This window comes from Rhodococcus sp. ZPP (assembly GCF_017656075.1).
Classification (GTDB): Bacteria; Actinomycetota; Actinomycetes; order Mycobacteriales; family Mycobacteriaceae; genus Rhodococcus_F; species Rhodococcus_F oxybenzonivorans.
This window is the reverse complement of record NZ_CP058638.1, coordinates 3550830-3607330: the sequence shown is the minus strand read 5'-3', so window position 1 is coordinate 3607330 and position 56501 is coordinate 3550830. Positions and strand designations below refer to the sequence as shown.

The 56501-nt window shown below is 65.5% G+C and carries 54 protein-coding genes and 2 pseudogenes (1 of these 56 only partly in view); 26 read left to right on the top strand and 30 right to left on the bottom strand.

Annotated elements, in window-relative coordinates; translation table 11 throughout:
• Positions 1–112 precede the first annotated feature (112 nt).
• Positions 113–352 carry a DUF6400 family protein gene (locus HYG77_RS17095; protein WP_109335466.1) on the top strand — a complete coding sequence of 80 codons (240 nt, stop codon included), beginning with the start codon at positions 113–115 and terminating at the stop codon, positions 350–352.
• A 36-nt stretch (positions 353–388) separates the two neighbouring features.
• Here the strand turns inward: HYG77_RS17095 and HYG77_RS17090 are convergent, their stop codons facing one another.
• Positions 389–790, bottom strand: coding sequence for a helix-turn-helix domain-containing protein (locus tag HYG77_RS17090; protein WP_109334572.1), 402 nt, complete (start codon positions 788–790; stop codon positions 389–391).
• Positions 791–895: 105 nt separating this feature from the next.
• Here HYG77_RS17090 and HYG77_RS17085 point away from each other — a divergent pair, with 105 nt between their 5' ends.
• Together HYG77_RS17085 and HYG77_RS17080 are read left to right on the top strand one after the other, a co-directional pair.
• Positions 896–1813: an NADP-dependent oxidoreductase gene (locus tag HYG77_RS17085; RefSeq protein WP_109334574.1), complete on the top strand. Its 918-nt coding sequence runs from the start codon at positions 896–898 to the stop codon at positions 1811–1813.
• Between the two features lie 74 nt (positions 1814–1887).
• Positions 1888–3258: an FAD-binding oxidoreductase gene (locus HYG77_RS17080; RefSeq protein ID WP_109335467.1), complete on the top strand. Its 1371-nt coding sequence runs from the start codon at positions 1888–1890 to the stop codon at positions 3256–3258.
• Between the two features lie 10 nt (positions 3259–3268).
• On the opposite strand, the gene HYG77_RS17075 is transcribed toward HYG77_RS17080, so the two are convergent.
• Both HYG77_RS17075 and HYG77_RS17070 read right to left on the bottom strand, forming a co-directional pair.
• Complete coding sequence (locus HYG77_RS17075; protein ID WP_109334576.1) at positions 3269–3730, bottom strand: helix-turn-helix domain-containing protein; 462 nt, start codon at positions 3728–3730, stop codon at positions 3269–3271.
• A complete protein-coding gene (locus HYG77_RS17070; protein ID WP_208959987.1) occupies positions 3727–4338 on the bottom strand; it encodes a type 1 glutamine amidotransferase family protein in 612 nt (203 codons plus the stop codon). The genes HYG77_RS17075 and HYG77_RS17070 overlap by 4 nt, the downstream gene beginning before the upstream one ends.
• 111 nt (positions 4339–4449) lie before the next feature.
• On the opposite strand from HYG77_RS17070, the gene HYG77_RS17065 reads away from it, so the two are divergent.
• Positions 4450–5028: a GNAT family N-acetyltransferase gene (locus HYG77_RS17065; protein WP_208959986.1), complete on the top strand. Its 579-nt coding sequence runs from the start codon at positions 4450–4452 to the stop codon at positions 5026–5028.
• Positions 5029–5034: 6 nt separating this feature from the next.
• Here the strand turns inward: HYG77_RS17065 and HYG77_RS17060 are convergent, their stop codons facing one another.
• A complete protein-coding gene (locus tag HYG77_RS17060; RefSeq protein ID WP_208959985.1) occupies positions 5035–5298 on the bottom strand; it encodes a hypothetical protein in 264 nt (87 codons plus the stop codon).
• Between the two features lie 65 nt (positions 5299–5363).
• On the opposite strand from HYG77_RS17060, the gene HYG77_RS17055 reads away from it, so the two are divergent.
• The 5 genes and pseudogenes from HYG77_RS17055 to HYG77_RS17040 all read left to right on the top strand — a co-directional run bounded on the left by HYG77_RS17055 (position 5364) and on the right by HYG77_RS17040 (position 10862).
• Complete coding sequence (locus tag HYG77_RS17055; RefSeq protein WP_208959984.1) at positions 5364–5525, top strand: hypothetical protein; 162 nt, start codon at positions 5364–5366, stop codon at positions 5523–5525.
• Positions 5526–6202: 677 nt separating this feature from the next.
• Positions 6203–6508 (top strand): annotated as a pseudogene (locus HYG77_RS39665) (amino acid transporter); the annotation flags it as partial.
• 646 nt (positions 6509–7154) lie between these two features.
• On the top strand, positions 7155–8960 hold the full coding sequence (locus HYG77_RS17050) for a zinc ribbon domain-containing protein (RefSeq protein ID WP_208959983.1): 1806 nt from the start codon (positions 7155–7157) through the stop codon (positions 8958–8960).
• Between the two features lie 4 nt (positions 8961–8964).
• Positions 8965–10110 (top strand): annotated as a pseudogene (locus HYG77_RS17045) (APC family permease); the annotation flags it as partial.
• On the top strand, positions 10107–10862 hold the full coding sequence (locus HYG77_RS17040; RefSeq protein ID WP_208959982.1) for an IclR family transcriptional regulator C-terminal domain-containing protein: 756 nt from the start codon (positions 10107–10109) through the stop codon (positions 10860–10862). The pseudogene HYG77_RS17045 and the gene HYG77_RS17040, both read left to right, overlap by 4 nt.
• Positions 10863–10879: 17 nt before the next feature.
• On the opposite strand, the gene HYG77_RS17035 is transcribed toward HYG77_RS17040, so the two are convergent.
• On the bottom strand, positions 10880–11653 hold the full coding sequence (locus HYG77_RS17035; RefSeq protein ID WP_109334588.1) for an MBL fold metallo-hydrolase: 774 nt from the start codon (positions 11651–11653) through the stop codon (positions 10880–10882).
• A gap of 172 nt (positions 11654–11825) precedes the next feature.
• On the opposite strand from HYG77_RS17035, the gene HYG77_RS17030 reads away from it, so the two are divergent.
• The gene (locus HYG77_RS17030; protein ID WP_244372910.1) at positions 11826–12650 is read left to right on the top strand and encodes a fumarylacetoacetate hydrolase family protein; all 825 of its coding nucleotides are present in this window, start codon (positions 11826–11828) and stop codon (positions 12648–12650) included.
• Here the strand turns inward: HYG77_RS17030 and HYG77_RS17025 are convergent.
• The 4 genes from HYG77_RS17025 to HYG77_RS17010 all read right to left on the bottom strand — a co-directional run bounded on the left by HYG77_RS17025 (position 12640) and on the right by HYG77_RS17010 (position 16436).
• On the bottom strand, positions 12640–13236 hold the full coding sequence (locus HYG77_RS17025) for a DinB family protein (protein WP_109334590.1): 597 nt from the start codon (positions 13234–13236) through the stop codon (positions 12640–12642). The genes HYG77_RS17030 and HYG77_RS17025 overlap by 11 nt on opposite strands.
• Before the next feature lie 9 nt (positions 13237–13245).
• The gene (locus HYG77_RS17020) at positions 13246–13857 is read right to left on the bottom strand and encodes a hypothetical protein (protein ID WP_109334592.1); all 612 of its coding nucleotides are present in this window, start codon (positions 13855–13857) and stop codon (positions 13246–13248) included.
• Positions 13858–13987: 130 nt separating this feature from the next.
• The gene (locus HYG77_RS17015) at positions 13988–14149 is read right to left on the bottom strand and encodes a hypothetical protein (protein ID WP_201453392.1); all 162 of its coding nucleotides are present in this window, start codon (positions 14147–14149) and stop codon (positions 13988–13990) included.
• 82 nt (positions 14150–14231) lie between these two features.
• Positions 14232–16436 carry a serine/threonine-protein kinase gene (locus HYG77_RS17010; RefSeq protein WP_208959981.1) on the bottom strand — a complete coding sequence of 735 codons (2205 nt, stop codon included), beginning with the start codon at positions 16434–16436 and terminating at the stop codon, positions 14232–14234.
• Between the two features lie 293 nt (positions 16437–16729).
• Between HYG77_RS17010 and HYG77_RS17005 the strand changes: the two genes are divergently transcribed.
• A complete protein-coding gene (locus HYG77_RS17005) occupies positions 16730–18085 on the top strand; it encodes an MCE family protein (protein ID WP_208959980.1) in 1356 nt (451 codons plus the stop codon).
• A 123-nt stretch (positions 18086–18208) separates the two neighbouring features.
• A complete protein-coding gene (locus tag HYG77_RS17000; protein WP_208959979.1) occupies positions 18209–19153 on the top strand; it encodes a dioxygenase in 945 nt (314 codons plus the stop codon).
• Positions 19154–19235: 82 nt separating this feature from the next.
• Here HYG77_RS17000 and HYG77_RS16995 read toward each other — a convergent pair whose 3' ends face one another.
• Positions 19236–19820: a TetR/AcrR family transcriptional regulator gene (locus tag HYG77_RS16995; RefSeq protein ID WP_109334599.1), complete on the bottom strand. Its 585-nt coding sequence runs from the start codon at positions 19818–19820 to the stop codon at positions 19236–19238.
• A 101-nt stretch (positions 19821–19921) separates the two neighbouring features.
• On the opposite strand from HYG77_RS16995, the gene HYG77_RS16990 reads away from it, so the two are divergent.
• Positions 19922–21064: an acyl-CoA dehydrogenase family protein gene (locus tag HYG77_RS16990; RefSeq protein WP_109334601.1), complete on the top strand. Its 1143-nt coding sequence runs from the start codon at positions 19922–19924 to the stop codon at positions 21062–21064.
• A 61-nt stretch (positions 21065–21125) separates the two neighbouring features.
• Here the strand turns inward: HYG77_RS16990 and HYG77_RS16985 are convergent, their stop codons facing one another.
• Positions 21126–22301, bottom strand: a complete 1176-nt coding sequence (locus HYG77_RS16985; protein WP_109335472.1) for an Nramp family divalent metal transporter — start codon at positions 22299–22301, stop codon at positions 21126–21128.
• A 341-nt stretch (positions 22302–22642) separates the two neighbouring features.
• Positions 22643–23581 carry a dihydrodipicolinate synthase family protein gene (locus tag HYG77_RS16980; protein ID WP_208959978.1) on the bottom strand — a complete coding sequence of 313 codons (939 nt, stop codon included), beginning with the start codon at positions 23579–23581 and terminating at the stop codon, positions 22643–22645.
• A gap of 165 nt (positions 23582–23746) precedes the next feature.
• On the opposite strand from HYG77_RS16980, the gene HYG77_RS16975 reads away from it, so the two are divergent.
• Positions 23747–24778, top strand: a complete 1032-nt coding sequence (locus tag HYG77_RS16975) for a LacI family DNA-binding transcriptional regulator (protein ID WP_208963417.1) — start codon at positions 23747–23749, stop codon at positions 24776–24778.
• Positions 24779–24880: 102 nt separating this feature from the next.
• Here HYG77_RS16975 and HYG77_RS16970 read toward each other — a convergent pair whose 3' ends face one another.
• From HYG77_RS16970 to rpsF, 7 genes are all read right to left on the bottom strand, one after another.
• Positions 24881–25849, bottom strand: a complete 969-nt coding sequence (locus tag HYG77_RS16970; RefSeq protein ID WP_208959977.1) for a histone-like nucleoid-structuring protein Lsr2 — start codon at positions 25847–25849, stop codon at positions 24881–24883.
• Between the two features lie 379 nt (positions 25850–26228).
• Positions 26229–27689 (bottom strand): glyceraldehyde-3-phosphate dehydrogenase, encoded by a 1461-nt coding sequence (locus HYG77_RS16965; RefSeq protein WP_109334604.1) that lies wholly within the window; start codon positions 27687–27689, stop codon positions 26229–26231.
• A gap of 276 nt (positions 27690–27965) precedes the next feature.
• Positions 27966–29357, bottom strand: a complete 1392-nt coding sequence (dnaB, locus tag HYG77_RS16960; protein ID WP_109335474.1) for a replicative DNA helicase — start codon at positions 29355–29357, stop codon at positions 27966–27968.
• Between the two features lie 554 nt (positions 29358–29911).
• A complete protein-coding gene (gene rplI / locus HYG77_RS16955; RefSeq protein ID WP_109334605.1) occupies positions 29912–30367 on the bottom strand; it encodes a 50S ribosomal protein L9 in 456 nt (151 codons plus the stop codon).
• Between the two features lie 17 nt (positions 30368–30384).
• Complete coding sequence (gene rpsR / locus HYG77_RS16950) at positions 30385–30627, bottom strand: 30S ribosomal protein S18 (RefSeq protein ID WP_109334606.1); 243 nt, start codon at positions 30625–30627, stop codon at positions 30385–30387.
• A 38-nt stretch (positions 30628–30665) separates the two neighbouring features.
• Positions 30666–31187, bottom strand: coding sequence for a single-stranded DNA-binding protein (locus HYG77_RS16945; protein WP_109334607.1), 522 nt, complete (start codon positions 31185–31187; stop codon positions 30666–30668).
• Positions 31188–31252: 65 nt separating this feature from the next.
• The gene (rpsF, locus tag HYG77_RS16940) at positions 31253–31540 is read right to left on the bottom strand and encodes a 30S ribosomal protein S6 (protein WP_005249677.1); all 288 of its coding nucleotides are present in this window, start codon (positions 31538–31540) and stop codon (positions 31253–31255) included.
• Between the two features lie 180 nt (positions 31541–31720).
• Between rpsF and HYG77_RS16935 the strand changes: the two genes are divergently transcribed.
• Genes HYG77_RS16935 through HYG77_RS16920 form a run of 4 tightly spaced genes read left to right on the top strand, consistent with a single transcriptional unit; the run spans position 31721 to position 34226 of the window.
• Entirely contained in the window at positions 31721–31909 is a 189-nt protein-coding gene (locus HYG77_RS16935) for a DUF2945 domain-containing protein (protein ID WP_208959976.1), read from the top strand.
• Positions 31910–31911: 2 nt separating this feature from the next.
• Positions 31912–32238: a DUF3140 domain-containing protein gene (locus HYG77_RS16930; protein ID WP_208959975.1), complete on the top strand. Its 327-nt coding sequence runs from the start codon at positions 31912–31914 to the stop codon at positions 32236–32238.
• Between the two features lie 48 nt (positions 32239–32286).
• Positions 32287–33645 carry a glycosyltransferase 87 family protein gene (locus HYG77_RS16925; RefSeq protein ID WP_208959974.1) on the top strand — a complete coding sequence of 453 codons (1359 nt, stop codon included), beginning with the start codon at positions 32287–32289 and terminating at the stop codon, positions 33643–33645.
• Positions 33642–34226 carry a GNAT family protein gene (locus HYG77_RS16920; protein WP_208959973.1) on the top strand — a complete coding sequence of 195 codons (585 nt, stop codon included), beginning with the start codon at positions 33642–33644 and terminating at the stop codon, positions 34224–34226. Before HYG77_RS16925 ends, HYG77_RS16920 begins: the two co-directional genes overlap by 4 nt.
• An 11-nt stretch (positions 34227–34237) precedes the next feature.
• Here HYG77_RS16920 and HYG77_RS16915 read toward each other — a convergent pair whose 3' ends face one another.
• Together HYG77_RS16915 and HYG77_RS16910 are read right to left on the bottom strand one after the other, a co-directional pair.
• A complete protein-coding gene (locus HYG77_RS16915) occupies positions 34238–35182 on the bottom strand; it encodes an alpha/beta hydrolase (RefSeq protein ID WP_109334612.1) in 945 nt (314 codons plus the stop codon).
• A 44-nt stretch (positions 35183–35226) separates the two neighbouring features.
• The gene (locus tag HYG77_RS16910) at positions 35227–36867 is read right to left on the bottom strand and encodes an NAD(P)/FAD-dependent oxidoreductase (protein WP_208959972.1); all 1641 of its coding nucleotides are present in this window, start codon (positions 36865–36867) and stop codon (positions 35227–35229) included.
• 224 nt (positions 36868–37091) lie between these two features.
• On the opposite strand from HYG77_RS16910, the gene HYG77_RS16905 reads away from it, so the two are divergent.
• Positions 37092–39386: a LuxR C-terminal-related transcriptional regulator gene (locus tag HYG77_RS16905; RefSeq protein ID WP_208959971.1), complete on the top strand. Its 2295-nt coding sequence runs from the start codon at positions 37092–37094 to the stop codon at positions 39384–39386.
• Between the two features lie 111 nt (positions 39387–39497).
• Positions 39498–39785 (top strand): CD225/dispanin family protein, encoded by a 288-nt coding sequence (locus HYG77_RS16900; protein ID WP_109334615.1) that lies wholly within the window; start codon positions 39498–39500, stop codon positions 39783–39785.
• On the opposite strand, the gene HYG77_RS16895 is transcribed toward HYG77_RS16900, so the two are convergent.
• From HYG77_RS16895 to HYG77_RS16885, 3 genes are all read right to left on the bottom strand, one after another.
• Positions 39782–41398 (bottom strand): glycosyltransferase 87 family protein, encoded by a 1617-nt coding sequence (locus HYG77_RS16895; protein WP_208959970.1) that lies wholly within the window; start codon positions 41396–41398, stop codon positions 39782–39784. The two genes, HYG77_RS16900 and HYG77_RS16895, sit on opposite strands and share 4 nt — an antisense overlap.
• Before the next feature lie 22 nt (positions 41399–41420).
• On the bottom strand, positions 41421–43787 hold the full coding sequence (locus HYG77_RS16890) for a transglycosylase domain-containing protein (RefSeq protein WP_230990014.1): 2367 nt from the start codon (positions 43785–43787) through the stop codon (positions 41421–41423).
• A 278-nt stretch (positions 43788–44065) separates the two neighbouring features.
• The gene (locus HYG77_RS16885) at positions 44066–44497 is read right to left on the bottom strand and encodes a DUF5318 domain-containing protein (protein WP_109334618.1); all 432 of its coding nucleotides are present in this window, start codon (positions 44495–44497) and stop codon (positions 44066–44068) included.
• 88 nt (positions 44498–44585) lie between these two features.
• On the opposite strand from HYG77_RS16885, the gene HYG77_RS16880 reads away from it, so the two are divergent.
• The 6 genes from HYG77_RS16880 (at position 44586) to HYG77_RS16855 (ending at position 50287) form a co-directional block, all read left to right on the top strand.
• Positions 44586–45446: a DUF1707 domain-containing protein gene (locus HYG77_RS16880; protein WP_208959969.1), complete on the top strand. Its 861-nt coding sequence runs from the start codon at positions 44586–44588 to the stop codon at positions 45444–45446.
• Positions 45447–45470: 24 nt separating this feature from the next.
• Complete coding sequence (locus HYG77_RS16875) at positions 45471–46295, top strand: DUF1707 domain-containing protein (RefSeq protein WP_109334620.1); 825 nt, start codon at positions 45471–45473, stop codon at positions 46293–46295.
• Between the two features lie 6 nt (positions 46296–46301).
• Positions 46302–47090: a DUF1707 domain-containing protein gene (locus tag HYG77_RS16870; protein WP_208959968.1), complete on the top strand. Its 789-nt coding sequence runs from the start codon at positions 46302–46304 to the stop codon at positions 47088–47090.
• A 184-nt stretch (positions 47091–47274) separates the two neighbouring features.
• On the top strand, positions 47275–47832 hold the full coding sequence (locus HYG77_RS16865) for a PadR family transcriptional regulator (RefSeq protein WP_109334622.1): 558 nt from the start codon (positions 47275–47277) through the stop codon (positions 47830–47832).
• Positions 47825–48907, top strand: coding sequence for an inositol-3-phosphate synthase (locus HYG77_RS16860; protein ID WP_005249652.1), 1083 nt, complete (start codon positions 47825–47827; stop codon positions 48905–48907). The genes HYG77_RS16865 and HYG77_RS16860 overlap by 8 nt, the downstream gene beginning before the upstream one ends.
• Positions 48908–49036: 129 nt before the next feature.
• Positions 49037–50287: a hypothetical protein gene (locus HYG77_RS16855; protein WP_109334623.1), complete on the top strand. Its 1251-nt coding sequence runs from the start codon at positions 49037–49039 to the stop codon at positions 50285–50287.
• A 14-nt stretch (positions 50288–50301) separates the two neighbouring features.
• Here HYG77_RS16855 and HYG77_RS16850 read toward each other — a convergent pair whose 3' ends face one another.
• The 6 genes from HYG77_RS16850 to ugpC form a co-directional block, all read right to left on the bottom strand.
• Complete coding sequence (locus HYG77_RS16850) at positions 50302–52521, bottom strand: transglycosylase domain-containing protein (RefSeq protein WP_208959967.1); 2220 nt, start codon at positions 52519–52521, stop codon at positions 50302–50304.
• A 132-nt stretch (positions 52522–52653) separates the two neighbouring features.
• Positions 52654–52845 carry a hypothetical protein gene (locus HYG77_RS16845; RefSeq protein WP_109334625.1) on the bottom strand — a complete coding sequence of 64 codons (192 nt, stop codon included), beginning with the start codon at positions 52843–52845 and terminating at the stop codon, positions 52654–52656.
• A 6-nt stretch (positions 52846–52851) separates the two neighbouring features.
• On the bottom strand, positions 52852–53745 hold the full coding sequence (locus tag HYG77_RS16840; protein WP_208959966.1) for a carbohydrate ABC transporter permease: 894 nt from the start codon (positions 53743–53745) through the stop codon (positions 52852–52854).
• Positions 53742–54791, bottom strand: coding sequence for a sugar ABC transporter permease (locus HYG77_RS16835; protein WP_109334627.1), 1050 nt, complete (start codon positions 54789–54791; stop codon positions 53742–53744). The genes HYG77_RS16840 and HYG77_RS16835 overlap by 4 nt, the downstream gene beginning before the upstream one ends.
• Positions 54792–54822: 31 nt before the next feature.
• Positions 54823–56097, bottom strand: coding sequence for an ABC transporter substrate-binding protein (locus HYG77_RS16830; RefSeq protein ID WP_109335475.1), 1275 nt, complete (start codon positions 56095–56097; stop codon positions 54823–54825).
• A gap of 180 nt (positions 56098–56277) precedes the next feature.
• Positions 56278–56501, bottom strand: the 3' end of a protein-coding gene (gene ugpC / locus HYG77_RS16825) for a sn-glycerol-3-phosphate ABC transporter ATP-binding protein UgpC (RefSeq protein WP_109334628.1). 850 nt of this gene lie beyond the right edge of the window; only the last 224 of its 1074 coding nucleotides appear in the window; the start codon falls outside the window, past its right edge; it ends in the stop codon at positions 56278–56280.

Here is a 56501-nt window from a genome sequence, read left to right as displayed (position 1 = left end):
GACGTCACCGAGTGGGCGATCTTCCCGATCGTGATCCAGGTCATTGTGATCTTGGACCTGCTCGAGTAACCCTGTGCCCTTCGATATCGACTGCGAAAACGAAGGTGATCCGATGAGCGGCCATTCCGAACTGTCATTCGCGCTCGATCTCACGCTCGACGAGGCACGACGGCGTACCGCGGTGCTCGAGGCCATCGGGGACGACTGGGACCCTGTCGCCGTCCTCGCGGAAGAAGAGCGCGCCTACGACCTGCTGTATTCGGGTCTCGACGCCGAGCAGCAGCGCATCTACGACGAACTCGTGGCGGCGGGTGTGCTCCCGGATCGGACGGTAGGCCGCGTCACCGATTGATCCGTTATATTCCTCCGCCGCAGCAGTAGGTCGCGACTACTGCGCGCGGCCGTCGTACCTCTCACGAGCCGTGGTCACGTCGTCCATGTTGTGTTCCGCCCACTGTTTGACCGCTCTGAGGATCGGCAGTAGCGACCTACCGAGTTCGGTGAGCTCGTAGTCGACGCGGACGGGCACCGCCGCAGTCACTTCGCGTGCGACGAGGCCGTCCCGTTCGAGCGCTCGAAGAGTCTGGGTCAGCATCTTCTGACTGACCCCGGCGAGTTCGCGCGCCAGTTCGGAGTACCTTCGCGAACCCTGACCCAGCGCGACGAGAATGAGCGACACCCACTTGTCGCTGATCCGGTCGAGGAGCTGACGACTCGGGCAGTTCGCCAGATACACGTCATACTCTCGCTTTGCCGCATGTCGCGCTTGTCCTGCGGTTGTCGTCGCCATCGGGCGCCCCTTTTGCTTCGTTACGCACTTTCAGGTGCCTACTTCCCAACGGAGAGTAGTCAGGCGATTCTGAACCGGCAACAGCGACTACCGAAGGGGTGCACCATGCGAGCAATAGTGACAACCGGGGCCGAGGACGTGAAGATCATCGAGGTGGCAGTGCCGGACGTAGGACCCGGGGAAGTCCGAATCGAACTCCGCGCGGCGGCAGTCAATCCAGTGGACTTCCAGACCAGGCAAGGCATCTATCACCGGCTCGGATGGATAGATCAGCCCGACGGCGCGGGCCTGGGCTGGGATGCGGCCGGGATCGTGGACGCGCTGGGTGATGGTGTGGTGGGACCCGCCGTCGGCACGAGGGTCGTCGCCCTGCACGACCGGCTGGATGCACCGCTCCGCGCCTTCGCGGACTATGTCGTCGTTCCGGCCACTGCGGTGGCCCGCATTCCGGACGGCCTGAATTTCGCCGGAGCGGCAACGCTGCCCCTCAACCTGTCGACCGCAGATCAGGCACTCGATCTCCTCGGTGATCCCGCGGGCAGAACGCTGCTGGTGACCGGCGCGGCCGGTGGAGTGGGCGGGTTCGCCGTCCCGCTCGCGGTCGAGAGGGGATGGACGGTCAGCGCACTCGGCCGCCCCACCGACACCGATTTTCTGCGGTCCGCGGGTGCGGTACAGGTTCTCGGCGAAATCCCGCCGACCCGGTTCGACGCCGTGTTCGATACCGCGGCACTCGGAGACGCGGCGGTTTCCGCGGTGGTCGACGGCGGAACCTATGTGGGCGTCGTGCCGCCGGCAAAGCCCGGGGCCGTGCGCGGCGTCGACGTTCAGGCCGTGATGGTCCACCACGACGGAGCCAGGCTCGAGAAATTGCTCAGCTCTGTCGCACGCACGGGAAGCGAGAACGCCCCGCTCGCGGTACGGATCGCCGGAACTTATCCGCTCGAGAAGGCGAATGAGGCGTTGGCCGCCCTCGATGCGGGCGGCTCGCGTGGACGCTGGGTGCTCACCTTCGAACGCTGATTCCCGAACACCCTCCACATCGCCGATGATGGACTGCGACATCTCGTCGAGAGGAGGCAATCATGACCGTTTCGATGCAGTCGTTCCTCGACGAGCTCGCCGACATCGTCGGTGCGTCCCACGTGCTCACCGATCCCGGCGTGGTTGCCGGCTATGTCACCGACTGGACCGGGCACTGGCAGGGGCACACCACCGCCGTGGTCCGGCCCGCCGACACCGGGCAGGTTTCGGCGGTTCTCGCCCTCTGCTCCCGCGCCGGCGTCGCCGTGGTTCCGCAGGGCGGCAACACCGGTCTGGTCGGTGGGTCGATCCCGATGGACGGGGAGGTGGTGCTCAGTACCACCCGGCTTTCCGTCATCGAACACGTCGACCCGATCGGCCGCACCATTGCCGCGGGAGCGGGTGTGACCATTGCCCGCGCCCGCGACGCGGCCCGCGAACACGGAGTGGAGTTCGGTGTGGACCTTGCCTCCCGCGAATCGGCAACCCTCGGCGGGATCGTCGCGACCAACGCCGGGGGCATCCGGGTAATCAAGAACGGCGACACCAGGTCTCAGTTGCTCGGCATCGAGGCGGTGCTGTCCGACGGGCGCGTTCTGACCCGATGGAAAGAGCTGACGAAAGACAACGTGGGATACGGCCTGCCCGGCCTTCTCGCGGGCTCCGAGGGCACACTCGCCGTGATCACTCGCGTCCTGATGCGACTCGTACTACCCCCGAGCGCAACTCGGGTCGCTTTCGTCGCAGTCGGTTCGGTGGGTGACGCACTGATGGTGGTGGATCGCCTCGAGCGCGCCGGGCTGACGCTCGACGCCGCGGAGCTGATGACGAGGTCGGGTATCGACCTGGTCTGCCAACATCAGCAACTCCGGCGGCCACTTTCGGCCGACGCACCGTTCTGTGTCCTGGTGGAGGTGTCCGGTCGCGAGGACGCCGAGACCACGCTCCTCGAGGTTCTGGACGACAGCCATGAATTCGTGCTCGACGCCGTCGTGGAGGAAGGACCGGCGCACAGGCTGTGGCAATACAGGGAGAGCCACACCGAGTCGGTGGGCGCCGCTTCGTCCACGCCACCCGTGAAGTTGGACATTTCGACGCCGCTGCGCGACATCGAGGCCTTCCTGAACGAGCTGACCACTGGCCTCGATCGACGCTTCCCCGGAGTGCGGGCGATCTGTTTCGGGCACGTGGCCGACGGCAACATTCACGTCAATCTTCTCGACGCCGCGCCGGATCAGCGGGACACTCTGTCCGACTTCGTTTTTCATCTCGTCACCGACCACAACGGGAGCATCAGCGCCGAACACGGTGTCGGGCGGGCCAAGGCCCCCTGGATGACACTCGGACGAAGTGCGGTCGACCTCGACGTCATGCGGTCGATACGAGCAGCGCTGGACCCCGCCGGGATCCTGAACCCCCACATCCTTCCCGCACGCAGGCCGTGAGATCGAACAACTACGGACCTTCCTGGCCGTCGGCGAGATCGTCGAGGACGGCCGAAAGCCGGCGCATCGCTGCGAGCGCGTCACGTAATTTGTCGGGTCCCATGGCCTCGGCCAGGCGAGCGGCGAAGGCAGCATGCGCGGGGTCGATGCCGGTCACCGCTGCGCGCCCCGCCGGCGTGGGGGTGATGAGCTTGGCTCGTCGATGAGCGGGATTCGGCTGATACTCGGCGAGTCCACGCTCGACGAGCAGGTCGGCGATCCTCTGCACGCTCTGGCGCGTGATGCCCATTTCCCGTGCGACGCCGGCAACCGTCAGCGGCTGATTCAGTACGGCGCCGAGAACCTGCCACCACGCGGCCGTGAGCCCCGCCGGACGTGCCAAGTCCTCGGCCACAGCGAGAAACTGACCGTTGAGTCGGAACGTTGTGAGGGCTGCCCCGCTGAGCAGTTCCTGTTCGGGCCGCTCACTCATACGGCCATGAGTTCATAGAATCCGGCCGGATCGCGGTGGCCGTAGAGCTTGAACCAGGAGGCGAGAACGCTGGGCTCGAATACATCCAGCCGAGCGAGGATTTCACGTGCAAACTCTACCGGCGCAGTGGCACTGGCGGTGATGAGATCGCGATCCGTGACGGCCGGCTCATCACGGTAGAGGCTTCCACCGGCGTATCCGACTCCCTCGAGGAATTCGGCAGCGTTGCTGGTGTGGTCGCGATCGTCGAGCAACCCGGTGAGTGCGAGGCCCCCTGTTGCTCCGCAGATCGCCGCCACCGGAACCCCGGCGGCGAGGAATTCGCGAGCTTTCTCGGCGAAGGGTGTGAACTGCTCGGTGGGCCAGATGTCGTTGCCCGCCAGAATCAGCATTGCACTGTCCTGCGGCCGAATCTTGTCCAACGTGGTGTCCGGGACCACGCGCATGCCGCCCATCGTGGTGATCGGATCCAGGGTGGATCCGACCGTACTGACGGCGTAGCGACCGGGCTGCTTGTGCCAGGTGGGCTTGTTGATGTGGGCGATCGCGTGACCTACCTCCCAGTCGGCGAAGGTGTCGTATACGGCGACGTGCACTGTTTCAGTCATGACAGAATGCTGTCATGATGACAGCATTCTGTCAATGGTGAGCGATCGACTACGGCTCCGCGGGCCGATAATCACTGGCTTCGGTTTCAGCGGACGTGATGTAGTGCGGTCATGCCAACCTCCATTCGCCGGATGACGACGACGGACCTCGACCGCGCCGCGACCGTCCTCGGTGACGCCTTCGCCGACTACCCATGGACCAACTGGTGCGTCGCCGCGGACTCACACCAGCAGCGTGTGACCGAACTTCAGCGCCTGTATCTCGGGCACATGGCGCTGCCACACGGTCTCGCGTACATCGACGAAGAACACAACGGTGTCGTAGCTTTCATCCCGCCGGACCTGCCCGAGCCGGAAGAATCGCTTGTAGCGAAGATCGTCGAACTCCATGGGGATCGTTTCGAGCACGCCGCCGAAGCGGAACAACGTTTGTCCGCGATGGACGTTCCGGACGACGCCTGGTGCTTGGCGACCGCCGGAGTATCCCGCGCAGCGCGAGGCCGAGGACTGGGCGGTGACCTTCTGAAAGTCGGACTGGCCGAACTCGACCGACGCAACGCGGCATGTTGGCTCGATACCTCGACACACCGGAACCTGCCACTGTACGAACGTCACAACTTCGCTGTCGCCAACCATGTCGTCCTCGACGACGCACTCGAGGTGTGGAGAATGCACCGGCCCGCGATCTGAGGAAGATCAGTCCCAGTTCGGTGCCAACGGGTCTGTGTTCCGCGTGCGATAGAAGACCATGGACAGAGCAATGACCGCTTCGAGGGCTGCGGTGAGAAGAGCTGCTGCCATGGGCAGGGACAGTGCATGCCCGACCGCCGTCGGGTTCGCGGCACGGGTCATGTGGCCGTGGTGGCCGCTCACGGACGGACCGAAGTCCACTGTATGCAGCGCGATCATGCCGACGCTCATGATCGCGACCCATCCCCAGTCGCGGGAGTTATCTCTCATCCACAAGTGTCGGGCGCAGTGGAGGCATCCGAGGAGCATGCCAACCGTAAGCACCACCATAAGTGGTGACGCCCGATGGTCGCGCCGAAACATCCGTCGAGACCCTCACCGAGAAATATCTCCCGCTCCTTCTCGACGCCGCCGCCGAAACCACCACCGACTGGGCGGCGTGGCAGCGTCGACCTATCGAAGGCGCGCCGCGCAACTCCGAACGAAGAATCGTCTGAACCGTCAGAGGTGCGCTACTGCCGTCACCAAGATCGTTTGTCGAGAACCATTGGTTTATTCGACACACGTCTACGAACTGCGGAAATTGCCTGAAAAGGCGTCGGCAACTCGTGTCAGAAAAACTATGTCACACAACCTCTGTGTGGGGTTTTAACACATGCTGATCGGCCACGTTGTGGAGGGACAGCAGGGCCGCGAACAGGCGCGTGATCAGGAAGATCTGGACGAGGTCGCCGGTGCACGACAGCGGTCATCAGGCCCTCTTCGATGGAGTGAATGAATCTGGGATGAATCCGGCCTCTGCAGAACGCTTTTGGCGGAAGTTTCTTACTTCGTCGCGCTGCGGCCTGAACCCACGATAACTTCGAAAGTATCGCCGGTCACTACTGAATCGGGATGGGAATCAGCGACTGCGGCATTCTCATTCGACTTTTCCGGCCACGACACCGCCGATTCTCATTCCGGCTTTTCGGGTCGGCGCAGCTGATCCGCGGTATGCGCCAACGTGGGCACGGGAGTCGGGAACGAATATCTCCGGCCATTCTCATTCGAGGTGATCGAAAATTAAGTCCGATCGGCGCATCGCGCTCGTCTCCTGCGCTAGCGTGCAACTCATGCAGCTCCGGGTTGAACGCTCGCGTGGGGCCGGCCGGAAAGTGTGGAGAGCAGGTGCGTGGTGTCCGGTACACCGAGAATTAGAAGTAGATCACCGGTCGCCGGTCTCGAGCGGGCGCGTCTGAGTTTCGTCCAGGTGCTCGGGCAGTCCGTTTCCGCGGTCGCACCGTCGGCCGTGATGGTCACGCTGCCTGCTCTCGTCATATCCGACGCGGTGGGCGACCATTGCGGAGTTCGTCGCGGCGGCGATTCTGATGACGGCGGTCGGCTACTGCATCGGACAGTTCGCCACCCGGATGGTGGCCGTCAGTGGTTTCTACAGCTACATCGTGAAGGACTCGGGGCGCTGCCCGGTTTCGGCGGAGGCTCTCATCTGTTGCCAATGTATCTAATACTCACTATCAGTTTCTGGCACTGTCTGTCATCTCTGATTGGCGTCTCCGGAACTCGTGGGCTGCCGGTCGTTGAGGTGAGCAAGGACGCCGACGGAGGGCCGGTTGCCTTCTCGGCGCGCGGGGTTCGGGTCCCCAACTCTGTAGCCGCGCGGACCGGGGTGCCGATCTATGCAGGACTGCATCATGTTGCGCGGGAGCGACTCCCGAGAGGACGAAGGTGCTATTGGGGTGCCGGGTTCGGCAGGGTGGGAGGCGTCGCCAGCCGATCAGCAAGATGTTGCGGAAGAGCAATATTGATGCGATGTATCGGATCTGCAAGAATCGCGGTTCGTGTCTCGAGGGAGCAGCGGGCCGGGCGCGGCCGGATGCTCGACGACGCGGCCCGGGGGCCGACACCTGGTGTGGGGTGTGCGGGATCGATTGGCTCGGTTCACAGGTGGCGCGGATCGAGCGGTTCTTGTCGGAGGTCGGCGTTACAGTCGAGGCCCTATGAGAGGTGGCGTGGCAGAGGGCGGGGAAAGGGGGGTGATCGATGAGCTTCTCGGGGATGGCAGCTCTTCTCGGAAGACCGATCGGCCCGGGTTTGTTCGGTTTGTGCCTGGCGCCGGGTCGGCCGGCATGACCGGGCCGGAATCGACTGCGCAGCGGCAGTTCGCGTTCACCACCCGCGCCCATGTGGCGGTCGACGACGCGACCGGCGAGCAGATTGGACTCGACGATGTCGATACCAGGGTGGGGTGGCTGCTCGACCTCATTGCGGCGGCCGGCACCGAGTTGACGGCACGGCTGTGGCAGCCGGTCACGTTCGACGTGCTCGCCGCCGGACTGGACGGTGCGGGTCGCAGGCTGCCCGCACAGGGTCACGTCGTCGCCGCCCGCCTCGGCTGGAACCCGCACTACCCGGACGGAATCTACGTGCCCTCACGGGTGAGCAGGGTGGTGACGGCGCAGGTGATGGCGTCTCTGCGGACCCTGGCCTTCCGGGATGCGGCGATCGCGGCGCTGTCTGAGCGGTTCGACCCGGCCACCGGCACTCTGGCGCCGCCGACCGAACCGGGCGACTATGTGCCATTGGGTTTCGCCCGGGGCGTGCGACGCCAGGTCATCGCACGCTCTCGCCGCACCGACGGGGCGCAGTCGGCGCGGTTGCGGATCACCGACGTCCAGGGACCACCACAGACGAGCGCGATGGCTCGACTCTCGGCCGCCGATCGGCAGCTCGCACAGATAGCCGCGACAGACCACGAGCTGGTGTTGACGGTGAAGCTGCCCACCAGCCCGGCCCCGGCGGGGCGGGCGCAGTGGCAGCGGGTCCGGTTGACCGCCGCCATCCCCGCGCACCTGCACGGTCGGGCGATCATCGACTGGCATCTGCCGACCCTCGTCCTCGACCACCGGGGTCTTCTCTGGCGGTGCGCCGCGACCGAACTCATCCCTGCCGCCGATCTGATGGCCAGCACGGTCGCGGTCGGGGTCGACTGGTCCCCGTCCACACTCGGCGCCGCCGCCATCACCGCTGACGGCCCGGCCGGGTTGTCGTCGGATTACCGGGGCTGGACGTACGACGACCGGGGTCTCGGAATCAAACTGGCCCGCCTGCAGGCCGAAGGCCAGATGCTGCACCGCAAGGCGGCCCGGTTGACGCGGCTGGCCGCCACCGCCCCACCCGAGGCCCGCGCCCAACTGGAGACGAAGATCGCCGTCCTCGACGCGCATCGCGCCGCGGTGGGTATCAAGCGGGGAAAGATCAACCGGGAACTCGCGTTCCACTTCGCCCGCCAGGTCACCGACTCCGCCGCCGCATCGGGCGCGGAGATGATCGCGGTGGAAGATCTCACGACCCTCGAGACCCGCGGGCACGGTCGGGTCAACAACAACCGGGCCGCGCAGTCCGCCCGCCGCCAAGCGGTCACCGCGCTCGCGCACACTGCCGCAGCCGTCGGTATCACCGTGGTCTCGGTGCCCGCCCGCGGATCGTCCGCACAATGTCCGGGCTGCGACGAACCGCTTGCGCGCCCCGGCGGCTATCACACGGCGTGGTGCTCGGGTTGCCGGGTCGGTGGCAACCGGGACAACGTTGCCGGGGTGAACCTGGCCAAACGGGCACTGCTGGGCAAAGGCAAGGCCACCCGTCGGCGAGGGCGCTTGCCCGCGATCCAGGTCGCCGAGCACGCACCGGTGCGCAAGTCCCGGGACAAGACCAGCCCGACCCCGAGCAGGCCGCGGCATCGCCGGGTCCGCCGCAGCCTGCCCACCGCAACGCCGCGGGTGGGGGTGACTCCGAAACAGCATGTTCCTGCACCACAAGCGTCGGTATGGGACACGGTCAAACCCGCACCGCCGCAAGGTGATGCGGGTAGCCGTGACACACGTACATCTCCGACACACGCCACACCAGTGGCAGATAGTATGAGATCTACGTAGACGCTGGTCGCTTCTCGTCGGTTACGCGGCCGCGGCCATGGCGAGCACGCTCGGTGCCGCGAGTTACCTCGCCGCGCTACTCGGCCGAGTCGGGCTTCCGGCGGGGTCGCCCCTCATCGCGGTCCTCGCGGCGATCGTCGGACTGCTCGCCCTTCTCCTCATGGTCCGGGGCGTGCAATTGTCGGCGCGGATCATGCTTGCCATCGAGGTCTTCGCGATCGTGGCCGCCTCCGCCGCGTTGGTGGTCGCGTTCGTGCAATCGGTCCGCGAGGGCGCGACCCCATCCGCGGGCGGCGCGAAATCAGGTTCCGCGGTCGGGTTCGCCTTACTGCTCGCGATCACGTCGTTCGTCGGGTTCGAAAGCGCGGGCACGGTGGCGCGGGAAGCCCGCAACCCGTTCGTCGCCGTTCCCCGCGCCATCCGGTGGACCCCGATCGCCCTGGGTGTTTTGTACGTGTTCGCGGCCGCCCTGCAGTTGCCGGAGCCGGTGCGGCAGGGAGTCGACTCGCTGCCGATCGTCCTCACGTTGCCCGACACCTCGGGCGCAGGTTCGTCGACGCTGTCGATCGTCATGGAACTCGGTATTAGCGCCTCGTGGTTCGCGTGCGTCCTCGGTTCGACGACGGCGCTGTCGCGCACCCTGTTCGCGATGGGCCGCGAAGGGGTGGTTCCGAACGTGTTCGGCCGGACGCACCACCGGTTCCATACTCCGCATGTGGCGTTGACGGCCGCGATGCCGGTCGTCGTCGCGGTGCCCGTCTTCTACCTGTTCGTCAGCGGTTCGAGCCGCGACGTCCTGATCGGACTGCTCGCCGTTTCCGCCCACGGCTACGTCCTCGCGTACGTCCTGCTGTGTGTCGCGACGCCGGCGTTCCTCCGGCGGATCGGCGAACTGACTCGACTTCCCGTGATCGTCGGCGTGCTGACGGCGACCGCGATGGTCGCACTGGTCGGGTGGGCGGCGTTCTCGCGGACATATGTCGCGGGCGCGGCGACCGCCGTCTACCTGTTTCTGATGCTTGTCGGCGCCGCGGTCTTCGCGATCCGCGCGCGTCGGTCCCCTGGAATCGAAGAACGGATGGGTGTGTACGACGAGGCCGTGGCCGAAGACCTGCTGGTGCGGTACCGACCGTGGGAGGTCCGCCGATGAGTGCCGACGACAGAGCCCTGTCGGGGCGTCAGCCGAAGGCCGTCACCAGCGCACTGCGGGTGCTCGAGGAGGTGGCCCGGGCCGGCTCGGGTGTCACAGCGAAAGGCATCGCGGCCCGCCTGTCGATGCCGTCGGCGACGACGTACCGACTGCTCAACATCCTCGTGGGCGAAGGTTATGTGGTGCGGCTCCCCGACCTGTCCGGGTTCGCGCTCGGACAGAAGATCGGAATCCTCGTCGACGCGGCCGTCGTGCCCACCGTATGCGCGGCGGCGCGTGAGGTTCTCGCCGAACTGCGACTGTCGGTGCGCTTCGGGGTCCACCTGTTCTTCTACACCAACGTCGCCGTCCGCACGGCCGACGCCGACCCCGAATACCCGCCGCCGGAGGACGAGTCGTTTCTCAACCAGCACCTTTACGCGTGCGCGGTCGGCAAGCTCCTCCTCGCGGAGAAATCGGAACTCGAATCCGTGTTTCCCCGTTGGGAGCCACGGGCGCTGACAGCCCGTACGATCGTCGCGAGGAGCGAGCTGCTCGCGAATCTGGACCTGGTCCGGAGCCAGGGCTTCGCCACCCAACTCGCCGAACTCCGGGACGCGTCGGCCTGCATCGCCGTCCCCATCCGATCCGATACGGGCGCGCTCATAGCGAGCATCGCGCTGTCCGAGCACGTCGATCACCACCACCTGATGCTGAGACACGTCCCGTCGCTGCAGGAACAGGCCGGCCGGCTCGGACGGTTCATCGCCTGACCCGGATGGAAGTTCGTTCAGGTGCGGGCGGAACCGTTCTTGCCGGCGGCTCGCTCGCGAACCGTAGCGACGGCGTCACGGATCGGGGTGCGCTGTGTTCGGCCGTGACCCGGAATGAGCAGATCGGCGTCGAGGGTGGCCAGGGCGTCGAGCGACGCAAGGGCCTCCTCTTGGGAGTGATGGAACATCGGGAGCAGCAGCTGCGGACCCACTGTGCGGGAAGTGGGGTGCCCCGTCACGAGGCTGTCTCCGGTCGCCACCGCGCCGACAGACGGTAGGTAGTACGACGTGTGCCCGGACGTGTGGCCGGTGGTCGCCACCGGGAGCGGGGTGCCGGGAAGGTCGAGAGGACCCGCGGCGGGGAACTCGGCGGCGTGGGGCACGGTGACGTGACGTGTCGCGCCCGCCCGGGCGATGCGCAGGGACCACCGCAACATTCCCGGCCGCCAGATGTTCTTGACGACGTCCATCTCACCGGCCTGTTCGAGGTACTCCCGCTTGGCGTGTGATGTCTCCACCGCGGACATGTACACCGGCGTTCCGTACTTGTCGCGGAAGTGGTTGATCGCTCCGATGTGATCGATGTGCGCGTGTGTCAGGAGAATTGCCCGAACATCCTCCGGCCGGCCACCGATGGAACGAATGGATTCTTCCACGGCAGGAACGTCGGCGGGGTAACCCGCGTCGATCAGCGTCAGGTCCGTGCCATCCCGCAACAGGACCCAATTGACATCGGTACCGGTCACACAGAACACATTCTGTTCGACCTCGACCACAGTAGGACTCGGCACAGCATCCCCCTCAGCACGTCGCGACCTTCCACGCTAGCAGCCGACACTGTATAACCGGAGGGTCACTACCGAGGGGGAGAGGGCAGACGCAGTGCGCATCCGGCGAGTACGGACGACGGCAGGAATCGAGCACGAACAATGGCACGCAGATGGGTGGACGAAGATTGAATCGGTGCCGGCATGGGCACGATCGCCCTTTACCACTGAGTGGGACATCGACACCGCGGACCGGCACCTACGCCACTCCGTCCAGTTGATGCCGTTCCAGCCGTTGTCATTTCGCGACTTCATGCTGTACGAGAAGCACAATATAGATGCGTCGCGTGGCTATGTCAGACGTTTCATGCCTGCCGCATACCGGGTGACACAGGCCTATGAAGCTCTCCGGCGAGCGCCCTTTCCCCGGTTCACCCCGCCGCGGTTGTTCTATCGGCAGCCCATGTACTACATGGGCAACCACCTGGCTTTCGTCCCGTCGGGCACCCCGATCGGTGCGCCGTCGTACTCCTCCGCTCTCGACTACGAGCTGGAACTCGGTTTCGTGTTGGCCGAACCATTACTCGACGCCACCCCAGCGGAAGCTCTCGCTGCAGTGGGCGCGTTTGTACTCGTCAACGACTTCTCCGCCCGGGACGTCCAGAAAGACGAGATGGACAGTGGCTTCGGACTGCAGAAGGCGAAGCACTTCGCGAGCTCCATGTCGCCGACCGCCGTGACAGCGGACGAAATACTGCCACACCTCGATCGGCTCACCGGCAGCGTGCGTCTCAACGGCAAGACGGTGGCCACCGTGTCGAGCGCGGGGATGCAGTGGGGAATCGGTGAGGTTCTCGCTCACGCCAGCCGGTCCGAACAACTCCTCCCCGGGGAACTGTTCGCGACGGGCACCCTCCCGGGCGGATGCGCCCTCGAGAATGAAGCTTGGCCGGAGCCGGGACAAACCCTCACCCTGACGCTCGACCGGGTAGGCGAAATCGAACACCCCATCACGGCCTGACTTCCGCCTCCGCGTCGAAATTGAGCGCCGCCTTACGCAGGTACAGATCGCGGAGCAAGGCGATCTCGGCGCCGTGATGGATGACTTCCCGGTTCACGTGCAACACGAGGGCCGCCATCGAGCGATCCGCGAACGGCCCCTCACTGGGACCGCAGGGACGGGCAAGGGCATCATCTGTCAGGCTCGCGACTCCTCGCACCCACAAGTCGTACATCTCGTCGAGTTGGTCGAGCGCCTCCGCAGCCGTACCGGCGTAGTCGAAGCTCTGGTAGTCGACCGGACGACCCCCGAAGTGACTGCTGATACGAGCCCCGAAGACGCCGACGATGATGTGGCCGAGACGCCACGCGATGGTGGTGACCGGTGGCGGATCCGGTGCAGGAAAGGCGAATTCGATCGTGAAGGCTCCGCTGCCGGCCTGCACGGGCGCGTTCGAAGTGCCGCGCGGGCGCACACTCCAGCAGTCGGGTACCGGCTCCCAGAAGTATTCGTCGTCACTCAGCCCCGCCAGCCTGCTTCGCAACTGCTGCTGCCAGTGCCAGCTCAGCTGATCACCCAGTTCGTACGACGAGTCGAGCGAGTGCATCGAAAGTACTCAGTTCTCCTGTGCCAGTTCTACATCGGGGAATTCTACGGTCACACCCTCCGCCATCGGTGGGGCCTCTCCGGCTTCGGCGTGCCGGAAGAACGTCGGCACACCGAGCGCTGCACGCAGGGTGTAGCGCCCCGGATCCGGCACCGAGAAGTTGTTCGCATAGTGGTAGAAGGTGCTGTAATAGAAATTCAGCGGCTTCGTCTCCACCACTCGACCGTCGGCGGCCACCACCTCGAGCGTGATCGGCACATTCGGCACGATCCGGCCGGTCGCTGCCTCGAACGGGATGATCTCGATGTGGTGCGTTTCTCCGGGCGCCGGCTCACGGAAGCGCTGACCGGGACCGTCCGCCTCGTACCACGGCTCGGCCGGCTCGACGATGTACGCCACCCGCCACGCCCCGGAATCCGTCTCACCACCCTCGGCGGCGATCTCTTCCTCGAGGGTCTCGTACTGCTCTGCCACGCCGGCCGGCACGGCCTCCGCTGCGGCCGAGGCGCTCGGACCAGCCGTCGCATCGGCCGAGTCGGTGCCGCTGTCACCGCAGGCAGAAGCGAGCGTCACTGCGCCGACGGCAGCAAGGGTCATGCACATGCGAGGCATCCGTTCCATAAGGTCCTCCTCAGGGCACCGTAGCGGAACAAGGCAAGGCTAAGTTAGCACCCGCGATGAATCGGATTGGGCGGAATGCACAATCCCCTCACGGGATCCGTTCGGTGTCGCCGAGAACGGTTACCTCGGGTTACGAAGTGTGTGTTCGCCTGTCGATGTCTTTGTCGACGGCGGTGGCGATGTCGTGGACGAGCCGGGAGTGCCAGTGTTTGTGTGCCTCGAGGTCGGCGGTGAGGGCGTGGCAGTCGGGGCACTCCGAGGAGGCGGGACCGGATTCGGCTGTATTTTCCATGGCGCTGCGCTTTCTGAGAGAAATCGTTGCTCTTCCACCGTGGCACGGGCGCGACCGATAGTCCACGGCCGCAGTTGATGCGCTAGACCACCCGCTCCAACGCGCGCACGTCAGCATCCAGCTTCCTGTACAACCAGTACACCGCGACGAATGCCAGCCCGGAGGCCGCGCACAAACCGAGGACCGAATCGCGCACGAGCGGAAGCTCCGCGGGTTCGAGAGTGCTGAATCCGGCCAACACCCCGACGAGGGGCACCGATGCTGTCACTGCCAGATAGACAGTGATTCTCCGACGCAGCCCGTGTAGCACGACGGCGTCGTGCGCGGTCGTGACGCCGTGGCGCAGATAGATGGGATAAACACAGCGGACGACGTAGAACGTCGACAGAAAGAAGGTGTACGCAACGGAGATGGTGCCCGACACCAGAACAGTCGTCGCCGCATGGACCATCAAGCGGGCCGGAAGGTCGGTGAACCAGCGAAGAATCATCACCCCCGCCACCGAGGCGCAGATGGCGAACACGAACGTGTTCAGCGCACACAAGTCACCCCAGACCAGTGTTCGCGACCGCACTCGCGCGAGGACGGCCTCGTCGTAGCGTCTGCCCTTACGCAAGCCGCGAGGAACCGCGAGCAAATCGCGTGACATGTACGCGTAGATGAGTACGGCAAGCGGCCAGGCACAGAGGTTGAAAACCACAGTGCTCGTGTAGAGCTTCGAATAGGTGGCATCGGACAGGCGATCGTCGAGCAGTTCCTGGAGGTGCACAGCCAGATAGATCGTCGCCAGGCCGATTCCGACCAGCGAAGACGACCACAGGACGGGAGTGGGCCATCGCGAAAGGCGTGCCCGCCAACTGTTCGGAGGCGGATAGACCAGGTCGCGGGACCTCTTCTCCAGGCACAGGTCGAGTTGCTGTGCCAATTCCGAACCGCACGGGTAGCGGTCCTCACGATCGGGCGACAGACACTTCAAAAGCACTCTGCGCAGCGCCATGGGGCAGTCCGGCGGAAGCTCCGACAGGAACCTCGACTCGACGGGCCTGCGCCGCAGTTCGAGCATGCGGGCGAGCGACGTCTCCGACTCGCCGGCGGACGTCGCGTCCGCGAATGGGCGGCGTCCCGTCAGCAGCTCCCACAACATCACGGCGAGCGCGAAGATGTCGCTTCGTGTGTCGAGGTCGGCGGCGGTCGCCGGCGAGCCCGGATGGCATGCTTCGAGCTGTTCGGGCGACATGTACGCCAATGACCCGCCGAAGTACGCCAGCGGACTTGTGCCCTTGATGCGCTTGCTGGAACTGACGTTGAAGTCGGCCAACTTCGGAATTCCCTCGGCGCTCAACAGCACGTTCGCGGGTTTGATGTCTCGGTGCAATACCCCTCGTTCCGATGCATGCTGAAGCGCGTCCGCGAGTCGACGGCCCAACCAGGCGACTGTTTCCGGCCACGTCAGTGAGGCAGCCCGACCGCGAACGGCAGATTCGCTGGGTCGAACCTCGCCCTTGGCGGCAAGGACCCCGTCGACGGCATCGAGCAGCAATTGACCACTGCGGCGCTCCGGAGGAGTCGCGCGTAGTAGATGCACGACGTCGAGCAGCGTCCCCCCCGGGAGATACTGCATGTAGAGGAGCTTCAATTCGCCGTCCGCAATGAGTCGCTGGTCGAAGATCCGCACGATGTATTCGTGATCGAGCTGGGCGAGAGTCTGCGGCTCGATGCCATGGTTGTGGGAAATCTTGACCGCAACCAGTCGCTGCATCGATTGCTGCCGAGCGAGATACACCTGCGCGAAGGCGCCTGCCCCGATCCTCATCAGGAGGTCGAAGTCGTCGACGCGGTCGCCGACGTCGATGTTGCCGAGAACAACTTGCGCCCGTGGACGAGCGATCATCGTGCTGCGGTAGTCACTCGTGTACTCGTCGAGCTCAGGGTTTCCCGCCATGGTGGCGGCCATGGTGGCCGCGTCGACTCCGCGCGAACTTCGGCGGAGGGCGTGGAATTCTTCGTAGACCAGCTCGGCAGGAAGCGGACCATCTTGCAGCTCCGCAAACTCTTCGCGGTAGTCGGTCAGTCGTTTGGGGAAGTCGTGCCGAACCCAGCGGTATTCGAGGTCGATCTTGATCAATTCGATCAGTATCGATCGCCGCTCGGCCGGTTCACGGGGTAAGTAGGCGGACAGGTCAGGTGGGGACCCGGACCCCCAAGCCTCCGAAAATTGTGCCACCACGGTGGCAAGCGCTGTGCGGGTTCGTTCAGCTGATTCGACCAGATCGGTCGGCTCGTACATCGGTAGCTCGGAGTGCCGCCCGAGGCCATCACACAGCGGCTACGCGCGCTGTGGCCTTGTTTCGTTGTCGCCCCACATTGTGTCCTTCCGCCGAGTCTCCCCGCTCAAGGGTATCGCTCCGATACGAGCGTATGGGCGCAAAAAGGGGGATCGCCCGCGTTCGAGTATTTGTCGGCACCTGCTCCGATGCGGCACCAGAGCCGCCCGCTACGAGGCACGATAGATCAAGGCGTGGGCACTGCTGACACAGTCTCCGCCGTCGACCACCGACGGCGATCGTGAGGGTTGACGAAATGATAAGCACGACATCGATCGTGGGCCGCCGCGTACTGGGGCTGGTGTTCTTCCTTGTCCTGGCTCTGTTCCTGGCCGTCACGATCGGCATGTTCAACAAGACATTCACGAAGGTGGTCAAGATCGGACTGGTCACCGACACCGTCGGAAATGCGCTCCCGCCCAACGCGGACGTCAAGGTGCGTGGCCTGATCGTCGGAGAGGTGCGGTCGGCCTCCACCAAGGAGGGTGAGGTCACCTTGGATCTGGCCATTCAGCCGGACAAGGCCGAGCTCATTCCGTCCAACGCGACGGCGCGATTGCTGCCCAAAACCCTGTTCGGCGAACGGTACGTGTCGCTGATCGTGCCGGAGGGGGACACGGCTCCGCCGATCCAGGCCGGCGACGTTCTCGAGCAGGACAAGAGCGGGAACGCCGTCGAGATCGGCGAGGTCCTCGACGGTTTGCTGCCGCTGCTGCAGGCGATTCCGCCGCAGGATCTGGCGAACACGCTCGGCGCCCTGTCGCAGGGACTCAGTGGGCGCGGCGCCGAACTCGGTCTGACGCTCGATCGGCTCGAAGAGATCTTCGCCGGACTCGACACGGAACTTCCCGCGATTCAGGAAGACCTGCGGGGTATCGCGGACTTCTCGCAGACGTATTCGGAGGCGGCACCGGACCTGGTCAACGCGCTCGACAACCTGCGCACGACGGGGAACACGGTCGTCGAGAAGCAAGGTGAGATCTCGCGGCTACTCTCGGGGCTCACCGGAACGAGTTCGTCCACCGCGGACCTTCTGCACACCAACGCCCGGAACATCGTCATGATCGCCGCCGATTCGCGTGAAGCACTGCAACTCCTCGGCCGTTACTCTCCGAGCTTCGGTTGCACCTTGGCGGACTTCGTGAAGGCCGCACCGATCGCCCGTGAGCTACTCGCGCTGGACGATCCCAATCCAGGCGGTCGAGGGACTGTTCAGTTCATCAACCCGAAGGGTCGCTACCTGCCCAACCAGGACGAGCCGCGCCTGCTCGACGATCGCGGACCCGCCTGCTACGACAACGTGACGGCGCCCGGCGGCAAGTTCCCGCAGTACCCGGGTGGATCGTTCAACGACGGCTCCTACCAGGTGCCTACGCGGAATCCCGGCCCCTCGGGCATCGAATACTTACCCGCGCCGGCCGGCGTCCCGGATCAGGTTCCGGGATGGGGCGCCGAGGTCGCGCCCGCCAGTTATGCGAGTTCGAAGATGGAGCAGGACACGTTGGACGTCGTCTACGGCGAGGCCGGGGGAATTGCGCCGGAAGACGTGCCGAGCTGGACAACACTCGTCGGCGCGCCGACCATCAGGGGAACCGAGGTGACCTTCGAATGACGACGGTCAGGGCCGCTGCGCGGGCCGAGAACAGACATACAGCGATCTCACAGCTCACCTCGAGGTTGTCTGCACGTGCCGCTGCTTACATGAACCTCACACGGAAGCAGGTATGGAGGGTTCATGACCGACAACGCACGCCATCACTCCGCGGACGCGCACGAACACGACCGCGGCCTCACCCACGACCTGAGGACGATGCTGTCGCGACGCCGCGCCTTGTTCATGCTCGGAGCGGCGGGCGCGTCTGCACTCGCCGCGTGTTCGTCCGCCGGATCGACCACCACTGCGATGTCGGCGTCGAGCGAAGAGGCAGCCTCGTCGGCGGTCGCCACCGACGGCAACTGTGTGGCAGCGGCGCCGCAGGAAACAGCCGGGCCTTACCCGGGTGACGGTTCCAACGGGCCTAACGTTCTGATCGAGTCGGGCGTGGTGCGGCAGGACATCCGCAGCAGCTTCGGGTCGTACTCGGGCACCGCGGAGGGCGTCCCGACGACCATCGAATTATCACTGCGGGATTTGTCGAACGACTGCGCGGCCGGGATGGGCATGGCCGTGTATCTATGGCATTGCGACCGGGACGGTGAGTACTCCCTCTATAGCCAGGACATCACCGAGCAGAACTATCTGCGCGGCGTCCAGGTGGCCGACTCTGCCGGAGCCGTCTCGTTCACGTCCATCTTCCCGGCCTGCTACTCGGGGCGCTGGCCACATATCCATTTCGAAGTGTTCGACTCCCTGGAAGCCGCGGTGGCGGGAGAGGATCCGCGGTTGACCTCGCAGATCGCGATACCGCAGGACGCGTGCGAGAAAATCTTCGCCTACGACACCGGGTACGCGAAGAGCGTGAGCAACCTGTCGGACGTGTCTCTGCAATCGGACAACGTCTTCGGTGACGGTTGGGACGCCGAGTTGGCGACCGTGACGGGTGAACCCGCCAGCGGAGTGACGATTTCCATCACGATCGGTGTCGCGGAGAAGTCCGCGAACGGCGCGTCCGCTCCCGCGGCCCCGCCGGCCGGTGGTCCGGGTGGCGGGCAGCCCCCTATGGGTCCTCGCGACCGGTAGGTCCGGGGTCCGAACGAATGGCAGTGGGGTGCAGGTAGTTCGACCCTGTGCGCCGTTCCCGATCCAGGGTGCGACGAACTGTTCAGGCACTGATTCCTGCGGTGAGGATGGCGGCGAGTTCGCGGTAGGCGTGGGCGTCGTCGAGGCCGGTGCTGTCGCGGACCCCGCGTTGCTGAATGCGCACCATCATGGTGGTCACGAGATCGGCGGCGAACGCGGCATGGACGTCACGGAAGTCTCCGCCCGCCACACCGTCGTCGATCAAAGCCTTGACGCGCCCGGCCGCGATCTGTGTGTTCTGCTCGTAGACCTCGCGGGCCGGCGGGAAGGCGTCGAGGTCGGCCATAAACTGGTCGGACGCGGCCGTAAGTGCGGTACCGACTGCGGACAGGTAGGCGCTGATCCGCTCTCGGGCCCCGTTAATTTCTGCGATGTGCGACTCGACGTCCTCGGTGGCGCGGCGGAAGAAATGCACCGTGGCCTCCCGGACGAGCTGCTCCTTGCTGTCGGCGAGGGTGTAGAGGGTGGATTTGGAGCACCGCAGCCGCGCGGCGATCTCGTCGAGAGTCAGATGGGCGAACCCTTCGGCCAGGAAGAGGTCGACCAGCGCGTCGAAGAGCTGGGTGCGCCGTCGCGTCGCGAATCCCGGTCGGGTGATCTGCTCCATGCACCGGATAGTACTGGCGCATTCCTTGCAGTACTACTTTCGCATCAGTACTGTGGGCCGTAGCTCAGTACTGTTCTGTCGTCTTCTCGAGGAGAAATTTCGTGGCCGTCGATCGTTTGCTGCCCACCGACGAAGCTCGTGACCTGATTCAGCTCACGCGCGATGTCGCCGACAAGGTCCTGGCGCCGATCGTCGACGAGCACGAAAAGTCCGAAACGTATCCCGAGGGGGTCTTCGCCACCCTCGGTGAGGCCGGACTGCTGAGCCTGCCGTATCCGGAGGAGTGGGGCGGCGGCGGACAGCCCTACGAGGTGTACCTGCAGGTTCTCGAGGAAATCGCCGCCCGGTGGGCGGCGGTCGCGGTGGCGGTCAGCGTCCACAGCCTCGCCTGCCATCCCCTGATGGCCTTCGGCACGGACGAGCAGAAGCAGCAGTGGCTTCCGGACATGCTGGGCGGCAACACCATCGGCGCGTACAGCCTGTCGGAGCCGCAAGCCGGATCGGATGCCGCCGCGCTGGCATGCAAGGCTGCCGCGACTGATGGCGGATATGTGGTGAACGGTGCGAAGGCGTGGATCACCCACGGCGGAATTGCCGATTTCTACAACCTCTTCGCCCGTACCGGCGAGGGGTCGAAGGGCATTTCCTGCTTCCTGGTGCCGAAGGGCACCGAGGGCCTCTCGTTCGGCAAGCCCGAGGAGAAGATGGGCCTGCACGCGGTACCCACGACGTCGGCGCACTACGACGACGCCTTCGTCCCGGTCGAACGGCGGATCGGCGCGGAGGGGCAGGGTCTGCAGATCGCCTTCAGTGCACTCGATTCCGGGCGCCTCGGTATCGCCGCCGTCGCCGTCGGTCTCGCCCAGGCCGCGCTCGACGAAGCCGTGAGCTATGCCAAGGAACGGTCGGCATTCGGCAAGAAGATCATCGACCACCAGGGGCTCGGATTCCTGCTCGCCGACATGGCCGCCGCAGTCGACTCGGCGCGCGCCACCTACATCGACGCAGCGCGCCGCCGTGATGCCGGACTGCCGTACTCCCGCAACGCTTCGGTGGCCAAACTCGTCGCCACCGACGCGGCCATGAAGGTCACCACCGACGCCGTCCAGGTGCTCGGCGGCTACGGCTACACCCGCGACTTCCGCGTCGAGCGGTACATGCGGGAAGCGAAGATCACCCAGATCTTCGAGGGCACCAACCAGATCCAACGATTGGTTATCAGCCGCACCCTCGCCGGCAACTGACTACTTCACCAGAGGCGGGTCGGCGCACCGTGTGGTGTGCCGACCCGTCGTCTTGCCTGTTTCAGCTGAGCAGTTCGTAGATCAGCAGGCCGGACAAAGACAGGATCGAGACGAAACCGAGCGCCCCGATGACGTTCTTCCACCAGGTGTTGCGGAGGTTGCCCATCAGCTGGGAGTTGTTGCTCATCACGAAGAGCAGGAACCCGAGGAACGGTGCGATCAGGACAGTCAGCGCCTGAGCGACGATGATGAGCTGGACCGGCGACTTCGTGAACAGGATCGTGATGACGAGACCGAAGGCGAGGATCACGGCGCTGGTGCGTTTGGCCGTCAGCGTGCTGGGCGAAGGTCCTTTGTCGAGCGCGTCCGAGAGCATGGTGCCGCCGGCGGTGGCGTTGGCAACCATCGCGGAGAACGCGGCCCCGGACAGGCCGAGGGCGAAGATCGTCGATCCGACGGGGCCGGCGAGTGGTTCGAAGATCTTTGCCAGGCCGGCGAGAGTGGTTGCTTCGGTGTCCGCCCGTCCGAGGACGGCGGCCGCGACGATGATGACGAGCGAAGTCATGATGCCCGGTGCCACGATGCCCGGAACGGTGTCGGCAATGGTGGTCTGCCGGTATTCGGCCGCGGTGCGCTTTCGTTCGTGGGTGCCGTACGAGGTGAAGAAGGCGGCGTTGAGCGAGAAGTTGGTGCCGACCAGGGCGACGACGAGGAGTTGTCCGCCGGGCGGGATGGAGGGGACGAGCCCGTTCACGGCCTGAAACCAGTCGGGCTGGGCGATGACGGCGCTGATGACGAAGGTGGCCGCCAGCAGCGCGACTATCACCAGCAGGACTCGTTCGACGGTGCGGTATACGTTGCGGAACAACAAGATCAGACCGACGAAGGTGGTACAGACCGCGGACCAGATGAGCGGGGACCCACCGAAGACCATGGACAGACCCAGACCGGAACCGACGGCGTTACCGACCGAGAAACAAAGGGTGATGATGAAGACGCCGACTCCGGCGGCGACGCCGACACGGCGACCCAGCACGTCTTTCACCGAGCTGATCATGGACACCGGCGTGCGGATACCGAGTCGGACGCTCATGTCCGCGTAGACGAGCATGAAAACGGTCGAGAGGGCGATGACCCAGATCAGGGAATAGCTGTATTCACTGCCGGCCTGGACGGCGCTGGCGAGGTTGCCGGGACCGAACTGCCACGCGCCGGCGATGAACGCGGGCCCCGCCATCGTCAGGGTGCGGACCCAGGTGCGTTGCGCCCGGCGCGAGCCGGCGGGTGGTCGAGGAGTGTCCGCGACCACAGCATCGCCTCCGGCCGATTCGACTGACGTACGAGATTGCTGACTCATTGTGAGCCTACTTTCTGGTGTTCGAACCGCCGATGCGGTGTGCGGCGCTGACGTGTGGTCGGCGCCGCCGGCTCGAAGGGAAGCTACGGCGACGTACGGCCGCGGTGGGCCGGGGCTACTGGGGGCGCTGCCCGGCCCGGAATATCCGGGCCGGGCCGGCGGGAACGCGCACGGCAGATTCCGGGAAATGCCCGGGAACTGGTCCGACGGGGTGTGCTGGGTCAGGCGGGAACGGTGACCGCGGACAAGCCGGCCGACTGCAGGGCCGCGGCGATCTCGGCACCGGCACCCTCGGCCAACGGAAGCAGCGGCGGGCGGACGGTGGCGTGCTCGAGGATGCCGCGGGCCACCAGACCTTCCTTGAGCGCGACGGTTCCCTCCATGTGCGAGCCGCGGTGATAGACATTGGCCGTCACCGGCAGCAGGCGGTCGTGGATGGCCCGGGCCGCGGGGTAGTCCTTGGCCTTCCCGGCTGCGATCAGGTCGACCAGCGGCTCGGGAGCGAGGCCGCCGTAGCCGACCAGCAGGCCGTCGACGTCGAACACCGTGTGCAGCAGGTACTCGTCGTGGCAGCTCAGAATCTGCAGGTCGGGGTTCTCGCGGCGCAGGACCGGGATCTCACGGTCCCACCGGCGCATGTTCCGCACCCCGTTCTTGGTGGCGAACACGCCCGGCTGAGCGGCGATCTCGAGCTGGGTGTCCAGGTTGTACGTGGCCTTGGTGACGTCCGGGTACTGGAACAGAATCAGCGGCAAGCCCGACCCTTCATAGATCGCCTTGTAGCGATCCTGCGGTGCACCCTCCTGGTAGCCGAACCGCAACCACCCATGGGATGGGTAGACCAGGCCGGCGGAGGCGCCGGCGTCGACCGCCCGGCGCGCTTCTTCCACGGAGACGGCGGTCCCTTCGCCGGTGATGCCGGCGATGATGGGCAGCCGGCCGTCCACGGAGTCCTTGAAAGCGGCGATGACGCGAACCTGCTCGTCCTGGGTGAGGAAGGTTCCCTCACCGGCGTGGCCGAGCACGACCAGGCCCTTGACGCCGTCGACACTGCCGAGCCACGAGCCGAGGCGCGCGATGGCGTCGTAGTCGACGTCGCCGTCACGGGTGAAGGGTGTTACCGGCGCCGGAGTGAGTCCGCGAAGGTCGAGTGTGCTCATGATTCTCTTTCCGATCGACGTTGTGCAAACGTTCCCGGGAACGTTCCCGTGAACGATTTCATCGTGCAGTAGAATCGGCGATTGTGTCAAGCGTCACGTGACCGTGGCGGTGTGAACGGGACGTCACCGTGGGTTCGCGGCGGCGCCGGGGAGGTAGACAGGAAGATCGTGGAAGCAAACGCACACGGCAAGAATCGGGTAGTGACTCTGCGTGAGGTCGCGGAGGCCGCGGGGGTAAGCACCTCGACGGTGAGCCGCGTTCTCGACGACCGGGTGCCGCCGTCGCGGTCGGCGACGGCCGAACGCGTCCGCGCGGTCGCCGATCAACTCGGCTACCGGCGCAACACCTTCGCCTCCAGCCTCCGGCGCGGCCACACCGCCACCATCGGGGTGCTGGTGCCGCGGCTCAGCGACACGGTCATGGCGCTGATGTTCGAGGCGATCGGGCGGGCTGCGCATCGGCTCGGTTACTTCACCGTCGTCGCGACCACCGGCGACGACCCCGCCGACGAGCAACAGGCGGCGCAGACTCTCCTCGGTCGCAATGTCGACGGCCTGATCATCGCCTCCAGCCGCCGCGAAGACCCCCTCCCGCGGCAACTGAGAGAACAAGGCGTGCCGCACGCGCTGGTGTTGCGCACCGACGGCGTCAGCCCGTCCTCGATCGGTGACGACGAGGCCGGTGGCTACCTCGCCACCCGGCACCTGATCGACCTCGGGCACACAGACATCGCGGTGCTGTCCGGCCCGCTGTTCACCTCGACCGCCACCGGGCGCCTCGCCGGCGCGATGAAAGCCGTTCGCGAAGCAGGGATCACCCTCGATCCGGACTGGATCATCGAGTCCGGATTCGGAATCGAGAGTGGCGAGGACGCCGGACGTCGGCTCTTCGCCTCCTCGACTCGTCCGACAGCCGTCTTCGCCGCGAACGACAACCTCGCGCTCGGAGTCATGGCCGCAGCGCACCAACGGTCGCTCTCTGTCGGTGAAGATCTGGCCCTGGTCGGTTACAACGACATCCCACTCGCGCAGCGACTGCCGGTTCCCCTGACCTCGGTGCGCACCCCATTCGACCAGATCGCCGCCACTGCCCTCGATCTGCTGTTCTCTTCCGCAGCGATCAGCGATCCGATCCGGCGTGCTCTGCCCACCCTGATCCCGAGACGCTCTTCGGGACCGCACAAATCGCCAAACTGAACGGCGCTGGAAAGGAAGTGCCCAAGGTATGCGAAGTCGACTGCACTTTCGAATCCGATCCGAACAGTGACCCGTTGCCGCATACCGCGCCGAGGATTCCTGTCAGAGTTCGGGATGGGCGGCGGTGTAGGCGTCCCAGACCTCGGGACGCAATCGGCCGCGGTCAGGCACGGGGAAGCCCTGGCCGCGGGCCCACGCGCGAACCTCGGAGGTGGACGGCGCGGGCGTCTCGGCGGGAGTGTCGTTATCCGCCGGTGCGCCCGAGGCGGGTGCTGCGGTGTCGACATCGGCCCAGATGTGGGCGGCCGCAAGGTACCGGTAGGTCCATTGTTCGGCGAGGGCGCGGGTTTCGCAGAAGACGAGCGGCACGTTCGGCCAGCGAATCTGGAGTTCGGCGAGCCCGTCCGCGACGACGGCGGGCGGGACCCGGTCGAGGGCGTATATCGCCGAGTAGCGGTCCTCCACCACGACGGCGGCGCGGGGTAGCGCAGCGAGTTCGGCGAGGGCATAGCGCAGCTTTCCGCTGGTAAGGCTCGATACCAGGTCGGGGAGTGATTTGCGTTCGACCGAAGCGATCAAGGTGTCCTCGCGCAGCAGTCCGTAATCTCCACACGGTAGGGCGCGTTTGACCGTGGTGACCTGCTGGTCGGTGAACCGGTACGGGTATCGCTCGTGCGAGTCGACGACGATGTGCAGGTCGGCGATCCCGGCGGCGCGTGCGGTGGGGGTGCTGACCTTTGGTCGGGCTTGTTTACGGGTGCGCGGGGACTGCCAGAACACCATGTCGCGGCCGCGGGCGGTGGTGAAGACGATCTGGGACCGGTTCTCCCTTCCGCGGTCGAGGATGAGGTCGATGGCGGCGCCGCGGCGGGCGCACGACCGCAGTCGTACGCGTTCGACAACCTCGGGGTGTTCGGGCCACTCGCTGACCGGAACGGGATGGCAGTACAGCGCTTTGGTGCGGGGCCAGGTTCCTGCGGTGCGCAGCACGAGGCCGCCGTCGATGGGCAGCCGGAGCAGATAGGGCAGCTTGGAATCCGGGTCCGGATTGGCCGCAATGAGCAACTCCACACCCGTAGGGTCTCACTGATCTCTGCTTTACACGGTGAAGACGGCGCCGGTTTCATGTCCGGGTGAGGCTCGTGCTCGGCTCGAGGACGGCCCCGCCGAGTGTGGTCGATGAATCGTCCGGAGACGACGCCGATTCGGATACGTCGACGCGGGACTGACACCGGTGCCCACAGGTGACCCGCTAGAAAGGCAGCATGCCGCGGTTGTCGCGGTCACAGCGGAGTTGACTGCGGCCGGCTTCGCGCACGGTCACGAGATCGGTCGCGGCGGAACCATACGAACGACAAGCTCTGATCGGCGAGGCCCACCGAATACGCGACGACGCCCGGGAGAGCAGCCACTGCTCAGCCCGGGCGCCGCGCACGTACGGTGCCGCCGGTCAGACCACGGACATCGCATCAGCGGCGTCGACCGCGGGGTAGATGGGGTACTCCACACCGGACAGGTACTGGACAGTGCGCACCACCTGGCACGAGTATCCGAACTCGTTGTCATACCAGACGTAGAGGATGGCGGTGTCGCCGTCGACGATCGTCGCGTTCGCGTCGACGATGCACGCGGCGCGCGAACCGATGAAGTCACTGGACACGGCGTCGGTTGCAGCGGTGTAGTCGAGGTTCCGGCTCAGCGCTCCGGTGAGCGACTCCTGGCTGAGATGCGCGAGCACCTCCTCCCGGGTGGTCTCGCGACCCAGCTGAAGGTGGAGGATCGCGACGGACACGTCCGGAGTGGGAACGCGGATCGAGTTGCCAGTGATCTTGGCCTTCAGCTCGGGGAGCGCCTTGGCGACCGCCGACGCGGCTCCGGTCTCCGTGAGCACGAGGTTGAACGGCGCCGAACGACCACGACGGTCGGCCTTGTGGTAGTTGTCCAGGAGGTTCTGGTCGTTGGTGAACGAGTGCACGGTCTCGACGTGCCCTCGGGACACACCGAATTCGTCATCCATGGTCTTCAGCGGCGGGACGATGGCATTGGTGGTGCAGGACGCGCAGGACACGATCTGCTCGTTCGGGTCGAGGTCGCGGTGATTGACGCCGTGCACGATGTTCGGGACGTCTCCCTTGCCGGGGGCGGTGAGCACCACCTTCGCGACGCCGGGGCGGAGGTGCTTCGACAGTCCGTCGCGGTCGCGCCAGATTCCGGTGTTGTCGATCAGGATGGCGTTGTCGATGCCATGCTCGGTGTAGTCGAGGCTCTCCGGGTCGTTGCTGTAAATGAACTTGATGACGTTGCCGTTGGCGATCAGCGTGTTGTTGTCTGTGTCGACCTTGATCGTGCCGTTGAACTGCCCGTGGACGGAGTCACGGCGCAGCAACGATGCGCGCTTGATCAGATCGTCGCTGCCACCCTTGCGGACCACCACGGCACGCAGGTTCAGCCCGTTGCCCGAACCGGCCTTCTCGATGAGCAGTCGAGCGACGAGGCGACCGATACGCCCGAATCCGTACAGGACCACGTCCTGGGGCTGCGCGGGACTCGTGTGGGCGCCGCCGACCAGGTCGGCGAGGCTCCGTGCAACGAACTCTGGGACCGATGCTCCGTCACCGTTGGCGCGATAGGCCATCACCAGCAGTCCGAGGTCGACCTTCGAGGGCCGAAGGTCGAGGTGAGTCAGCGCTTCGAGGAAGGGGAACGTCTCCTCGACGGACAGTTCGTCGCCGCTGATCTGCCGGGCGAAACGATGGGTCCGCAGGATACTGATGACCGACTTGTTCACCAGGGAGCGGCTGTGAAGCAGGATCGTCACCGAACGTCTGCGGTGCAGGCCGCCGATGATCGGGATCATCGCCTCCGCGAGAGCTTCCTCGGAGTTCCACTGGGCCAGTTCCACTGTGCTCACTGCGCTTGTCTGCCTTCCCGGCTCATGTGTCCTTGGATCGGATGCCGGCGAGCGCACACCCTTCCACCAGCAGTGACCTGGATCACCGGAGCCGGTTTCGTGACTCGCGGACACCGGCGCGCCCGACGCCTCATCATAAGGAAGCGTTTCTTCGGACCGACAAGGCGGTCGCCGAAGCGTCCGGTGGGACGAGCATCCGGACAGGCAACAGGCCGAGCACAGGAGGAGAGAGGGGCGGCGGCAGCAAGCAGGCAAGCTGCTGGAACTGTCGCGAAACTACCCCCGCGCCATGTCCACGAACTTGGACAGGTGGAGCTGGTGCGCCACGGTGATGGTGGCGGTGGGGCCGTTACGGTGTTTGCCGAGGATCAGGTCGGCTTCTCCGCCGCGTGGGTCGTCGCGTTCGGTGGCGTCGGGGCGGTAGAGCAGGATCACCATGTCGGCGTCCTGCTCGAGGGAGCCGGATTCACGAAGGTCGGCCACCTGAGGACGCTTGTCCTGGCGCTGTTCGGGGCCACGGTTGAGCTGGCAGATCGCGACCACCGGGACCTCGAGTTCCTTCGCCAGAAGCTTCAGGCTACGGGAGAATTCGGAGACTTCCTGCTGACGGGATTCGACCTTCTTGCCGGAGCTCATCAGCTGCAGGTAGTCGATGACGATGAGCTTGATGTCGTGTTTCTGCTTGAGCCGCCGGGCTTTTGCGCGGATCTCCATCATGGTGAGGTTGGGCGAGTCGTCGATGAAAAGCGGCGCCTCACTGATCTCGCTCATGCGCCGGGCGAGCTTCGTCCAGTCGTCGTCCGTCATCTTGCCGGAACGCATGTCACCGAGCTTGATCTTCGCCTCCGCCGACAGCAGACGCATGACGATCTCGGTCTTGCTCATCTCGAGCGAGAACATGACGCTGGCCATGCCGTGCTTCACGGAGCACGAGCGCAAAAAATCCATTCCCAGGGTCGACTTACCCACACCGGGCCGCGCTGCGACGATGATCATCTGCCCGGGGTGGAGGCCGTTGGTGATTTCGTCGAGTTCGACGAAGCCGGTGGGCACGCCCAGGGAGATGCCGCCGCGACTGGCGATGGAGTCGATCTCGTCCATCGTGGGCTGCAGGAGTTCCTCGAGGGGGACGAAGTCCTCGGTGGTGCGGCGTTCGGTGACCTCGAAGATCTCTGCCTGTGCGCGGTCGACGACCTCGGCGACGTCCTGCCCGTCGGCGCCGGTGTAGCCGTACTGGACGATGCGGGTGCCGGCGTCGACGAGGCGACGCAGGATGGCTTTCTCGGCGACGATCTCGGCGTAGTAACCGGCGTTAGCGGCCGTGGGCACGGTCTGGGTCAATGTCACCAGGTAGGAAGCACCACCCACCCGGCGGAGCTCACCACGACGGTCCAGTTCCGCCGACACCGTCACGGGGTCGGCGGGCTCACCGCGGCTGTAGAGGTCGAGGATCGCGTCGTACACCGATTGATGCGCGGGACGGTAGAAGTCGCCCGGACGAAGCACCTCGAGCACGTCGGCGATGGCGTCCTTGCTGAGTAGCATGCCGCCGAGGACCGACTGCTCCGCCGCCATGTCCTGAGGTGGCTGGCGACCGAACTCTTCACCGGGTTCCGCGTCGGGCGGCCCCGGGTATTCGGAACGGCCCCGATCGTCTACTACAGCCACTCGACCGACCTTCCCCATCACTGTTGCGCCGCTCGGAAACTGCAGTCCCCGTGGTGCACGAACCTTTTGTACTCGGCCCTACCGACAACCTTCGCAGGCTCTCCGCGAGAGCCGGCTCCGGAATCGTGAGACACGCCGGGACGACGTTAGGGATTAGCCAAGCCGTGTACAAACCAGCCTGTGTACACAGCTGGGGACAAAATGTGGAAACCGCTGGGTACGTTTGTTAACCCCATGGGGATAACCTGAGGATAAGTACACATCACATTCCCATACCCACAGGTCAGCGCCGTTTTTCACGCTTTCCCCACTGTGGATGAAAACCCGTTCGGCGTGTCTCTCGCGTCGACCAGTCGGGCGTGTTGAGTTGGTCTCCACCGCGCACGCGTATGATCCAGGTCACTCGACGCAGAATGCGCGGCTAACTTCCAGACACACCGTGGAATGCATGGTCCCGGCCAGTTCACGACCCGAAATGTCCGAGAAATCCGCATGGACAGACGCGGGCCCCCACACGCCGAAGCGCGTGGGGGCCCGTGCAGCGAACGAGTCGACTAGGCGGCGACGACGTTCAGGTGGAACTTGGCAACCACGTCGGGGTGCAGGTTCACGACGATGGCATGCTTGCCGGTCGCCTTGATGTGAGCCTTCGGCAGCTCGAGGCTGCGCTTGTCGACGACGGGTCCGCCTGCGGCCTTGATGGCACCGGCGACATCAGCCGCGGTGACCGAGCCGAACAGCTTGCCCGAGTCACCGGCGGTTTTGACCGTCAGCGACACGTTCTCGAGACCTTCGATGGCAGCCTTGAGCTCCTTGGCGTGGTCGAGGCCACGCACAGCGCGAGCTTCCTGAGCACGACGGATGCCCTCGACCTGCTTCTCGGCGCCACGGCTGGCAACAATGGCCAGGCCGCGGGGCAGCAGGTAGTTACGGCCGTAGCCGTCCTTGACCTCGACGGTGTCGCCAGGCGCACCGAGGTTGTCCACGTCAGCGGTGAGGATGAGCTTCATGTCTTCCCTCCCTTTCCTTAGCGAGCCACGGTGGCGTAAGGCAGCAACGCCACCTCACGTGAGTTCTTGACGGCAATGGCAACGTCGCGCTGGTGCTGGACGCAGTTGCCGGTGACACGGCGCGCGCGGATCTTGCCGCGGTCGCTGACGTACTTACGCAGAAGCGTCGTGTCCTTGTAGTTGATCTGCGTGTTTTTTTCTTTGCAGAAAGCGCAGACCTTCTTCTTCATTACCTTGTCGCGCAAGGGCGGCTTCGGCATTTGTTCGCTCTTTTCTGGATGTTCCGATCAGGTACGGATCAGAACGGGGGCTCGTCGCTCCCACCACCAGAGCCTCCGAAGGAGCCGGACGCCTGCGGCGCACTACCCCACGGATCGTCTCCGCCAGTGTTGGATTGCGGACGTCCGCCGCCTGAACCGCCGGAGGAACCGAAGCCACCACCGCCGCCGCCACCACGGTTGGCCTTGTTGACCTTGGCCGTGGCGTACTTCAGCGAGGGGCCGATCTCGTCGACCTCGAGCTCGACGACAGTGCGCTTTTCACCTTCACGAGTTTCGTAGGAGCGCTGCTTGAGCCGGCCACTCACGATTACTCGCGAGCCGCGGGTCAAGCTCTCCGCCACGTTCTCGGCTGCTTCGCGCCAGATGTTGCAACGCAGAAACAGCGCTTCGCCGTCTTTCCATTCATTGGTCTGACGGTCGAAGGTGCGGGGCGTGGACGCAACGGTGAAGTTCGCGACCGCGGCACCCGCGGGGGTGAATCGAAGCTCCGGATCAGCCGTCAAGTTTCCGATGACGGTGATGACGGTGTCGCCTGCCATATGGTTCCTCCTGCAGAATGTGGAGTTCGGTTGGTCACGAGCCTAGGGCTGGTGGCCGACAGAAATCACTTGTTGTGGCGCAGAACCTTCGTACGCAGCACCGACTCGTTCAGACCCAGCTGACGGTCGAGCTCCGCAACGGTGGCGGGAGTAGCGCTGATATCGATCACCGCGTAGATGCCTTCGCTGTGCTTCAGGATCTCGTAGGCGAGACGACGCTTACCCCAGACATCGACCTTGTCGATTTTGCCGCCGTCCTGGCGAACAACATTGAGGAACGTATCCAGCGAAGGAGCGACAGTGCGCTCGTCCAGGCTGGGGTCAAGGATGACCATCAATTCGTAATGACGCATAAGACCTCATCACCTCCTATGGACTAGTGAAACGGCCACGGGCTGTCCGTGGCAGGAGGGTCGTTGCGTCAGCAACCTTTGCAGGCTACATGACGAGCCCCTGACCAGCGAAATCAGAGCGCAGGTGTGGCAGCGATCGCGACGGGGTATCAGGCGGGAACGTCGACACGGGAGGCACTCATGACATCGGACAAGAAGTTCGACAAGGGCGACGAGGTCGAGTGGAAAACTCACGGCACCACCACGTCCGGCAAGGTCGAGGAGAAAATCACGGAGGATACCGAAGCCGCCGGACGGACGGTGCGCAGCGACAAGAGCGGGAAGGACGCCGTCCACAAGCCGGATGCACTCGACCGGAAGGACGATTGACGATGGCGGACGACGAGGAAACGTGGAAGGAATTCAGCGACGCCGTCACGACCCCGGGTGAACTCGCGAAGTGGCTCGAGACGGAGGAGTCGAAATCCGTCGGCCAGAAGTCGGGCGGCGGGGAGTCGACCGGGCACGCCAGCGGCCGGCGGATCGTCGAGGTGACCCGGACGAAGAAGGCCGACCTCGAGCAGGCCGACTACGAGCACATGCGCAAGGTCGTCGGATACGTGCACCGGCACCTCGCGCAGAGACCGTCCGGTGACGTCCAGGACACCCACTGGCGCTACTCGCTGATGAACTGGGGCCACGATCCGCTGAAGGAGTGACCCGGTTTGTCGTCGCACAGGGGGCCCGGAGCGCCCTAGTGTGGATTCATGCACATCGGAGCTCGGCAGCGAACGTCGATCACGGCTGTCGTCGTCGGGTTGTGCGGCCTGTCCATGCTCGCCGGATACCTGAACAAAGCCCGGTGCACGGGGGCGCCGTTCGACGCCGCGGGCCGTAGCCTGATCTTCGACCGCATCAAGGACACCCAGGTCTGCTACTCCGACATCCAGTTCCTGTGGGTCGGGCGCGACATCAACCTGCACGTCTTCCCGTATGTCAGCGGGGGGATCAATGCCGACGGCATGTTGACCGGCGGCACCGTGGAGTATCCGGTTCTCAGCGGGATCCTCATGTGGCTGGGCGGAATCGGTTCGCACACCGACGCCGATTTCCTTCTGCATTCGGCCCTGATCCTGGCACCGTTCGGTCTGCTCACCGCCTGGATGCTGGGTCGTCTCGGTGGTTGGTGGGCACTGCTGTGGTCGGCCACCCCGCCGCTCACGCTCTACGCATTCCACAACTGGGAACTTCCCGTTGTGGCCACGTCGGTGGCCGCCATCTTCGTGATGAGCATCGAGCGTTTCCCCTTCCGCTCCCGCGCGGTCGTCGCCGCGGTCCTCCTTGCCGTCGGGTTCTGCCTGAAGCTGTACCCTGGCGCGTTCGTCCTTCCCCTCATTGCGTATGTCCTCACCCAGAACCGCACGGCGGACCGCCGGTACGACGTCCGGGGTGCCGTCACGGTCGCGGCCGCGGCGATCGGCACGGTGGTCGCCGTCAATCTGCCGTTCGCGCTCATCTCCTACAGCGGCTGGCGGGCGTCGTTCACCTTCCAGGAGAACCGTCAGGCCGACATGACCACCAACTCCATCTGGTATTGGGGTCTGCGGCCACACTTCGGCACGATCGGCCTCGACACCCCCGTGCCTGCCTACGACCAGACCGTCGGCCTCCTGTCGCCGCTTCTCGTCTGCGCTGCCTTCGCGCTCGCCCTGCGTCTGGGCTGGCTGCGGTTCCTGCGGAACGGCACCTTCCCGTGGATCGCGGTCAGCGCCGCCATGCTGTGTGGATTCCTGTTGCTGCACAAGGTGCATTCCCCGCAGTACACACTGTGGCTCATTCCGTTCTTCGTGCTGCTGAGGGTGCCGTGGGGATTGGTGGCGGCCTATCTGGTGGCGGACCTGGCGATGGGTATCGGTGTCTTCAAGTACTTCGGTGCGCTCGCCGCGGGCGAGGACCCGCACACCTTCGAGTGGCTGGTGCAATTCGGCGTGTGGGGACGGGCCGGGCTACTGGTGGTGCTGTTCTTCGTGTTCCTCCGGGCACCCCTCCGACGGACCTCGCCGACCACCCACCCGGACGACGACGCCGAACTCACCCTCACCAAGTCACCGGAGCCCGCCAGATGAGCGAGTCCTGGTTTGCCCGGCCCACCCTGACCGGAACCCACGTCCGCCTCGAGCCGCTGTGCGACGACCACGTCGATGCGCTGCTCGCCGCCGTCGACGACCCGCGAATTTTTCACTGGACCTCGGTGGACATCACCGACCGCAAAGATGCAGCGACATTCGTCCGGGCCGCGAACGAAGACCCGACTCGACTCGCCTACGCACAGATCGACCTGGCCACCAACATCCTCGTCGGGTCCACCTCCTACTACCTGATCGATCCGCGGAACCGTTGTCTCGCGATCGGGCACACCTGGCTGTCGCGATCCGCGCAGGGAACGCTGATCAACGCGGATTCGAAGCTGCTCTTGCTTCGCCGCGCCTTCGAGGACCTAGGCGCGGTGCGCGTGGAATGGCACACCGACGAGCGCAACGCCCACTCCCGCGGTGCCATCGCGAAATTGGGCGCCGAGTTCGAAGGCATACTGCGTAAACATCGACGACGGCGTGACGGTTCCTGGCGCAACACGGCACTGTTCTCCATGACCGACGACGACTGGCCACGCGTGTGCCCCCGACTCCAGGCGAGAGTCGAGGGCTGACGCTGCGGTGATCACACCACGGGTGCGGCGGACGAGATCTTCTTGACGAAGTCGATTACTGCCGACCGCATTTCGCTACTACGCGGAACAGCACCGGACATCCAGAAGGCCCCGTGGACAAGTCCGTCGAACCGGATGACCTCGGTGTCGACGCCCGCGTTCCGCAGGAGACCGCCGTATTCTTCGGCCTCGTCACGGGCCACCTCGTTCTCAGTGGTAAGCACGAGCGCCGGCGGCAGCCCAGACAGACTGGCGGCACGACTGGGCACGGCGTACGGATTGCCGGCGTCGTCGGGCGACGACAGGTAGTGACTCCAGAACCAGTCGAGGTCACCGGCGGAAATGACGTAGCCCTCCGCAAACTCCTCACGTGAGGGCAGTGTCGCGTGCGGATCTATCACGGGGTAGACCAGAACCTGGCCTCGCACACGGGGGCCGTCTTCGTCACGGGCACGCAGCGCGGTGACTGCGGCCAGGTTCCCGCCCGCGCTGTCACCCATCACGATGATGTTGCCGGGGTCACCGCCGTAGCCTTCCACATTGTCGGACACCCAGCGCAGTGCCGCAGATGCGTCGTCGGCAGCGGCGGGGAAGCGATGCTCCGGTGCGCGGCGGTAGGTGGCGGCCACCACGATCGCGCCGGTGCCGTTCGCGACGGCGCGCGCCGGTTCGTCGATGACGTCGAGGTCACCGGCGACGAACCCACCGCCGTGGAAGTAGAGAACGACGGGCTGTGGCGACGGCCCGGTGGGGACGTACACCCGCAGCGGCAGTGATGTTCCGGCGCTGTCGTAGTGCGCGTCTTCGACGCGGTCGACCGGTTCGGGTGGCGCCTGCAGTCCCGTGAATGTCGACACGACTGCGCGGGCCTCCTCCACGGACATCTCCGCAAATGGCTTCATGCCTTGCGCTCGTAGTCCGGCGATCAATTCTGCTGCGTTGGCGTCGAGTGCCATGCGACTCTCCTCGGTGTGATGGTGTTCGGGATCGGGGGTTCGGTTCAGGACACGGTGAGCGGTGAATCGGTGCGGGTGAGAATGAAACCCGCATAGCCGTCGGCGACGACCTCCGCGCAGGTGGCGCGATAAGCAGGAGCCCCGCCGAGGTAGACCATGCACGCCCTCGGCTTACCGGGAATATTCGCACCCATGTACCACGAGTTCGTCTCCGGAAGCAGGGTCTGATTGGCGATGTCATTGGTCAATGCGCCCCAGGAATTTTCGGCATCCTTGGTGGGCTCGATAACATCGAGCCCACGCTGGTTCAGGTAGTCGATCGCATCGGTAGCGAAGTCGACGTGGTCCTCGATGGCGAGCGGCATGTTGTAGAGCACCGACGGCGACTGCGGGCCGGTGATGAGGAACAGGTTCGGGAACTCGTGAACCATGATGCCGAGATAGGTCGTGGGGCCGTGGTCCCACTTCTGGGCCAACGGCAGGCCACCCCGACCGCGGATGTCCATGGCCATGAGGGGGCCGGTCATCGCGTCGAATCCGGTCGCCAGAACGATCGTGTCCACCTCGTAGACGCGGTCACCGACCCGCACACCGGTAGCGGTGATCTCGTCGATCGGCGTGGTCTTCACGTCGACGATGTTCACGGTGTCGCGGTTGAACGCCTCGTAGTAGTTGGTCTCCAGGGGAGGGCGTTTGGTGCCGTACGAGTATCCGGTCGGTGCCAGCTTGGCGGCCTTCTCGGGGTCCTGGACGCGCTCGCGGATCCGGTCGCGAATGTAATCGGCGATCGTGTCGTTGGCCTTCTTGTCGAACAGGATGTCTTGATAGGAGTCGATGAACAGCCGGAAACCGCCGGCGTTCCAGCGCGCGTCGAATGTGCGGCGCCGTTCTTCCGCGTCGACGGCGAGCGCCGACGGCTGGACCTGATCGAAGGGCACGCCGAGGAAGTGGTTGCGGGCCGCGTTCCGCACCTTGCCGTAATTGCGTTTGATCTCGGCGACTTCGTCCGAGTCGCTCGGGCCGTTGCCGAGAGGTGTCGCGAAGTTGGGTGTGCGCTGGAAGACCGTCAGTTCGGCTGCCTCCTGGGCAATGAACGGGATCGCCTGGATGCCACTGGCTCCGGTACCGATCACCGCGACCCGCTTGCCGGTGAAGTCGGCGCCCTCGTGCGGCCAGTTACCGGTCATCAGCACCTCCCCGCGGAAGCTGTCGATGCCGCCGAACTCCGGTGTCTTCGGCACGGACAGGTTGCCGGCCCCGGAAATGAAGTAGCGGCTCCGCACTATCTCGCCGGTGTCGGTGTGCACGGTCCACAGCGAGTTCTCGTCGTCCCAGTGGACGCCGACCACCCGCGTGCCGAAGGTGATGTCCTTGCGTAGATCGAAGCGGTCCGCGACATGCTCGAGGTAGCGGAGAATCTCCGGCTGGCCCGCGAATTTCTCACTCCACTGCCACTCCTGCTGGAGGTCCTCGTCGAATGAGTAGGAGTAGTGGATGCTCTCGATGTCGCAGCGCGCACCCGGGTACCGATTCCAGAACCAGGTGCCGCCGACGTCGGAGCCGGCCTCGAAGACGCGGGTCGACAGCTGCATCATGTCGCGTAGCTTGTGGAGCGCGTAGAGGCCGGCGAACCCGGCACCCACGACAACGACGTCGACATCGGGAGAAGAAATGGGCTGTGACATGGTGATGGGCTCCTCGTAGAACGTGCGATCCCGGCGGGACTCGAGCGGGTAACCGGGGTATGCAACGACAATGGCCCACGTCACATCACCCCCACACGGGGTAAAACACCCCCTTCGTTACCTGTGTTGGCCGTCACATCACCGCGGGGGTAAGTTCGTCCCACAGCTGGTCACTCCGGGATGGGAGGCATCCACTGACTCGCAGCAGAGAACTGAAGAGATCGATGACCAGCTTCATCGGTCGACGACGCGAGATCGAGGAAGCCCGCGCACGCCTACAGCAATCTCGGCTCGTATCGCTCCTGGGTGTCGGCGGCGTCGGTAAGACACGGTTGGCCGAGGAGCTTGCCGTGCGCTCCGCCCGCGCCTTCCGCGACTCCGTCCGGTGGATCGATCTCGCTTCCGTGCGGCAGCCCGAGGCCGTACCGTCCGCCGCGGCCGTCGCCCTCGGAGTGACCGACCAGTCGAGCCGAGCGGTCATGGACAAGGTGATCGATCACGTGCAGTCGCGGCACATGCTGATCGTTCTCGACAACTGCGAACACCTGCTGTCCGCTGCAGCCGAATTGGTGAGCACAGTCCTCGCGGCGGCGCCGGAGGTACGAATCGTCACGACGAGTCGCGAACCACTCTCCATCGCCGGTGAGTACGTCTATATGCTTCCGCCCCTGAGCACCCCAGGGGAGATCGAAGACTGCCGGGCCGCCGACATCGCGCACTTCGAGTCGGTGTCGCTGCTCGTGGAACGGGCGCAAAGCGTGGTCGCCGACTTCCAACTCACCGACACCAATGCCCGTGCCGTTGCCCAGCTGTGCAACCGGCTCGACGGCATCCCGCTCGCGATCGAACTCGCCGCGGCGCGGTTGCGGTCGCTGTCGCCGTCCCAGCTCGTCGAACGCCTCGACAAAAGGTTCGCGCTCCTCACCGGCGGCGACCGGGGGGCGATGCCCCGGCAGCAAACGCTGCGCGCCCTCATCGACTGGAGTTTCGAACTCTGTTCCGACACCGAGCGGTTGCTGTGGGCGCGGCTCTCCGTCTTCTCGGGTAGCTTCGATCTCGATGCCGCGGAGGCAATCTGCGGATTCGGAGATCTGTCGGACACCCCGGTCATCGACGTCCTCGACCGGCTGATCGGCAAATGCCTTGTCACCGTCGACCGTACGACCGAACAGCTGCGCTACTCCCAGTTGATGACCGTGCGCGAATACGGTCATGAACTTCTCGAAAAGAGTGGCGACAGCGAGGAATTATTTCACCGCCATCTCGAGCACTACTCGACGCGAGCCGACCGCTCGTCGATCGACTGGTGCGGGCCAGGACAATCCGAGATTCTCGCCGGACTCCGCATCGATCACCCCAATTTCGTCGCGGCACTCGACTGGTCGCTTCGTGACGCTTCGCAGCGGGCCGCCGCGGCGCGGCTGGCCGTCGCGCTGCGCTACCACTGGATCGCGGGCGGCTACCTGTCGGACGGCCGGATCCGACTCGAACGGATCCTCCAGCACCTCGCCGCGCCCACCCGCGAGCGGGGGGATGTGCTCTGGGTGACCGCCTGGACCGCCCTCATCCAGGGTGATCATGACGCTGCCCTCGCACACCTCGACGAGTGCACCCACCTCGCGACCGCACTCGGCGACCATCGGCTGCGGGCACACGCCGACCACTGGCGCGGCATTCATGCCGTGTTCTCCGGCAAACCCGCAGATGCCATCCGCTTGTTCCATGACGCCATCACCGTTCACCGCTCGTTGGGCGATCTCGCGTCCGTGCTGACCGCATCGTTCGAACTGGGCATGGCTCAAACCTACGACGGTCAGCTCGACAGTGCCCTCCGGACGTGCGGTGAGGTGATCGCGGTGGCGGACGCACACGGTGAGAAGTGGAACAAGGCCTACGCCCTGTGGGTATCGAGCGTCGCATACTTCCACCTCGGCCGCCACGATGACGCCGTCGAGGCGGCTGAGCAGGCATTGCGCATTCAGCATGACTTCAAGGACAAGATCTGCACGGCCCTGTCCATCGAGCTGCTGTCGTGGGTGGCGGCATCCAGCGGGGATGCCGGCGGGGCAGCCACACTCAGCGGTGCAGCAAAGGGGGTATGGCGCCGGCTCGGCACGTCCGTCGTGGCGTTCGGTCCGCACATCACCGAGGACTCACTGACGTCGGAGCGCAGGGCCGCTCGCACAATCGGAGCGGACGAGTTCGCCCGGCTCGCGGCACCCGCGGTCGGGCTGACCATCGATCAGGCCGTCGACCTGGCCCTCGGGACTCGGCCGGACGCGGCGCCGACGCCACCCGCGGAAGCCTCACCGCTGACCCGTCGTGAGCAGCAGATCGCCGAACTCCTCGCCGAGGGACTCAGCAATCGTCAGATAGCCGACGCACTGGTGATCTCACGGCGTACCGTCGACGGCCACGTCGAACACATCCTCGACAAGCTTGCCGTCAGCTCGCGCACCCAGGTCGCAGCCTGGGTCGCGGCCCGTGCACACCCGCGCATCGGGCAGGCCGGCGGATAGCCGGAACGTAACCACCATCTGCTCGAAAGGTGGTGTACTTCCAGACATCTGGGCGGGTCTATACTCCACGACGGCGCCCACGGTCGTGGGCTGAACCACGGGGAGGCATGCATGACGGCGCAGCATCAGGACACCTCGGCAGACTTCGACGGCCCGCTGGCGCCGCCGCCCGCAAGCAGTCTGCCACTTGCAATCCTGGCGGTGGTCGCCTTCGTTCCGTTCGGCATCGTCGCTCTTCTCCGCGCGCTCTCCGTCCACCGACTGTGGGAGCAGGGGGAGTACGACCGTTCGGTGCGGGCCGCCGCCGACGCCCGCCAGTGGTCGATCAGAGCCATGTCGCTCGGCGTCTCTATCGCCGTGTTCCTCGTCGGCGCCGCGTACGTGCTCGCGAACCGCTAGCCGCTCGTCGTCCAGGCGTCCTGTGGTGGTGCATTTTTCGACACTCGAGGCCGCAACCAGACCGGCAACCGGCGCGGCTGCGCGTCCGGTGCCTGATCGAGCACCCCACCCGAGGGGTCGTCGATGAACCCGTACCGCACGAGGTCCTCGTCGGGCCGGTAGATCTGACGGATGATCAGAACGCACAGTGCAACCACCGCGAGATCACGAACCACCACGGCGGAGGTGAACCATTGCTCGGGAAGACCTTTGTTGGAGACGCCGAGGTAGTACATCATGCGGGGCACCCACACCAGGGCGTCGACGGTCATCCACGCGAGAAGAATTCGACGGTGCGGTAGGGCGAGCACAGCCAGCGGGACGAGCCACAGCGAATACTGCGGGCTCCACACTTTGTTGGTGAGAAGGAAACCGGCGACCAACAGAAAGCACAGCTGCGTCAGCCGGGGACGCTGCGGCGCGGTGAGCGCGACATAGCCCACGCCCACACAGACCAGAGCGAACAGTACGAACGACACCGCGTTGAGGATGGTCGGCGCCTGCCCTACCGGGAGAACGCCGTCGAAACCGGTCCACCCGGTGAACGAAGTGACGACGTTGTACAGCGAGTCGGGGTCGGCGCCGCGTTCGGAATTGAGTCTGAAGAATTCGGCCCACCCGCGCGGGAAGAGCAGGGCGATAGGCAGATTGACCGCGAGCCACGTGCTTATCGCGGTCAACGCGGTCACCGACCAGTCCCGAGTCTTGCCGGTGCGCACGCACAGCACCAGCAGTGGTCCGAGGAGTAGCAGCGGATACAGTTTGGCCGCGCCACCGAGACCGAGTAGGACACCGGCGAGCACCGGACGTTTCCGCGACCACGCAAGCAGGCCACCGGTAGCGAAAGCTGTTGCCAGCGGGTCGAAATTGGTGAACGCATGGACGATCACGAGCGGTGAACCGGCCACCAGCGCGGCGTCCCAGACACGGCGCCCGGCCAGAAGCGCACTGGCCCAGACGGTGACGAGCCACGCCACGGCCAGCCCGAGCGCCACCACATTGAAATAGATGGCGACCTGCAGGGCACCCGGTAGCCAGTGGACGGCGTCCCACGCCTTGGCCACCGCCATGGCGCCGTATTGATACAGACCCGACACCACCGGGTACTCCATGTAGCGGCGCTGCATCTGGCCGTTGCCGGCGTCTTCCTCCCACCACTTCTTGTATGGGAAGGCGCCCTCGTTCAGCCGTTCGGCCCCGTACAGCGGCACGGTGTCGGAGTAACACATCGCGACATATTGCCGGTTACCGCTCCAGTCGAGACCCAGCGCACCGTTCGCGCCCACCGGGGCCTGCTGGATACAGGGCGCCTTGGCGAACCAGCCGAGCGCGAGAAAGACGACCGCCAACAACAGGATCGCCCGCATCGGCGTGAAGAACCGACTGCGCCCCACCACCGCGTGCCGACCTACCGGGCCACCGATCACCCCGGACAGCTCCGACACCAGCGGGTCGGTGCGGCCGGGAACATCCCGCCAGTCCGCCGAACGCTGATCCTCCGCCAATGGTGCGGGCGAGACGAATTCCACCTCGCCCGCGTCTCGGACGAGGTGCGCGTTCGGGTTTTCGGCCACTACGCGAGGCTACCGGTCGCCGCTAACCCGTCGGAATCTGCCGCTGACCGTTGCCCGCGTTCGGCGGTGTCGTGATCTCCGGTTCGGCCGGCACCACCGGTGCCGGTGTGGTCGGTCTCGGCGCCAGACCCGGAACCGGAATGGTGATGCCGGGCAGGATTTCGACCGGTGACGGCGTCACCACCACAGGCGGCACGAGCTGCGTCGGCAGCTGGAAGGTACTCGTCGGCGGCGCAGACGTCTTGGGAGGCGCCGGGGCGGAATACGCCGGCAGACCCGACTGGCCTCCGATGGGACCCGGCTTCGGGAACTTCTCGACGGGGGTGCCTTCGAGGGCCCCGTCCATCGTGTCCTTCCAGATGTCGGACGGCAGGCCGGAGCCGTAGATCATGGCACCGTTGCTGTTTTCGAGAGCCTGACCATCGGTGGTGCCCACCCAGACCGCCGTGGACAGCGACGGGGTGTACCCCACCATCCAGGCGTCCTTGTTCTGCCCGGTGTCCCCGAGCTGCGCGGTACCCGTCTTGGCCGCGGACGGCCGTCCACCGGCCAGGTTGTGGCCGCGCGAATATCCGGCGATCGGCTCCATCGCGGCCGTCACGTTGTCGGCGACGTCCTTGTCGATGCGCTCCTCGCCCGGATCGACACCGCGGTCGAGCAACACGGTGCCGTCCGCGCTGACCACCTTCTGCACGAAGTGCGGGGCGCGGTACACACCCGACGCCGCCAACGTGGCATAGGAGGACGCCATGTCGAGCACGCGCGACTGGTACTGACCCAGCACGATGCCGTTGTTGGGACCACTGCCGTCCGGCTCGGTCAGCGTCGGCCCGACACCGGGGATCTCCTCCGGGATACCCGCCCGGTGGGCCATCTCGGCGATCGCCTGCGGCCCGCCGTCGATTTCGAGTTGCTGACGGTAGAAGCTGGTGTTGAGCGACCGCTTGAGGGCCTCGGCGATGGTGCAGGTGCCGCAACCCTCGCCCTCGACGTTGCTGATCGTGATGCCGTTGACCGTGAGCTCCGAGCTGTCGTACATCTGCGACAGCGGGATGCCCTGGTCGAGGGCCGCGGCGAGACCGAACACCTTGAACGACGAACCGGTCTGCAGTCCGGCGTTGGCGAAGTCGTAACCGCCGCCGTCCTCGCCGCCGTAGTAGGCCCGTACCGCGCCGGACTTCGGGTCCACGGACACCACACCGGTCCGCAGGTTCTCCGGCTCACCCTCCAGGTTGGAACGCACCGAGTCCACCGCGGCGGCCTGCGCGACCGGGTCGATCGTCGTCGTGATCTGCAGTCCCTCGGTGTTCAGCAGCTGCTCGCCGATTCCGGCGTCACCCAGCTCCCGCAGGACCTGGTTCTTGATCAAGCCCTCCGGACCGGTGTCCTGGTTACCGTTGTCGACCTGGGCGAGGGGCACATAGGGCGGATACTGCATGCCCGCGCGAGCCGACTGTTCGAGCGTGCCTGCGGTGACCATGCCGTCGAGGACGTAGTTCCACCGCGACTGCGCACCCTCGGGATTCGTCTCCGGATCGAGCAGCGACGGCAACTGGATCGACGACGCCAGAACCGCGCTCTCCTCGACGGTGAGCTGGTCGACGGGCTTGTTGAAGTACGCCTTCGACGCCGCCGCGATGCCGTACGCACCACGGCCGAAGTAGATGGTGTTCAGGTAGGCGGCCAGGATGTCGTCCTTGGACCATTCCCGGGCCATCTTCGACGAGATGACCAGTTCCTTCATCTTTCGCGTCAGCGACCGTTCGGAACCCACCATCGTCTTCTTCACGTATTGCTGGGTGATGGTCGAGCCACCACCCGCGCTGTCTTTACCCAGGACATTGTCGCGGGCGGCGCGGGCGAAACCGCCGACCGAGAAGCCGGGGTTCGAGTAGAAGTCGCGGTCCTCGGCTGCCAGCACCGCGTCCCGGGTGTGCTTCGGGATCTGGTCGAGGGTGACCTCGGTGCGGTTACCCTCCGGCGGCACGACCTTGCTCAGCACCGACGTGCCGTCGGCGGCGTAGATGGTGGCCACCTGGTTGGTCTTCAGGTCGCCGGGACGCGGAACTTCCTGCACGACGTAGGCGGCCATGAACAGTAGGATCGGAATGATCAGGCCCAGCGCGACACATGTGTAGGCGGCGCGGCGCACGATCCTCCACCTCGACTTGTCCTTCGCCGGCGGTTTCCGCGGCGGTCCACCAGCGTTGCCTCCCGGCCGGCGACCGCCCGTCGGCGGCGGACCCGGAGGACGCCCACCAGGGGGCGGCGCACTGCGAGGACCGGCAACCGGACGGCCTGGCGGGGGACCGGGACGGCCCGGCGGAGGACCGGGACGACGCGGCGGCGGCCCCGGAGGACGGCCCCCACCCTGCGGCGGGGGAGGCATACGACGCGGCGGCGGTCCGGGGGGACGTCCACCACCCTGCGGCGGGGGAGGCATACGGCGCGGTGGCGGCCCACCTGCAGGCTGTCCGCCGCGGGGTGGTGGACCTCCGGGGCGCCCCTGTGGCGGGGGGCCACTCGGTCGTCTCGGTCCGTTCGGTCGATCACCCGGGGCGTTGCTGCGGGGGGAACTCACGTACAAATCTCCAGTGGTTGTGGACCTGTTTCAGTCCGGCGTCACGTCAGTGGGCAGTCCTCGGCCCTCGTCCGTGTTCGGGCGTTCTATTCGCTCGCGGTCCGCCGACTCGGCGGCCGAGGCCTCGGCGAAGATCGCCTCGGCCTCTTCGGTGCGGGCACATTACCGAGAACATAAGACTGAACCAGATGGTTCCAGCTACAGGTTCTGCACACCTCGACCACGTGAACCGAAAACTCCTCCTGAGTGGCTGCGAGACGCACCAGCTCCTCGGCCGTCCGAGCCGAACCCGACACTGGGCCCAGCTTGTCGCCGAAGACCCAGGAAACCAGGGTCAACTGCTCTTTCCGGCAGATAGGACACACGACGTCACTGCCCTTGCCGTGGAACTTCGCGGCTCGAAGCAGGTACGGGCTGGCATCACAGACCTCCGTGACGCCCGTCCTGCCCGAGTAGACCTCGGCCAGCAGAGACTTGCGCTGAAGCGCGTAGTCCACCACCTGCCGCTGTATCCGCACGGAGACCAGAGTACGTGCGTGGCGTCAGGAGGAAAGGGGTCGGTCGAGTGACGCTGGTCAAACGCCGTTCCCCCACTACGATGCCGATGTGGCCTCCGGACCGTCCTCGCGCACCCGTGCACGCGACCTCGACCGCGTCAATGCGTGCAGCCAGCTCGACGCCGCTTACGCCGACGGACAGCTCGGTGCCGGCGAGTACCATGACCGCACCTCGCAGGCCATGTCGGCGAAGACGCTGGCAGAACTGCACCTCCTGATCAGCGACCTACAGTTGCCCGCCAGCCTCACCGATGAAGTACCCGTTCGCTCTGCCCGAACCCCCGGAACAGTTCTGCGAATCGCCATGGGTATCGCGGTGGTGGTGGGAGCGGGAATCGTCGCAGTCGCACTGACGCAGCACGGCGGCCCCGAGCCGGCCGGCGGTTCCGTACCCGTCCAGGTCGAGCGGCCCGTCGGTTTTCCCGTCCAGGAGCCGCCGGTGGCGGACGCCGAGTCGCGGATCGCCGGGGTGGTTCAGCCGCTGACACCGGACGGCATCGCAGCGGTGTTCGACGCCTATCAGCGCGAGTTCGGCGACCTCACGGCTCATCAAATGGCGCTGTACCCGGGCTACGCCCTCGCAAAGAGAACGGTGGCGGAAGCATCCGGTCAGGCCGACACCTACTCCTTCCGTGGCGGCTTCACCCCGTGGGGACCGCGCACCGCGCGGTTGCCCGGCACCGCCGACGTCGATCTGCGGCAGGTCGACGTCGCTGTGCTGGGGGCACTGCTCGGCGATGCTCCTCGGCTGGTCGGCGCCCCCGACGGCAGCATCGGCCACGTCCTCATCGCCGACGGTGGCAGGGGCCCGACCATGAACATCTACGTCAACGGCGCCGACAACCTAGGCGGCGGGTACCTCAAGGCCGGCCTCGGCGGCGAAGTTCTGCAGATCGTCCCAGCGCAATAGCGGTCCGCACACTAAGATCTCTGCGTGGCCAGCCGATACCCAGCGAACACGCGCGCGCGTGACATCGACCGCGCCAACACCGCGGCGATACTCGACGGCGCCTTCGGGGACGGACAGCTCAGTCAGGACGAGCACCGCGCCATGTCGGAACTCGCCGCCGGAGCGCGCACACTCGACGAACTCGAAGCCCTCGTCGGCGACCTGCAGCGCCCCGCGGATGCACCGCCCGACGCCAGGCCTCCCCGCGAAACCCGCCGCCACCTGTTCACCGCAGCAGTCGCAGCCGCCGCCGTCATTGCCGCTGTCGGGGCCTTCACCCTCACCGACAGCGACGACGCGCAGGCCCCCGCACCCGCCGCGCAACCGGCCTCCATCGATCTCGGTGCAGTCGCACCGGTGGTGATACCGACGCCGGACCTCACCACGCGTGACGGAATGACCCTCTTCATCGATCAGTACCGCGCCAAGTTCGGTGACACGGTCGTCGACGAGTTGAACCTGTATCCACAACACGCCAACTTCGAGCGCGCACAACCGCTGGAGCCGAATCGGCTGGTCTCGTACGACTACCGGGGCGGGTTCTCGCCGTCACGTCCGGCGACCACTCGGAAGGTCGACGCCCCGATCATCGACCTCACCAGCCTGAATGTAGATGCTCTGGCGGACATCGTGGCGACGGCGCCCACGGCTATCAATGTTCCGGATGCAAAGGTGGACTACCTCGGAATCGACACCGACGGCGGCACGCCCATCGTGCGGATCTACGCGAGCAACGACTTCGACGAGAGCGGAATGATCGTGGTCACGCCGGCGGGTTCGGTCCTCCGCGTCTCGCCGTTCAGTGGATAGGACACGATGAACAAGACCAGCCTCGCCGGGCTACGGGCCCGCGACTCCGATCGGGCCGACGCATGCGGAGTCCTCGACGCGGCTCAGGCCGACGGTCAGATCTCGGCTGAGGAACACAGCTACCGCACAGCCCGGGCGATGAGCGCGAAGACCTTCGACGAGCTCGACCGGCTCGTCGGTGACCTGCAAATTCCGAGTCGATTGGCCAATGCTCCCGTCGTCCGCCCGAAACAGCGCAGGTCCCGGCGACGGTGGATCGCCGCCGGTGCGATCGTCGCGAGCGCTGCGGTAGTCGGCGCAATCGCGGGGTCGATCGGGGATGACGCCGGACCGTCGAAGTCGCTTCCCACCCTGACCACCGGCAGCGGGGTTCAATATTTCATCGACGAGTACCGCGCAGAGTTCGGTGACACCATCGCAGATGAAGTCGATCTCTTCCCCGAACATGCCGTTCTCGACCGGCAGGCAACCGGAAACCCGTCCCAGTCCGACCCCTACCACTACGACGGAGAATTCGACAGCTGGGGAAGCGTCTCCACCCGCGACGCCGACGAGCGGTCGTTCGACCTCGCCGCCGTGGACCTTCCGGCCCTCGCCGGCCTGCTGAAAGGCGCACCGGAAAGCGTCCGAGTGCCCAACGGAACCGTGGATCACCTGTCCTTCGGCTTCGAGCCCGGCGAAGAACAAGGGCCGCCGATCATCTCCGTGTACGCAAACAACGAAGCCGGCAACACCGGATACTTCAACGTCACCTTCGACGGTGAGATCGTCGCCGTCTACCCGTTCGGTGACTAGACGTAGTTCCTACGGAGGTTGTGAACGGCGCGGCTGACGCGCGAACCGGCCGGCCGAAGCCACCCACAAACAATCTGTGACGACTTGTCCCATGTATCGCCCACGCGTATCTTCGTATATATCGGTGCGATATAGTTCGGCATCGCATCACACGGTTAGGTCTGGCGACTCAGGGGGTGGACAAGTGCTCGAATTGGCAATTCTCGGGCTGCTCCACGAGTCACCCATGCACGGATATGAGCTGCGGAAGCGGTTGACGGGACTGCTGGGTGCGTTTCGCGCGTTCTCCTACGGTTCCCTCTATCCCACTCTGCGACGCATGCAGGCGGACGGTCTGATCGCCGAGGACGCAGGTGCCCCGGGCACCGTCAAGCGTCGCGCCCGCCGCGTCTATCAGCTCACACCGGTCGGCAGGGAGCGGTTCAAGGAACTGGTCGCCGACACGGGTCCGCAGAACTACACCGATGACGGTTTCGGTGTTCATCTCGCCTTCTTCAGCCGCACACCCGCAGAGGCGCGGATGCGCATTCTCGAAGGCAGACGACGCCAGGTCGAGGAGCGCCGCGAGGGGCTCCGCGAAGCCGTGGGACGGGCCAGCGGGTCGATAGACCGCTACACCCGTCAGCTTCACCAGCTCGGACTCGAATCCAGCGAGCGCGAAGTGCGCTGGCTCAACGAGCTGATCGCCGCCGAGCAATCGACAGCAACACCTAATAAAGAAGGAGAACCCGACCATGGGTGAGAACAGCACCGCGGTGCGCGTAGCCATTGTGGGCGTGGGGAACTGTGCCTCGTCCTTGGTTCAGGGCGTGCAGTACTACAAGGACGCCGACGAGACGGCGACCGTTCCCGGCCTCATGCACGTCAAGTTCGGCAAGTACCACGTTCGCGACGTCCAGTTCGTCGCCGCTTTCGATGTCGACGCCAAGAAGGTCGGATTCGACCTCTCCGAGGCCATCTTCGCCAGCGAGAACAACACCATCAAGATCGCAGACGTTCCGCCGGCCGACGTGCCGGTGCTGCGCGGCCCCACCCTCGACGGCATCGGCAAGTACTACGCCGAGACCATCGAGATCTCCGAGGCCGAGCCCGTCGACGTCGTCAAGGCGTTGAAGGACGCCGAGGTCGACGTGCTGGTGTCGTACCTGCCCGTGGGTTCCGAGGATGCCGACAAGTTCTACGCCCAGTGCGCCATCGACGCGGGTGTCGCGTTCGTCAACGCCCTGCCCGTGTTCATCGCCTCCGACCCCGAGTGGGCGGCGAAGTTCAAGGACGCCGGCGTCCCGATCGTCGGTGACGACATCAAGTCGCAGGTCGGTGCCACCATCACCCACCGCGTCATGGCGAAGCTGTTCGAGGACCGCGGCGTGCAGCTCGACCGCACCATGCAGCTCAACGTCGGCGGCAACATGGACTTCAAGAACATGCTCGAGCGGGACCGCCTCGAGTCGAAGAAGATCTCCAAGACGCAGGCTGTGACGTCGAACCTGACCCGCGACCTCGGTCCCGGCAACGTGCACATCGGCCCGTCGGACCACGTCGGCTGGCTCGACGACCGCAAGTGGGCGTACGTGCGCCTCGAGGGTCGTGCGTTCGGCGACGTGCCCCTGAACCTGGAATACAAGCTCGAGGTCTGGGACTCACCCAACTCGGCCGGCATCATCATCGACGCCGTCCGCGCCGCCAAGATTGCCAAGGACCGCGGCATCGGTGGACCCGTCTACCCGGCTTCCGCGTACCTGATGAAGTCCCCGCCGGTTCAGATGGCGGACGACAAGGCTCGCACCGAGCTCGAGGCGTTCATCATCGACGCGTAGGACCGTTCCCGAGGCGAATGCCCCTTTCGGCGCTTTTCATCGCGCCGTAAGGGGCATTCGCCTTTGTGTTCGAATACTTGTCGTACCCGCCCTCTACGGTGACACCCAGGATTCATCGAGGGAGGCGTGATGTCCGAGAACATTTTCGATCGGGAGATCGACGACGCATGGACGCAGTTCCAGGACCGTCTGACCCGGTATGTGCGCGCAATGCAGGACGACGACGAGTTGGTGCTGGTGTCGCGTTACGACAGCACCGACGACGGCCTCACCGAGACGGCCGCGTGCGTGCGATTCTTCGCCTGGGCCGGTGACGCGGTGCGGTGTGAGGTGCCGTCCAACCTTTTCCTGCATCCGGCGCGTCAACTTTCCGAGGAAGATCACGATCGGCTGATCGAACTCGGGTGGAACCGCCCGGACGCGGTGGCGGACGTCGACGAGGGTAACGGCTCTGCTTCGTTCTATCTCGACGCCGACCGCACCGAGGCCACTCGGCTGGCGACGATGACCATCGCCGTGTTCCGGGAAATCTGGGATCTCATGCATCCGTCGTTCCTGCACGCGATCACCCGGGGTCGACACGATGTCCCGCCGCTCGACGTCCCCGACGAGACACCGGCTCGGCAGCGCAACGGAACAGGTCTACGGGAACTCGTCGACACGGCCGTCGAATCGATGCTCGGGCAAGCACCGGAGAAGGACGGGGACGGAGACATCCTCGTCTGGGTCGGTGACATGCCCACCTACGTCAGGGTGCTCGACGACGACGCCCGGGTCGAGGTGTTTGCCCGCGTGGTCCATTCGATCAGTGACCGGACCCGCGCTGCGGAAGCGTTGGCCGATCTCAACCGTCAGTGGTCCGACATCAAATTCCTGCTGATAGTCGACAACGTGGTCGCCGTCATGCGAATCGACGGTTCGCCTTTCGCGGCCGAACATCTGCTGTCGGTGTTCCGCACTTTCGAGCACCTCGTCGATACCGCCGACGAGGCATTCGCCGAACGCCTGGGCGGCACCCTCAACACCACCGCCACGAGTCCGATCGGCACCGACGAGCACGGCAGCCACGAGCTGCCCGCGGCACTGATGACCCTGATTCATCTGGACTCCGACAGCGGGCTGGACGCCGACGATGTCGCCGAAATCTGCGGTCGCGATCGAGACACCATCCTCGAATTCCTGCGCCTCTGCTCCGACCAGGAAGTCGAGTGGCGCCACAACGCGGAACTCGCCCGCGAGAACGACTCCGAAGAAGCGGACATGTGTGAGAGCGAAGCCCAGTCCTGGGCCAAGACGTCCGACAGCCTACGAGCAGCGCTGCGAATCGTGGTGCTCCCGCATCGTGCACCACCGGGCGGTGGGTACCGCAGCCTGGGCTGAAAGTTCGGCCGACTCTAGCCTGGCAGCGGAATGATCACGCCCGGCAGAATTTCGATCTGCGTGGGCGCCGGTAACTGGAGCTGCGGCGGGGGCTGAATCGGCGGTAACGGTGCCGGCGGCGGCGCCTCTACGGGCGCCGGGCTGGCGGTTTGGCCGTTGCCACTTCCGGACCCGCTGCCACTTCCGGACCCGCTGCCGCTACTCGAAACGCCGCTCCACGAAGGAACACCCGCCTGCCCACCGATGGGGTCCGGCCAGGGGAATTCTTCCCAGTCGGTGTCCTCGAGGGCACCGTCCATCGTTCCCTTCCAGATGTCGGACGGCAGGCTGGACCCGTAGATCAGCCCACCCCAGCTGTTGTTGATCGCGGTGGCGTCGGCCTTACCGATCCACACCGCCGTCGACAACGACGGCGTGTAACCGACCATCCAGGCGTCCTTGTTCTCACCGGTATCGCCCAGCTGCGCGGTGCCCGTCTTCGCCGCCGACGGTCGTCCTCCCGCGAGTGCGTGACCACGGGAATAGGCAGCCACCGGCATCAAGGCCTGGCTGATGTTGTCGGCGACCGCGGCCTCGAGTCGACGCTCCCCGGGGCTCGGCGCCCGATCGAACAGGACCACTCCATCGGCGGTCACCACGCGCTGGACGAAGTACGGCGGGTGGTAGATGCCCGAGGCGGCGAGCGTCGCATACGCCGACGCCATATCGATCGGACGGGACAAGTACTGACCGAGAACGATGCCGCCCTCGGGTTCGCCGCCGTTCTCACTCAACGTTTTGCCCTGTACCCCGGGGATGAACTCGGGAATCCCCGCCTTGTGCGCGGCGTCGGCGATGGCCTGCGGACCGTTGTCCAAGGACATCATGAGCCGGTAGAAACTGGTGTTCAGTGACCGTTTGGTGGCCTCGGCGATGGTGCACGTGCCGCAGGATTCACCCTCGACGTTGCCGATCTGCACGTTGCCGACGGTCAGCGGGGCGCTGCTGAAGCGTGCAGAGAGCGGAATTCCCTGCTCGAGCGCGGCGGCCAAGCCGAACACCTTGAACGACGAGCCCGTCTGCAGCGGAGCCTGCGCGTAGTCGAATCCGGCACCGTCCTCACCGCCGTAATAGGCACGGACACCGCCGGTGCGCGGATCGATGGACACCACCGCGGTGCGCAGACCGGGATCCTCCCCTTCAAGAGTTTCGTGCACGGAGTCGATCGCGGCCTGCTGCGCTTTCGGGTCGATCGTCGTGGTGATCTGTAGGCCCTCGGTGTTCAGCGTCTGCTCGGAGATCCCGGCGTCCGACAGCTCCCGGAGGACCTGGTTGCGGATCAGACCCTCCGGGCCGGGCGCGGAGTTGGCGTCGGTGGGCCGATTGGCCGGCGCCGCGGCCGGAAACTCGATCTCGCTGCGGTCCTGGGAGGTGAGCACACCCATCTCGACCATGCCGTCGAGCACGTAGTTCCACCGGGCCTGCAACTGGTCGACGTTCGCTTCGGGGTCGAGGTACGACGGGCTCTGGATCACCGAGGCCAGCACGGCGCCTTCGGCCACCGACAGCTCACCGACCGGCTTGTCGAAGTACGCCCGCGACGCCGCCTCGATGCCATAGGCACCACGGCCGAAATAGATGGTGTTGAGGTACGCCGCGAGGATCTCGTCCTTCGACCATTCGCGGGCCATTTTGGTGGAGATGACGAGTTCGCGCATCTTCCGATACACGTTTCGGTCGGCGCCGACCAGCACGTTCTTGACGTACTGCTGGGTGATCGTCGACCCGCCACCAGCGCTTTCCTTGCCGAGGACGTTGTCGCGGGCGGCTCGCACGAATCCCGTGATCGAGAAGCCGGGGTTGGAGTAGAAGTTCCGGTCCTCCGCCGACAGGACAGCGTCCCGGACGTGCTGCGGTATCTCCCCGAGCGCGATTTCGGTGCGGTTACCCTCCGGGGGAATCACCTTGGCCAATTCGGTGGCGCCGTCCGCGGCCAACACCGTCGCCACCTGATTGGTCTTCATATCCGACGGGCGCGGGACCTCGGCCTGGACGTAACTCACCAGGAACATCACGAGGGGAATGACCAGCACGAGCGCAATCACGCCCAGACCGACGCGGCGGAACGTGCGCCAGCGGCGGGACTTCTTCTTCCCTGCTCGCGGCGTGCTCGTCGCTGCTGCGCCGTCGTCACCGACAGGCGTGCCACCGGACTCGGCGGTGCCATCGCCCGTCGCGTCGTTGCCAGAACTCACTTACACACTCCCGGTCAGGTATCCGGTCACGGAGGATCATCGCACCCACCCCGTACGTATGTTATGTGATTGCCCCGAGTGTGACGCGCACCGCGCTACCGATCAGCAAATAATCCGACCACTTGTCCTGTTTCAGCGGACGCGGGCGCGCGCAGCAACTGCGAGCCCCGACAGCAGCAGACAACCCAGCAACACCAGCGCCGGTGTGACACCGGGATCACCGTTCACCACCTCCACGACCGCGGCGATGAACGCCATCACCGTGAAGAACCCGAGGATTCCGATGAGAACCTCGAGTCGCTGCCGCTTCGCCACCGGATGCATCTGGTGTTAGCTCTTCACGCCGCCGGCCGTCAGCCCCGACACGATGCGGCGCTGGAACAGCAGCACCATGATCACCAGCGGAATGGTGACGATGGTGCCCGCTGCCATGATCGCCGCGTACGGCACGACATGCGGGTCGTTGCCGGAGAACCGGGCGATCGCGACGGTGACCGGTTCGGTGGCATCACTCGACAGCTGGCTGGCGAGGAGATACTCGTTGACGGTGGCGATGAACGCCAGGATGGCGGTGGTGAACAGCGCGGGCGCGGCCAGCGGCAACATCACCAGCCGGAACGCCTGGCCCCGGTTGGCGCCGTCGATCCGGGCCGCCTCCTCGAGCTCCCACGGGAGTTCTTTGAAGAACGACGTCAGGGTGTAGATGGTGAGCGGGAGGACGAACGAGATGTTGGGGATGATCATCGCCTGGTAGGTGCCGATCCAGCCGATGTTCGTGAAGAACTGGAACAGCGGAGTGACCAGTGCGACGACGGGGAACATCGACGCGCCGAGCACGATGCCGACCACCACGTACTTGAACCGGAACTCGATGCGAGCCAGGGCGTAGGCGGTGAAGATACCGACAGCCAGAGCCACCGCGGTGGTGACGCCACCGACGATCATGCTGTTGATCAGGGCCCGCGTGAAGTTGTTGCCGCTGCTCGTCGACAACGCGTTCTGGAAGTTTTCGAGGGTCAGGTGCGTCGGCCACGGTGTGGTGTCGAAGGTGTAGTCGGGGTCGCGGAACGCCGTCACCATCATCCAGTAGAACGGGGCGAGACCCCAGACGAGGATGATCGCGACGCCGACGTAGATGCGGGTGTTCTTGAAAGCGAATCGCCGGGGACGGTTGCGCCGCACCGAGGTGTCGGGGACGTCCGGTTCCGGTGCGCGATGCGTCACGGCTTCGGCCCCTTTCGCTGTGCTTCCTGAGTTTCGACGGCATTGGCACCGAGAAACTTCACGAGGACGAATGCGACCGCGAAGATCATCAGGAATGTGATGGTCGAGAGCGCCGACGCGCTGTTGAACCCTTGCCGCACCTGGTCGACCACCAGTATCGACACGGTGGTGGTGGCAGGGTTGCCGCCCGTCAGGATGGCGGGCAGGTCGTACATGCGCAGGGCGTCCATGGTGCGGAACAGGATCGCCACCATCAGAGCAGGCTTGACCAGAGGGAGTGTGATCCGGCGGAACCGCTGCCACGCCGAGGCGCCGTCGACGCGGGCTGCCTCGTACACGTCCTGAGGAATCATCTGCAGACCGGCGAGGATCAGCAGTGCCATGAACGGAGTGGTTTTCCAGACGTCGGAGATGATCACGGCGAAGCGGGCCGGCCATTCGTCCGACGTCCACAGAATCTGGGTGCCGAGTAACCGGTTGGCGATGCCGTCGTAGGCGAAGATGAAGTACCACAGCTTGGCGGTGACCGCGGTCGGGATGGCCCACGGGATCAGGACGGCCGCGCGCAGCAGTGCGCGACCTTTGAATGTCTTGCCCATGATGATCGCCATCCACAGGCCGATCGCGACCTCGATGCCGACAGTGACGACGGTGAAGAAGGCCGTGTTACCGACCGCCGACCAGAACTGGGACCCGAGTGTGCCCGGGGGGCACGCCACGGCCGCACCCCCCGGAGAGGTGCATTGCTGCAGGATCCAGTGCGTGTAGTTGGTGAATCCGGCCCAACCGCCCTCGACGAACATGCCCGTCGACGGGTCGAGACCGGCATCCTTCTGGAACGACATCACCAGGGCCCGGATCACCGGGTACCCGATGACGACGGCCAGGACCGCCAGCGTCGGGACGACGAACAGCCACGCGCGGCGACCGCTCAGCCCAAAGCGTCGCCCGTTCTCACTCTCCGCACGCGTACCGCGGCCGGGATCGGAATCCCCGGCCGCGGTACGGGCCGGCGCCCCACTGGTGGTCCCAGTCGGAACGGCCATCTTCACTCCTGTGTTCTACGAGCCGGTGTTGCTACGAGCCCGCGGACTGGATACCGGACTGCATGTCCGTGATCGCCTGGTCGACGGACTTCTCACCCTTGATGGCGGCGTAGGCGTTGTCCTGCACGGCCTTCGACACAGCCGGGTAGAACGGGGTGACCGGGCGGGGAACAGCGTTTTCGATCGACACCTTCAGCGTGGGCATGAAGGGGTACTTCGCCACGATCTCCGGGTCGTCGTACAGCGCGGCACGGACCGGGGGAAGCGAGTCCATCGCCATGATGCGCTGCGCCTGCTCGCCCTGCAGGAAGGTCAGGAAGTCGCGAGCGGTTGCCTTGTTCTCCGAGAACGCGCTGATGGCGGCGTTGTAGCCACCGAGCGTCGAGGTGCCGATGCCGTCCTTGCCGGGCAGCGGGGCGACCGCGAACTTGCCCTTCACCGCGGACGAGTCCTTCTCGGCGTTGGCGTACACGTACGGCCAGTTACGCAGGAACAGCGCCTTGCCGTCCTCGAAGGCCTTCTGGCTTTCGGGCTCCTTGAACGTGGTGTCCTGAGCCGGGATGTCCCCGTTCTTGAAGTTGTCCACGAGGACCTGCAGACCCGCGCGGGACTCCGGGCTGTCGACGGTGGGGGTCTTGCCGTCCTCACCGACGAACGAACCACCGAACGCGTTGATGACCTCGGCGGTGTTCACCGTCAGGCCCTCGTAGGGCGCGAACTGACCGGCGTAGCAGTCGATGTTGTTGGTCTTGGCCACCTCGCACGCCGCGACGAGTTCCGTCCACGTCTTCGGGGCGGCGGGGAGCAGGTCGCTGCGGTAGTACAGCAGCCCACCGTTGGTGTTCTTGGGTGCCGCGTACTGGGTGCCGTTGTAGGTGGCACTTTCCACGGTGGCGGGGAGGATTCCGGTGTTGTCGACCGCGAACTCACCGGTCAGCGGCTGCAGCCAGCCCTTGGCCGCGAACTCCGCGGTCCAGGGCACGTCGAGTGCCACGACGTCGTAGTCGGACTGCTTGGCCTGCAGGTGCTGGACGAGGTCGTCGTGCGCCTGATCGGCGTCGTTCGACTGCTCCTTGAACGTCACCTGCTCGTCCGGGTGCTCGGCATTCCACGCGTCGATGATCTGGCGGACGACCCCGGTCTCGGTGGTGTCCTTGCCCTCGACGTACGTGATGGGTCCGCGGCCGTCGAGGTTCTCCGACGTGGAGTCGCTGCCGCTGTCGCTCGAGCACGCGGTGAGCGTGACCAGCGACGCAGCGGTGGCAAGCACCGCGGCGCGCCGGACCGCTCTCGAAATCTGAACCATGGAGTCTCCCCGTAGGTAGATGTGGATGAACCCGCCACCGGCACCGGGATTCCGGCACATTGCACACGAAATCCGTCGGCACCGGTGCGGTGTCGGAACATACTGTGGCACGGAACACGGCCGAAGTGCCGCATTACCCCCGACCTGAATCGTTCAGGAACGGCGGCGCGGACTCCGCGGCTAGCTCAGCCGGTATCCCTCGGACGCCGAGAACAGGTGTACCGCGGCGGGATCGACGTGCAGTTTCACCAGGTCGCCCTTGCGTGGGGGGTTCCGCCAATCGGCGCGTGCCACCAGCTGGTGTGTCTCGCCGTTGACGGTGCTGCGACCGTAGATGTAGGCGTCGGATCCGAGCTCCTCGACCACCGCGACCTCCATCGGGATGCCCGTGGTGGACAGCTCGA

Coding starts and splice junctions, on each gene's coding strand:
- HYG77_RS17095 (WP_109335466.1), top strand. CDS start 113: ATGAGCGGCCATTCCGAACTGTCATTCGCGCTCGATCTCACGCTCGAC.
- HYG77_RS17090 (WP_109334572.1), bottom strand. CDS start 790: ATGGCGACGACAACCGCAGGACAAGCGCGACATGCGGCAAAGCGAGAG.
- HYG77_RS17085 (WP_109334574.1), top strand. CDS start 896: ATGCGAGCAATAGTGACAACCGGGGCCGAGGACGTGAAGATCATCGAG.
- HYG77_RS17080 (WP_109335467.1), top strand. CDS start 1,888: ATGCAGTCGTTCCTCGACGAGCTCGCCGACATCGTCGGTGCGTCCCAC.
- HYG77_RS17075 (WP_109334576.1), bottom strand. CDS start 3,730: ATGAGTGAGCGGCCCGAACAGGAACTGCTCAGCGGGGCAGCCCTCACA.
- HYG77_RS17070 (WP_208959987.1), bottom strand. CDS start 4,338: ATGACTGAAACAGTGCACGTCGCCGTATACGACACCTTCGCCGACTGG.
- HYG77_RS17065 (WP_208959986.1), top strand. CDS start 4,450: ATGCCAACCTCCATTCGCCGGATGACGACGACGGACCTCGACCGCGCC.
- HYG77_RS17060 (WP_208959985.1), bottom strand. CDS start 5,298: ATGAGAGATAACTCCCGCGACTGGGGATGGGTCGCGATCATGAGCGTC.
- HYG77_RS17050 (WP_208959983.1), top strand. CDS start 7,155: ATGACCGGGCCGGAATCGACTGCGCAGCGGCAGTTCGCGTTCACCACC.
- HYG77_RS17040 (WP_208959982.1), top strand. CDS start 10,107: ATGAGTGCCGACGACAGAGCCCTGTCGGGGCGTCAGCCGAAGGCCGTC.
- HYG77_RS17025 (WP_109334590.1), bottom strand. CDS start 13,236: ATGCACTCGCTCGACTCGTCGTACGAACTGGGTGATCAGCTGAGCTGG.
- HYG77_RS17020 (WP_109334592.1), bottom strand. CDS start 13,857: ATGGAACGGATGCCTCGCATGTGCATGACCCTTGCTGCCGTCGGCGCA.
- HYG77_RS17015 (WP_201453392.1), bottom strand. CDS start 14,149: ATGGAAAATACAGCCGAATCCGGTCCCGCCTCCTCGGAGTGCCCCGAC.
- HYG77_RS17010 (WP_208959981.1), bottom strand. CDS start 16,436: ATGTACGAGCCGACCGATCTGGTCGAATCAGCTGAACGAACCCGCACA.
- HYG77_RS17005 (WP_208959980.1), top strand. CDS start 16,730: ATGATAAGCACGACATCGATCGTGGGCCGCCGCGTACTGGGGCTGGTG.
- HYG77_RS17000 (WP_208959979.1), top strand. CDS start 18,209: ATGACCGACAACGCACGCCATCACTCCGCGGACGCGCACGAACACGAC.
- HYG77_RS16995 (WP_109334599.1), bottom strand. CDS start 19,820: ATGGAGCAGATCACCCGACCGGGATTCGCGACGCGACGGCGCACCCAG.
- HYG77_RS16985 (WP_109335472.1), bottom strand. CDS start 22,301: ATGGCGGGGCCCGCGTTCATCGCCGGCGCGTGGCAGTTCGGTCCCGGC.
- HYG77_RS16980 (WP_208959978.1), bottom strand. CDS start 23,581: ATGAGCACACTCGACCTTCGCGGACTCACTCCGGCGCCGGTAACACCC.
- rplI (WP_109334605.1), bottom strand. CDS start 30,367: ATGAAGCTCATCCTCACCGCTGACGTGGACAACCTCGGTGCGCCTGGC.
- rpsR (WP_109334606.1), bottom strand. CDS start 30,627: ATGCCGAAGCCGCCCTTGCGCGACAAGGTAATGAAGAAGAAGGTCTGC.
- HYG77_RS16945 (WP_109334607.1), bottom strand. CDS start 31,187: ATGGCAGGCGACACCGTCATCACCGTCATCGGAAACTTGACGGCTGAT.
- rpsF (WP_005249677.1), bottom strand. CDS start 31,540: ATGCGTCATTACGAATTGATGGTCATCCTTGACCCCAGCCTGGACGAG.
- HYG77_RS16935 (WP_208959976.1), top strand. CDS start 31,721: ATGACATCGGACAAGAAGTTCGACAAGGGCGACGAGGTCGAGTGGAAA.
- HYG77_RS16930 (WP_208959975.1), top strand. CDS start 31,912: ATGGCGGACGACGAGGAAACGTGGAAGGAATTCAGCGACGCCGTCACG.
- HYG77_RS16925 (WP_208959974.1), top strand. CDS start 32,287: ATGCACATCGGAGCTCGGCAGCGAACGTCGATCACGGCTGTCGTCGTC.
- HYG77_RS16920 (WP_208959973.1), top strand. CDS start 33,642: ATGAGCGAGTCCTGGTTTGCCCGGCCCACCCTGACCGGAACCCACGTC.
- HYG77_RS16915 (WP_109334612.1), bottom strand. CDS start 35,182: ATGGCACTCGACGCCAACGCAGCAGAATTGATCGCCGGACTACGAGCG.
- HYG77_RS16910 (WP_208959972.1), bottom strand. CDS start 36,867: ATGTCACAGCCCATTTCTTCTCCCGATGTCGACGTCGTTGTCGTGGGT.
- HYG77_RS16905 (WP_208959971.1), top strand. CDS start 37,092: ATGACCAGCTTCATCGGTCGACGACGCGAGATCGAGGAAGCCCGCGCA.
- HYG77_RS16900 (WP_109334615.1), top strand. CDS start 39,498: ATGACGGCGCAGCATCAGGACACCTCGGCAGACTTCGACGGCCCGCTG.
- HYG77_RS16890 (WP_230990014.1), bottom strand. CDS start 43,787: ATGCCTCCCCCGCCGCAGGGTGGGGGCCGTCCTCCGGGGCCGCCGCCG.
- HYG77_RS16870 (WP_208959968.1), top strand. CDS start 46,302: ATGAACAAGACCAGCCTCGCCGGGCTACGGGCCCGCGACTCCGATCGG.
- HYG77_RS16860 (WP_005249652.1), top strand. CDS start 47,825: ATGGGTGAGAACAGCACCGCGGTGCGCGTAGCCATTGTGGGCGTGGGG.
- HYG77_RS16855 (WP_109334623.1), top strand. CDS start 49,037: ATGTCCGAGAACATTTTCGATCGGGAGATCGACGACGCATGGACGCAG.
- HYG77_RS16845 (WP_109334625.1), bottom strand. CDS start 52,845: ATGCATCCGGTGGCGAAGCGGCAGCGACTCGAGGTTCTCATCGGAATC.
- HYG77_RS16835 (WP_109334627.1), bottom strand. CDS start 54,791: ATGGCCGTTCCGACTGGGACCACCAGTGGGGCGCCGGCCCGTACCGCG.
- HYG77_RS16830 (WP_109335475.1), bottom strand. CDS start 56,097: ATGGTTCAGATTTCGAGAGCGGTCCGGCGCGCCGCGGTGCTTGCCACC.